Source organism: Primorskyibacter aestuariivivens, from assembly GCF_028023675.1.
Classification (GTDB): Bacteria; Pseudomonadota; Alphaproteobacteria; order Rhodobacterales; family Rhodobacteraceae; genus Marinovum; species Marinovum aestuariivivens.
Map to the genome: position 1 here is coordinate 56,694 of NZ_JAQIOZ010000004.1, position 57,671 is coordinate 114,364.

Annotated in this window: 53 protein-coding genes (2 of these 53 cut by a window edge); 27 read left to right on the forward strand and 26 right to left on the reverse strand. The window is 59.0% G+C overall.

Translation table 11 applies throughout. The features are described from left to right. The 7 genes from addB to hslU all read left to right on the forward strand — a co-directional run. On the forward strand, positions 1-628 hold the end of the coding sequence (gene addB, locus PGB28_RS04195) for a double-strand break repair protein AddB (protein WP_271420237.1). The gene continues 2,291 nt to the left of window position 1, outside the view; only the last 628 of its 2,919 coding nucleotides appear in the window; its start codon lies beyond the left edge, outside the window; the stop codon is at positions 626-628. Further along, on the forward strand, positions 625-3,972 hold the full coding sequence (gene addA / locus PGB28_RS04200; protein ID WP_271420238.1) for a double-strand break repair helicase AddA: 3,348 nt from the start codon (positions 625-627) through the stop codon (positions 3,970-3,972). Before addB ends, addA begins: the two co-directional genes overlap by 4 nt. Before the next feature lie 67 nt (positions 3,973-4,039). Then, positions 4,040-4,363 (forward strand): thioredoxin, encoded by a 324-nt coding sequence (trxA, locus tag PGB28_RS04205; protein ID WP_271420239.1) that lies wholly within the window; start codon positions 4,040-4,042, stop codon positions 4,361-4,363. A 93-nt stretch (positions 4,364-4,456) separates the two neighbouring features. Continuing rightward, on the forward strand, positions 4,457-5,608 hold the full coding sequence (locus tag PGB28_RS04210) for an amidohydrolase (RefSeq protein ID WP_271420240.1): 1,152 nt from the start codon (positions 4,457-4,459) through the stop codon (positions 5,606-5,608). Positions 5,609-5,664: 56 nt separating this feature from the next. Then, entirely contained in the window at positions 5,665-6,222 is a 558-nt protein-coding gene (gene hslV, locus PGB28_RS04215) for an ATP-dependent protease subunit HslV (RefSeq protein WP_271420241.1), read from the forward strand. Next, complete coding sequence (locus PGB28_RS04220) at positions 6,219-7,286, forward strand: hypothetical protein (protein ID WP_271420242.1); 1,068 nt, start codon at positions 6,219-6,221, stop codon at positions 7,284-7,286. Before hslV ends, PGB28_RS04220 begins: the two co-directional genes overlap by 4 nt. 76 nt (positions 7,287-7,362) lie before the next feature. After that, positions 7,363-8,673: an ATP-dependent protease ATPase subunit HslU gene (hslU, locus tag PGB28_RS04225; RefSeq protein WP_271420243.1), complete on the forward strand. Its 1,311-nt coding sequence runs from the start codon at positions 7,363-7,365 to the stop codon at positions 8,671-8,673. A 65-nt stretch (positions 8,674-8,738) separates the two neighbouring features. On the opposite strand, the gene PGB28_RS04230 is transcribed toward hslU, so the two are convergent. The 5 genes from PGB28_RS04230 to pip all read right to left on the reverse strand — a co-directional run bounded on the left by PGB28_RS04230 (position 8,739) and on the right by pip (position 15,266). Then, complete coding sequence (locus PGB28_RS04230; RefSeq protein ID WP_271420244.1) at positions 8,739-10,292, reverse strand: ABC transporter substrate-binding protein; 1,554 nt, start codon at positions 10,290-10,292, stop codon at positions 8,739-8,741. A gap of 52 nt (positions 10,293-10,344) precedes the next feature. Further along, positions 10,345-11,988, reverse strand: coding sequence for an ABC transporter ATP-binding protein (locus tag PGB28_RS04235; protein WP_271420245.1), 1,644 nt, complete (start codon positions 11,986-11,988; stop codon positions 10,345-10,347). Further along, the gene (locus PGB28_RS04240) at positions 11,985-13,187 is read right to left on the reverse strand and encodes an ABC transporter permease (RefSeq protein WP_271420246.1); all 1,203 of its coding nucleotides are present in this window, start codon (positions 13,185-13,187) and stop codon (positions 11,985-11,987) included. Before PGB28_RS04240 ends, PGB28_RS04235 begins: the two co-directional genes overlap by 4 nt. Beyond that, on the reverse strand, positions 13,184-14,173 hold the full coding sequence (locus tag PGB28_RS04245; protein ID WP_271420247.1) for an ABC transporter permease: 990 nt from the start codon (positions 14,171-14,173) through the stop codon (positions 13,184-13,186). Before PGB28_RS04245 ends, PGB28_RS04240 begins: the two co-directional genes overlap by 4 nt. 121 nt (positions 14,174-14,294) lie before the next feature. Continuing rightward, a complete protein-coding gene (gene pip, locus PGB28_RS04250) occupies positions 14,295-15,266 on the reverse strand; it encodes a prolyl aminopeptidase (RefSeq protein ID WP_271420248.1) in 972 nt (323 codons plus the stop codon). 49 nt (positions 15,267-15,315) lie between these two features. Between pip and ubiG the strand changes: the two genes are divergently transcribed. Together ubiG and PGB28_RS04260 are read left to right on the forward strand one after the other, a co-directional pair. Then, positions 15,316-16,062: a bifunctional 2-polyprenyl-6-hydroxyphenol methylase/3-demethylubiquinol 3-O-methyltransferase UbiG gene (gene ubiG, locus PGB28_RS04255; RefSeq protein WP_271420249.1), complete on the forward strand. Its 747-nt coding sequence runs from the start codon at positions 15,316-15,318 to the stop codon at positions 16,060-16,062. 64 nt (positions 16,063-16,126) lie between these two features. Next, entirely contained in the window at positions 16,127-16,360 is a 234-nt protein-coding gene (locus PGB28_RS04260) for a YciI family protein (RefSeq protein WP_408636215.1), read from the forward strand. A 56-nt stretch (positions 16,361-16,416) separates the two neighbouring features. Here the strand turns inward: PGB28_RS04260 and PGB28_RS04265 are convergent, their stop codons facing one another. The 5 genes from PGB28_RS04265 to PGB28_RS04285 form a co-directional block, all read right to left on the reverse strand. Next, positions 16,417-17,520, reverse strand: coding sequence for a flagellar basal body P-ring protein FlgI (locus PGB28_RS04265; protein WP_271420251.1), 1,104 nt, complete (start codon positions 17,518-17,520; stop codon positions 16,417-16,419). Between the two features lie 5 nt (positions 17,521-17,525). Continuing rightward, positions 17,526-18,461 (reverse strand): flagellin, encoded by a 936-nt coding sequence (locus PGB28_RS04270; RefSeq protein WP_271420252.1) that lies wholly within the window; start codon positions 18,459-18,461, stop codon positions 17,526-17,528. Positions 18,462-18,537: 76 nt separating this feature from the next. Beyond that, on the reverse strand, positions 18,538-19,977 hold the full coding sequence (gene flgK / locus PGB28_RS04275) for a flagellar hook-associated protein FlgK (RefSeq protein WP_271420253.1): 1,440 nt from the start codon (positions 19,975-19,977) through the stop codon (positions 18,538-18,540). A 27-nt stretch (positions 19,978-20,004) separates the two neighbouring features. Continuing rightward, complete coding sequence (locus PGB28_RS04280) at positions 20,005-21,312, reverse strand: flagellar hook protein FlgE (protein WP_271420254.1); 1,308 nt, start codon at positions 21,310-21,312, stop codon at positions 20,005-20,007. An 87-nt stretch (positions 21,313-21,399) separates the two neighbouring features. Further along, positions 21,400-22,236 (reverse strand): OmpA/MotB family protein, encoded by an 837-nt coding sequence (locus PGB28_RS04285; protein ID WP_271420255.1) that lies wholly within the window; start codon positions 22,234-22,236, stop codon positions 21,400-21,402. A 202-nt stretch (positions 22,237-22,438) separates the two neighbouring features. On the opposite strand from PGB28_RS04285, the gene PGB28_RS04290 reads away from it, so the two are divergent. Both PGB28_RS04290 and PGB28_RS04295 read left to right on the forward strand, forming a co-directional pair. Further along, positions 22,439-24,556 carry a YjbH domain-containing protein gene (locus PGB28_RS04290; protein WP_271420256.1) on the forward strand — a complete coding sequence of 706 codons (2,118 nt, stop codon included), beginning with the start codon at positions 22,439-22,441 and terminating at the stop codon, positions 24,554-24,556. Beyond that, positions 24,553-25,254, forward strand: coding sequence for a YjbF family lipoprotein (locus tag PGB28_RS04295; protein WP_271420257.1), 702 nt, complete (start codon positions 24,553-24,555; stop codon positions 25,252-25,254). Before PGB28_RS04290 ends, PGB28_RS04295 begins: the two co-directional genes overlap by 4 nt. A gap of 54 nt (positions 25,255-25,308) precedes the next feature. On the opposite strand, the gene PGB28_RS04300 is transcribed toward PGB28_RS04295, so the two are convergent. The 3 genes from PGB28_RS04300 to PGB28_RS04310 form a co-directional block, all read right to left on the reverse strand. Beyond that, positions 25,309-27,186: a polysaccharide biosynthesis protein gene (locus PGB28_RS04300; RefSeq protein WP_271420258.1), complete on the reverse strand. Its 1,878-nt coding sequence runs from the start codon at positions 27,184-27,186 to the stop codon at positions 25,309-25,311. Between the two features lie 208 nt (positions 27,187-27,394). Continuing rightward, positions 27,395-28,021, reverse strand: coding sequence for a sugar transferase (locus tag PGB28_RS04305; protein WP_271420502.1), 627 nt, complete (start codon positions 28,019-28,021; stop codon positions 27,395-27,397). Continuing rightward, positions 28,018-28,863 (reverse strand): NAD-dependent epimerase/dehydratase family protein, encoded by an 846-nt coding sequence (locus PGB28_RS04310; RefSeq protein ID WP_271420259.1) that lies wholly within the window; start codon positions 28,861-28,863, stop codon positions 28,018-28,020. Before PGB28_RS04310 ends, PGB28_RS04305 begins: the two co-directional genes overlap by 4 nt. A 120-nt stretch (positions 28,864-28,983) precedes the next feature. Between PGB28_RS04310 and PGB28_RS04315 the strand changes: the two genes are divergently transcribed. Together PGB28_RS04315 and PGB28_RS04320 are read left to right on the forward strand one after the other, a co-directional pair. Next, positions 28,984-30,096 (forward strand): polysaccharide biosynthesis/export family protein, encoded by a 1,113-nt coding sequence (locus tag PGB28_RS04315; RefSeq protein ID WP_271420260.1) that lies wholly within the window; start codon positions 28,984-28,986, stop codon positions 30,094-30,096. Between the two features lie 48 nt (positions 30,097-30,144). Then, the gene (locus PGB28_RS04320; RefSeq protein ID WP_271420261.1) at positions 30,145-31,365 is read left to right on the forward strand and encodes an MFS transporter; all 1,221 of its coding nucleotides are present in this window, start codon (positions 30,145-30,147) and stop codon (positions 31,363-31,365) included. Here the strand turns inward: PGB28_RS04320 and PGB28_RS04325 are convergent. From PGB28_RS04325 to PGB28_RS04335, 3 genes are read right to left on the reverse strand one after another with little or no spacing between them, the layout of a single operon-like run. Then, positions 31,349-31,951 carry a Smr/MutS family protein gene (locus PGB28_RS04325; RefSeq protein WP_271420262.1) on the reverse strand — a complete coding sequence of 201 codons (603 nt, stop codon included), beginning with the start codon at positions 31,949-31,951 and terminating at the stop codon, positions 31,349-31,351. The two genes, PGB28_RS04320 and PGB28_RS04325, sit on opposite strands and share 17 nt — an antisense overlap. Beyond that, a complete protein-coding gene (gene mltA, locus PGB28_RS04330) occupies positions 31,948-32,943 on the reverse strand; it encodes a murein transglycosylase A (protein ID WP_408636216.1) in 996 nt (331 codons plus the stop codon). The genes PGB28_RS04325 and mltA overlap by 4 nt, the downstream gene beginning before the upstream one ends. 51 nt (positions 32,944-32,994) lie before the next feature. Then, positions 32,995-33,654: a Tim44/TimA family putative adaptor protein gene (locus tag PGB28_RS04335; RefSeq protein WP_271420264.1), complete on the reverse strand. Its 660-nt coding sequence runs from the start codon at positions 33,652-33,654 to the stop codon at positions 32,995-32,997. Positions 33,655-33,758: 104 nt separating this feature from the next. On the opposite strand from PGB28_RS04335, the gene PGB28_RS04340 reads away from it, so the two are divergent. Together PGB28_RS04340 and secB are read left to right on the forward strand one after the other, a co-directional pair. Continuing rightward, entirely contained in the window at positions 33,759-34,241 is a 483-nt protein-coding gene (locus PGB28_RS04340; RefSeq protein ID WP_271420265.1) for an FxsA family protein, read from the forward strand. A 55-nt stretch (positions 34,242-34,296) separates the two neighbouring features. Further along, positions 34,297-34,806 (forward strand): protein-export chaperone SecB, encoded by a 510-nt coding sequence (gene secB, locus PGB28_RS04345; protein ID WP_271420266.1) that lies wholly within the window; start codon positions 34,297-34,299, stop codon positions 34,804-34,806. A gap of 2 nt (positions 34,807-34,808) precedes the next feature. Here the strand turns inward: secB and dnaQ are convergent, their stop codons facing one another. The 4 genes from dnaQ to PGB28_RS04365 are packed head-to-tail and all read right to left on the reverse strand — an operon-like array spanning position 34,809 to position 37,504. After that, a complete protein-coding gene (gene dnaQ / locus PGB28_RS04350; protein ID WP_271420267.1) occupies positions 34,809-35,495 on the reverse strand; it encodes a DNA polymerase III subunit epsilon in 687 nt (228 codons plus the stop codon). Then, entirely contained in the window at positions 35,488-36,081 is a 594-nt protein-coding gene (coaE, locus tag PGB28_RS04355) for a dephospho-CoA kinase (RefSeq protein ID WP_271420268.1), read from the reverse strand. The genes dnaQ and coaE overlap by 8 nt, the downstream gene beginning before the upstream one ends. Continuing rightward, positions 36,078-36,908, reverse strand: coding sequence for a shikimate dehydrogenase (locus PGB28_RS04360; RefSeq protein ID WP_271420269.1), 831 nt, complete (start codon positions 36,906-36,908; stop codon positions 36,078-36,080). Before PGB28_RS04360 ends, coaE begins: the two co-directional genes overlap by 4 nt. Continuing rightward, positions 36,905-37,504, reverse strand: a complete 600-nt coding sequence (locus tag PGB28_RS04365) for a Maf family protein (RefSeq protein ID WP_271420270.1) — start codon at positions 37,502-37,504, stop codon at positions 36,905-36,907. The genes PGB28_RS04360 and PGB28_RS04365 overlap by 4 nt, the downstream gene beginning before the upstream one ends. 538 nt (positions 37,505-38,042) lie before the next feature. On the opposite strand from PGB28_RS04365, the gene rho reads away from it, so the two are divergent. The 6 genes from rho to PGB28_RS04395 are packed head-to-tail and all read left to right on the forward strand — an operon-like array spanning position 38,043 to position 44,825. Next, the gene (gene rho, locus PGB28_RS04370) at positions 38,043-39,314 is read left to right on the forward strand and encodes a transcription termination factor Rho (protein WP_271420271.1); all 1,272 of its coding nucleotides are present in this window, start codon (positions 38,043-38,045) and stop codon (positions 39,312-39,314) included. A 13-nt stretch (positions 39,315-39,327) separates the two neighbouring features. After that, the gene (gene mnmE / locus PGB28_RS04375) at positions 39,328-40,614 is read left to right on the forward strand and encodes a tRNA uridine-5-carboxymethylaminomethyl(34) synthesis GTPase MnmE (RefSeq protein WP_271420272.1); all 1,287 of its coding nucleotides are present in this window, start codon (positions 39,328-39,330) and stop codon (positions 40,612-40,614) included. Between the two features lie 2 nt (positions 40,615-40,616). Then, positions 40,617-42,488 carry a tRNA uridine-5-carboxymethylaminomethyl(34) synthesis enzyme MnmG gene (gene mnmG / locus PGB28_RS04380; RefSeq protein WP_271420273.1) on the forward strand — a complete coding sequence of 624 codons (1,872 nt, stop codon included), beginning with the start codon at positions 40,617-40,619 and terminating at the stop codon, positions 42,486-42,488. Position 42,489: 1 nt separating this feature from the next. Continuing rightward, positions 42,490-43,104: a 16S rRNA (guanine(527)-N(7))-methyltransferase RsmG gene (gene rsmG, locus PGB28_RS04385; RefSeq protein WP_271420274.1), complete on the forward strand. Its 615-nt coding sequence runs from the start codon at positions 42,490-42,492 to the stop codon at positions 43,102-43,104. After that, positions 43,097-43,906, forward strand: coding sequence for a ParA family protein (locus PGB28_RS04390; RefSeq protein ID WP_271420275.1), 810 nt, complete (start codon positions 43,097-43,099; stop codon positions 43,904-43,906). The genes rsmG and PGB28_RS04390 overlap by 8 nt, the downstream gene beginning before the upstream one ends. 10 nt (positions 43,907-43,916) lie before the next feature. Further along, positions 43,917-44,825 carry a ParB/RepB/Spo0J family partition protein gene (locus PGB28_RS04395; protein ID WP_271420276.1) on the forward strand — a complete coding sequence of 303 codons (909 nt, stop codon included), beginning with the start codon at positions 43,917-43,919 and terminating at the stop codon, positions 44,823-44,825. A 3-nt stretch (positions 44,826-44,828) separates the two neighbouring features. On the opposite strand, the gene hemW is transcribed toward PGB28_RS04395, so the two are convergent. Genes hemW through rph form a run of 3 tightly spaced genes read right to left on the reverse strand, consistent with a single transcriptional unit; the run spans position 44,829 to position 47,303 of the window. Then, a complete protein-coding gene (hemW, locus tag PGB28_RS04400; protein ID WP_271420277.1) occupies positions 44,829-46,019 on the reverse strand; it encodes a radical SAM family heme chaperone HemW in 1,191 nt (396 codons plus the stop codon). Then, positions 45,982-46,593 (reverse strand): RdgB/HAM1 family non-canonical purine NTP pyrophosphatase, encoded by a 612-nt coding sequence (gene rdgB, locus PGB28_RS04405; protein ID WP_271420278.1) that lies wholly within the window; start codon positions 46,591-46,593, stop codon positions 45,982-45,984. Before rdgB ends, hemW begins: the two co-directional genes overlap by 38 nt. Continuing rightward, entirely contained in the window at positions 46,590-47,303 is a 714-nt protein-coding gene (gene rph / locus PGB28_RS04410; protein WP_271420279.1) for a ribonuclease PH, read from the reverse strand. The genes rdgB and rph overlap by 4 nt, the downstream gene beginning before the upstream one ends. 107 nt (positions 47,304-47,410) lie before the next feature. Between rph and hrcA the strand changes: the two genes are divergently transcribed. Both hrcA and PGB28_RS04420 read left to right on the forward strand, forming a co-directional pair. Then, positions 47,411-48,475: a heat-inducible transcriptional repressor HrcA gene (gene hrcA, locus PGB28_RS04415; protein WP_271420280.1), complete on the forward strand. Its 1,065-nt coding sequence runs from the start codon at positions 47,411-47,413 to the stop codon at positions 48,473-48,475. Between the two features lie 10 nt (positions 48,476-48,485). Continuing rightward, positions 48,486-49,046: a nucleotide exchange factor GrpE gene (locus tag PGB28_RS04420; protein ID WP_271420281.1), complete on the forward strand. Its 561-nt coding sequence runs from the start codon at positions 48,486-48,488 to the stop codon at positions 49,044-49,046. On the opposite strand, the gene mutS is transcribed toward PGB28_RS04420, so the two are convergent. Next, on the reverse strand, positions 49,043-51,691 hold the full coding sequence (gene mutS / locus PGB28_RS04425) for a DNA mismatch repair protein MutS (RefSeq protein ID WP_408636209.1): 2,649 nt from the start codon (positions 51,689-51,691) through the stop codon (positions 49,043-49,045). The two genes, PGB28_RS04420 and mutS, sit on opposite strands and share 4 nt — an antisense overlap. Before the next feature lie 131 nt (positions 51,692-51,822). Between mutS and PGB28_RS04430 the strand changes: the two genes are divergently transcribed. Next, positions 51,823-54,078: an NADP-dependent malic enzyme gene (locus PGB28_RS04430; RefSeq protein ID WP_271420504.1), complete on the forward strand. Its 2,256-nt coding sequence runs from the start codon at positions 51,823-51,825 to the stop codon at positions 54,076-54,078. Positions 54,079-54,096: 18 nt separating this feature from the next. Next, complete coding sequence (locus tag PGB28_RS04435; protein ID WP_271420282.1) at positions 54,097-54,966, forward strand: ribokinase; 870 nt, start codon at positions 54,097-54,099, stop codon at positions 54,964-54,966. Here PGB28_RS04435 and msrA read toward each other — a convergent pair whose 3' ends face one another. Next, on the reverse strand, positions 54,967-55,629 hold the full coding sequence (gene msrA / locus PGB28_RS04440) for a peptide-methionine (S)-S-oxide reductase MsrA (protein WP_271420283.1): 663 nt from the start codon (positions 55,627-55,629) through the stop codon (positions 54,967-54,969). It abuts the gene before it with no gap. A gap of 130 nt (positions 55,630-55,759) precedes the next feature. Here msrA and PGB28_RS04445 point away from each other — a divergent pair, with 130 nt between their 5' ends. Together PGB28_RS04445 and PGB28_RS04450 are read left to right on the forward strand one after the other, a co-directional pair. Further along, positions 55,760-56,665, forward strand: coding sequence for a D-amino acid aminotransferase (locus PGB28_RS04445; RefSeq protein WP_271420284.1), 906 nt, complete (start codon positions 55,760-55,762; stop codon positions 56,663-56,665). A 1-nt stretch (position 56,666) separates the two neighbouring features. After that, entirely contained in the window at positions 56,667-57,383 is a 717-nt protein-coding gene (locus tag PGB28_RS04450; protein ID WP_271420285.1) for a sulfotransferase-like domain-containing protein, read from the forward strand. On the opposite strand, the gene PGB28_RS04455 is transcribed toward PGB28_RS04450, so the two are convergent. Continuing rightward, positions 57,380-57,671, reverse strand: the 3' portion of a protein-coding gene (locus PGB28_RS04455; RefSeq protein WP_271420286.1) for a MarR family winged helix-turn-helix transcriptional regulator. 155 nt of this gene lie beyond the right edge of the window; the window shows 292 of its 447 coding nt (coding positions 156-447); its start codon lies beyond the right edge, outside the window; the stop codon is at positions 57,380-57,382. The genes PGB28_RS04450 and PGB28_RS04455 overlap by 4 nt on opposite strands.

Genomic DNA, 57,671 nt, shown 5'->3' on the forward strand with positions numbered 1-57,671 from the left:
TTTGACCCGAAATGCGCTCATGTCCAGCACCGCCGACGTGCTGGCCGCGCGGGTGCCCTGGCCTGCCGCGCGGGTGATGTGGCAGATGCGTATGGACCGGATCGCCGACGGGTTCATCGAAGATGAAAAGGCGCGACAGGACATCGCCACTCCCGTCGCCTACGAGGTCAAAGGCGGCCGCGATATCGAGGAGCTGGGTTTCCGCCTGACCTGCGAAGCAGACCGGATTGACCGCAAGGACGATGGCGATCTGATCCTTTATGACTACAAGACAGGCGCGCCGCCCACGAAAGCCGAGCAGGAGCATTTCGACAAACAATTGCTGCTGGAGGCGGCGATTGCGGAACAAGGCGGCTTTGACAAGATCGACGCCGCGCCGGTGGCCGACGCCATCTATATCGGGCTGGGCAGCAAGCCCGGCAATCACCCCGCGCCATTGGACAAGATCACAGCGGATCAGGTCTGGACCCGGTTCGAAAAGCTGATCGCCGCTTATATGCGCCCCGAGCAAGGCTTTACCGCCCGGCGCTCCATGCACAAGGGGCAGGACCACAGCGACTATGATCAGCTCGCGCGTTTTGGCGAATGGGATTCCACCGCCGCACCCGTGGGGAGGGTCGTGGAATGAGCATGCGCAATGAGGCCACCCAACGCCAGATCGACGCGGCACGCCCGGATTGCTCCACATGGCTGGCGGCCAATGCCGGATCGGGCAAGACCCGCGTTCTGACAGACCGCGTGGCGCGGCTTTTGCTGGATGGCGTATCGCCCGAACATATCCTCTGCCTGACCTATACCAAGGCCGCCGCAAGCGAGATGCAGAACCGGCTTTTCAAGCGGTTGGGCGATTGGGCGATGAAGGACGACGCCGCGCTGCGTAAGGCGCTGGCCGAACTTGGGGTCGAAACGGGAATTGATTCCGACGGTCTGCGCCGCGCGCGCACGCTGTTTGCCAGCGCCATCGAGACACCCGGCGGGCTCAAGATCCAGACCATTCATTCCTTCTGCGCTTCGATCCTGCGGCGTTTCCCGCTTGAGGCGCAGGTCTCGCCGCAGTTCAAGGAAATGGAGGATCGGGCCGCGGCACTCCTGCGCGCCGATATCGTGGACGAGATGGCCGATGGGGCCGAGGCACCTCTGGTCATGAACCTGGCGCGTCACCTGTCAGATATGGATTTTGACCGGATCACGGCCGAAATCACCCGTAACAGAGACGCTTTTTCCGCACATCTCTCTCCTGACGATATCAGCGCCCTGTTCGCTTTGCCCGCCGATGCGGATGACACTTACCCGCTGTCCCTGGCATTTGACGGCGGGGAAAGCATCCTGATGTCGACCTGTATCCCGGTACTCAGAAGCCAGTCCGCAACCATGGTCACCCTTGCCGACCAATTGGCCGCAATTGACTTCAATTCCGCCGATTTGCCTGCATTAGAGACTGTTTTTGATCTTTTTCTCTATCGCAAGGACGGCAAAACCCTGCCCGAGGCCAAGACCAAATCCGTTCCAACCAAAAAGGCGCAGGACGCGTTGGGATCGACGCTCTTTGGCCTGCATGATTTCATGGAGCGCGTGGCCCAGGCACGTGGCGCGCAATTGGCGATGGCGGCCCGCGACAAAACACGGGCGCTGCACGCGTTCGCCGGTGCTTTCCTGACCCGCTACGAGGCCGCCAAACAGGCGCGCGGCTGGCTGGATTTCGACGACCTCATTCACAAGACGCTCACGCTGCTGACCAACGATCTGGTGGCGCAATGGGTGCTCTTCCGGCTTGATGGCGGCATCGACCATATTCTCGTGGACGAGGCTCAGGACACCAGCCCCGTGCAATGGCAGGTGATCGAACGTCTGGCGCGGGAATTCACCAGCGGCGAAGGCGCGCGGAGTGATGTGGCGCGGACCATTTTCGTCGTGGGCGACAAGAAACAGTCGATCTATTCCTTCCAGGGCGCGGACCCATCGGAATTCGACCGGATGAAGGCCGAGTTTGCAGAACGGCTGCACCCCACCAACACCCCGTTGCAGGACCTGACGCTGCAATTCTCTTTCCGCTCTGCAGAACCGATCCTGCGGCTGGTGGACACGGTGTTCGAAGATCGCACCCGGTCGGGCTTTTCCCGCGAGGAACTGCACCGCGCCTTCAAGGCCGATATGCCGGGCCGGGTCGATCTCTGGCCTGTGGTGGAACCGGTCGAAACCGAGGCGCATGGTGAATGGGACGACCCGGTCGATCTTGTGTCCGACGCCCATCACAACGTGGTGCTGGCCGAACGCATCGCGGCTGAAATCAAGCGCATGCTGAACAGTGAAACGCCGATGCCCGTGCAGCGCGAGGATCGCAGCTGGTCATCGCGCCCTGTACGCGCCGGTGATTTCCTGATCCTTGTGCGGCGGCGCGGCGTGTTGTTCGAAGAGATCATCCGCGCCTGCAAACAGGCCAATTTGCCCATTGCCGGAGCTGATCGGCTCAAGGTCGGGGCCGAGATCGCGGTCAAGGATATTCAGGCGCTCCTGTCGTGGCTCGCCACGCCCGAGGATGACCTGTCATTGGCTGTCGTGCTCAAATCGCCTCTGGTGGGCTGGGACGAACAGCAATTGTATGACCTCGCCCATGGACGGGCGCAAAAGTATCTGTGGCGTGAACTGGCAGAGCGTCAGGCCGAGTTTCCAGACCTTTGGGCCATGCTCACCGATCTGCGCGACAGCGCCGATTTCCTGCGCCCCTATGACATCATTGAACGCGCCCTGACCCGCCATCAGGGGCGGCGCAAGCTGCTCGCACGGCTGGGGACCGAGGCCGAGGACGGGATCAACGCGTTGCTGGCGCAGGCGTTGGCTTATGAACAAACGGAGATTCCCAGCCTGACCGGCTTTCTCGTCTGGATGGAAACCGAGGATATCGAGATCAAGCGCCAAATGGACAGCGCCAGCGACCAGATCCGCGTCATGACCGTTCATGGTGCCAAGGGGCTTGAAGCCCCGATCGTGATCCTGCCCGAAACGGCCAAGCCGAACGCGCGCAACATGGATGCGTTGGTGCCGATGGGTGGCACTCTGGTGTGGAAATCTGCGCAGACCGAAAATCCACCTTGCGTCGCGGACGCGCTGGAGCATGTGAAGACCAAGGACCAACAAGAGCGTGACCGCCTGCTCTATGTCGCGATGACACGCGCCGAAAGCTGGCTCATCGTTGCCGCCGCCGGGGATTTGGGGTCAGATGGGGAAAGCTGGTACGACATTGTGCGCCGCGGGATGGAGGCCTCCAACGCCATGCCGTTCGTGCACGGGTTTGGCGCGGGGCTGCGGCTGGACAACGGTTTGTGGCCGGAACAGGCCGAACGGTCCGCCGACAAAGATGATGTCAATCAGGTCGCCAAACCGGACTGGGCGCGTCGTGCCGCCCCCGAGATCGCCCCCGCCTCTGCTGCGCTCAGCCCATCGGACCTTGGCGGTGCCAAGGCCCTGCCCGGCGAAGCAGGACAGGACGAAGAGGCTGCGAAACGCTATGGCACGCGTGTACATCTGGCGCTGGAGCAGTTGGCGGATATGCCGCGCGGCGTTCAGGTTACGATACCCGATGACCCGGACAAGGCCCGCGCGGTGCACGAGGCGCTGCGCGTGATAGAGACGCCCGATCTTGCGCCGGTGTTTGCCCCCGGCACGCTGTCCGAGGTCGCAGTTAGCGGCGTGATGCCGGATGGCCAGCGGGTGCACGGGGTCATTGACCGTCTGGTCGTTCGGGAAAATGACGTGCTGGCCGTGGATTTCAAAACCAATGCCGTGGTGCCCGAAAACCCCGCTCAGGTCCCCGAGGGGCTTTTACGGCAAATGGCAGCCTATGCCCATGCCCTGAAACAGATTTACCCGGAGCGGGTTATCCGCACCGCGCTGCTCTGGACCCGGACGGCGGCACTCATGGAACTGCCACACGATCTTGTGACGGCTGCGCTGGATCGTACCACATCCACTTGACGCCACGCAGGGGGCTACTTACGTTCGCCCCTCAAGCGCGCAGACCGACTCAGTCAGGAGAGAGACCATGGCCACCGTTGCCGTAACCGACGATACCTTTGACGCCGAAGTGAAAAATTCCGAAGTCCCCGTTGTCGTGGATTTCTGGGCCGAATGGTGCGGCCCCTGCAAACAGATCGGCCCGGCGCTCGAAGAGCTTTCTGCCGAATACGGAGACAAGGTCAAGATTGCCAAGGTCGACGTGGACTCCAACCCGAATTCTGCCGCCGCCATGGGCATCCGTGGTATTCCGGCACTGTTCATCTTCAAAGATGGTCAGGTTGTGTCGAACAAGACCGGTGCCGCGCCGAAAGCCGCGCTGCAAAGCTGGATCGACGAAAGCATCGCCTGATGCCATCGGGATAAGAATTGCCAGCCGCCGCTGCCCCTGCAGCGGCGGCTTTCTTTTTTGCTTTCTCACCCTTTTCGCCCCATCCTGCGCGACATGTCACAACTGACCCCCTTTGATATTTCGGAACTCACCGCGTTTCGCTGTGAACTGCACCGGTTCCCCGAGCTTTCCGGGGAAGAGCAAGATACCGCACGTCGGGTGAAATTCATGCTTTCGGCGCATGACCCGGACCGGATGATCACCGGCATCGGCGGTCACGGGCTTGCCGCGATATATGAAGGCAGTGCCGATGGCCCAACGGTCATGATCCGCTGCGAATTGGACGCCTTACCGATTCAGGAGCGTTCGGGTGCCAGCCACGCATCGACCTCTCACGGCAAGGCGCATCTATGCGGACATGACGGCCATATGGCCATCGTCGCGGGCCTTGCCCGCTTGTTGCATCGTCAGCCCCCCTTGCACGGGCGCGTTGTATTGCTGTTTCAACCGGCCGAGGAAACAGGGGCCGGGGCCGGTGCGGTCACCGAAGACCCCAAATTCGCCGAGATTCGTCCCGACTATGCCTTTGCCCTGCACAATCGTCCGGGCTTTGCGCTGGGTCACGTGGGGTTGGCCGAAGGCCCGGTGAACTGTGCCTCGCGCGGCATGAAGCTGCGCCTGCGCGGGAAAGAGGCCCATGCATCCGAGCCGCAAAACGGCGTGTCCCCAGCCCCTGTGCTGGCCGAGCTGGCACATGCGTTTCCCGCTTTGAGCCGGGGCAAGATTGGCGAGCCGGATTTTACGCTGGTCACGCTGACCCATCTGCGGATGGGCGCGCCCGCTTTTGGGATATCTCCCGGCGAAGCCGAGATTTTTGCGACGCTGCGCACCGCCACGGATGCCGGGATGAACGCGCTTCTTGCGCAGGCGGAAACGCTGGTGCGTAAAACGACCGAGCAATATGGGGTGTGCGCGGATTGGGACTATGTCGATGTGTTCCATCACTGCGAAAACAACCCCGAGGCCGTGTCCATACTCCGGTCGGCACTGGACGGGTTGGGTATCTCGCATGACACTGCCGGGTGCCCCATGAGCGCATCCGAGGATTTCGGCCGGTTCGGGCAATATGCGAAATCCGCCATGCTCTTTCTGGGTGCGGGCGAAACCTGTCCAGCGCTGCACAATCCCGACTATGATTTTCCCGACCAGCTGATCCCGCGCGGCATCGCGATCTTTGAGCGGGTGCTCCGCGATATGCTGGGCTAGGGTTGCATGGCGCGCGCCGGGCTTCCATATAGGCGCAAACCTTGAACGGAGGCCCCATGAGCAACGAATTCCCCGGCTGGCACGGCACCACGATCATCGGCGTGAAGAAAGACGGCAAGGTCGTGATTGCCGGCGACGGGCAGGTGAGCCTTGGCCAGACGGTCATCAAGGGCAGCGCGCGCAAGGTGCGGCGGCTGTCGCCGGGCGGCTCGGACGTGGTTTGTGGCTTTGCCGGATCCACCGCGGATGCCTTCACGCTCCTGGAGCGGCTGGAGGCCAAGCTGGAGGCGACGCCCGGGCAATTGGCGCGCGGCTGTGTGGAGTTGGCCAAGGACTGGCGCACGGACAAATACCTGCAAAAGCTTGAGGCGATGCTGATCGTCTCGGACGGCGCGCAGATGTTCGTGATCACCGGTGCCGGCGATGTGCTGGAGCCCGAACATGACGTGACGGCGATTGGGTCGGGCGGAAATTTCGCGCTGGCGGCCGCGCGCGGGTTGATGGAAGCCGATCATTTGGACGCCGAACAGATTGCCCGCAAGGCCATGGCGATTGCAGCGGATATCTGTGTCTACACCAATGGCAACCTGACGGTGGAAACAATAGCCCCATGAACCTCGATCTCGACGATATCCGCGCAGCGGTGACCGCCGGGACGATAACAGAGGGCCAGGCCGCAGGCATCATGGCTCTGGCCGATGCCCGCGCCAAGGGGCGGCCGGTTACGGGCGACATGGACGAGCCGTTCGAGCTGTTCCACGGGTTCAACGAGGTTTTTATCGTCCTTGGGCTGGGCGTGTTGTTCGCCGGGTGGATCGGGGTGCTGTCCATAGCCCTGACTTGGAGCATGAAGGCCACGGCTATCGTTGTTCTGGGCTTTGTGGGCATGGGCGCTTTGGCCCTTCTGGCGCGTTATTTCACGCTGAAGCGCAAAATGAACGGCCCCTCCAGCGCGCTGGCTGCGATGTTTGCCTTTTGCTCGGGACTGGTCGGATTCGGCATCGGGCTTGGCACCTCCGGAGAGGTCTTTCTGACCAGCGGCTTTGCAGCGGCAAGCGGATCGGTGGGCATGCTGCTTTATTTCATCGCCTTTCGCGTCCCCTTTGCGCTGGCGGTGGTCGCACTTGGGGCGCTCGGTGCCAGTTTTTGCTTTATCGCGTGGTCCGGCGATATTCTGACATCGCCGCGGGAATTTTTCCTGCTGAGCTCTTCGGGACTTTATGGTTGGGCGACCATTGTTGTGGGCTTTCTGGCGCTTGGCGTGGCGATGATGTTCGATCTGTCAGACCCGCACCGGGTGACCCGTCGGGCAACAAACGCCTTCTGGCTGCATATCGTGGCTGCACCGACCATCGTAAACACCATCGCTGCCACGCTGGCCTTTAATGCAACCTGGCAGTCCTATGGCTGGCTGGTCCTGTTTTTTGCGGTGCTGACCCTGTTTGCCATCGTGATCGACCGACGGTCCTTTCTGATCGCGGCCAGCGGTTATATCGCGGCGCTGTTTTATTCCATCACGCCCGAGGTCTTCCATGTCGGCTCCTTCGCGCTGGGGTCCTTCCTGATCCTGCTCGGTGCGCAGTGGGAGGTGCTGCGCGGAGCGCTTATGCGCAGCCTTCCCGCGTTCCCGGGCAAGGACCGGCTGCCGCCATGGCGGGTTGGGTCTGTTGAAGGGTAGCACGCGCGGATTTCAACCCCTTCAAATCCCCCCATCAACTGCGTATCTGTCCCCCAACGCAAAAGGGATATCCCAAATGACTGACCTTACCCCCCGCGAAATCGTCTCGGAACTTGACCGTTTCATCATCGGACAGGCGGACGCCAAACGCGCCGTCGCTGTGGCGCTGCGCAATCGCTGGCGGCGGAAACAGCTGAGCGATGACCTGCGCGAAGAGGTGTACCCCAAGAATATCCTGATGATCGGTCCCACCGGTGTGGGCAAGACCGAGATTTCGCGTCGGCTGGCCAAACTTGCCCGCGCGCCGTTTATCAAGGTCGAGGCAACAAAGTTTACCGAGGTGGGCTATGTGGGCCGCGATGTAGAGCAGATCATCCGCGATCTGGTGGATGCCTCGATTGCCCAGACCCGCGAGTGGATGCGCGAGGATGTTAAGGCCAAGGCACATCAGGCTGCCGAAGACCGGGTGATCAGCGCGATTGCGGGCGAGGATGCCCGCGAAGGCACGCGCGAGATGTTCCGAAAGAAGCTCAAGGACGGGCTTCTGGACAATACCGAGATCGAGCTGGAACTGGCAGACACCTCCAACCCGATGGGCGGGATGATGGATATTCCCGGCCAGCCGGGCGGCCAGATGGGCATGATGAATCTCGGGGATATTTTCGGCAAGGCCTTTGGCGGGCGCACCGTGCGCAAGCGGATGACCGTGGCGGAAAGCTACGAAACGCTTATTTCCGAAGAGGCCGACAAACTGCTGGACGATGAAACCGTAACCAAGGCTGCGCTGGAGGCTGTGGAGCAGAACGGAATCGTCTTCCTCGACGAGATCGACAAGGTCTGCGCCCGGCAGGACGCGCGCGGCGGCGATGTATCCCGCGAAGGGGTGCAGCGCGACCTGCTGCCGCTGATCGAAGGGACGACTGTCAGCACCAAGCATGGCGCGGTGAAAACCGACCACATCCTGTTCATCGCCTCGGGTGCGTTTCACATCGCCAAACCTTCGGACCTGTTGCCTGAACTGCAAGGGCGGCTGCCGATCCGGGTGAACCTGCGTGCTCTGACCGAAGGTGACTTCGTGCGCATCCTGACCGAGACGGACAATGCGCTGACCCGGCAATATACCGCGCTGATGGGCACCGAAGAGGTCGAGGTGAGCTTTACCGAGGACGGGATTGCCGCTCTGGCCCGTATCGCAGCCGAAGTGAATGAAAGCGTCGAGAATATTGGCGCACGCAGGCTCTATACCGTGATGGAGCGGGTGTTCGAAGAATTGAGCTTCCACGCGCCGGACCGGGCCGGGCAGTCGGTGACCGTGGATGCAGGTTTTGTCGAAGACAACCTCGGCGAACTGACCCGGTCCACAGACGTGAGCCGCTACGTGCTGTAAACCGTTCCTTCACGACAAAAGAAAACGCCCCGCCGAAACCGGCGGGGCGTTCTTGTTTCCGCGGCTTACGCCATCGCCCAGCGCTCGGCCATCCGCGCATTGTCCATGCCCCAGAGATTGCCAATCGTGTTCGGGGTCGCGATCTTGTTCGACACGCCCTGGACCCAGTTGGCGAACATCGGGATGATCACGCCGCCATCGTCGCGCAGAATCATCTGCATCTCGGTATAGATTTCGCGGCGCTTGGCGCTGTCGAGCTCCTTGCGGCCCATGACGAGCAACTCCTGGAAGCGGGCGCTGTCCTCCGTGCCCCACTGGGAATCGTTCCACGGCGCACCGTCTTCATAGGCCGAGGAGAACATCCAGTCCTCGGTCGCACGGCCCGACCAGAAGCTGGCGCAGAACGGTTTCTTGAGCCAGACATTGGACCAATAGCCGTCAGCCGATTCCTGCACCACGTTGATATTGATGCCCGCGGGCTTGGCCGAGGATTGGTACAGCTGCGCTGCATCCACCGCGCCAGCAAAGGCCGCAGAAGAGGCCGAGAGATCGATATTTAGCGAATCCATGCCTGCCTCTTTGAGGTAGAAGGCCGCCTTGTCCGGATCATAGGAGAGCTGTTCCATGTCACCGGCATAATATTGGTTGGCCGGGCCGATGGGAGTATCGTTGCCGACCCGTCCATGGCCGAGCAGGATTTTGTCTAGCAATTCCTGGCGGTTGATACCGTATTTCAGCGCCCGGCGCACATTCACATCGTTGAAGGGCGCGACATTGGTCAGCATCGGAAAGGTGAAATGGCGGTTGCCGGTCACTTCCTGCAGATTGACCATCGGGTTGGCCTTGATCAGCGCCTCGGTTTTCACGTCGATGCGGTTGATCGCGTCCACTTGGCCGGTCAGCAGCGCGTTCATCCGGGCCGTGGAATCGTTGATGGCGATAAACTCGATCTCGTCGAAGAAGCCCGCCCTGCCGTCTTTGTAATGGCTGTCCACGCGCTTGCCGACAAAACGGACGCCGGGATCGAAGCTCACGACCTGGTAAAGCCCGGTGCCGATCCCCTTGGCAATCGCTTCCTCGATCTGACCGGCGGGGTAGATATTGAGGTGATAATCAGACAGCAGATAGGGCAGGTCGGCATTGCCGTCGGCCAGCACAAATTGCACCTGATGATCGGTAATCTTCTTCATCTCCGTGATGGCGGAGACGATCGGCTTGGCCGCGGATTTCGAATCCTCGGCGGTGTGCAGCATGAGCGATTCGATCACGTCATCCGCGCCAAAGGGCTTGCCATTGTGGAACGTCACGCCCTGACGCAGGTTGAAGGTCCAGGTCTTGGCGTCCGGCGTGGCCTCCCAGCTTTCGGCCAGCTCGCCGATCAGCGTCCCGTCCGCAGCGACCTCGGTCAGGGAATCAAACACACAGCCATTGCCGGCATTTTGCATGAAGTTGTCGGAATGGGTTCGGCTGTCCCAGTTGTCGGAGGTATTGGCCCCGGCAAGACCGGCGCGCAACCGGCCGCCGCGCTTCATCTGGGCCTGGAGCGGCAGGCCAGAAGCGGCGAGCATACCGGCGGCGGCACCGCTGCGAAGCAATCCGCGTCGTGTCAATCGTGTCATGTTGGTCTCCCTGAATTGAACTTGTCCTGCGCTCTGTAATGAGCGATTCGCGTTACATCTTATCAACAGCGGCTGCGCCGATGTTATCAACTCCGCGTTCGGCCAGCAGATTGGTGAGCCAGTCGGGGTCCATTTCCGGTACGGAGCTGAGCAGCAGGTCGGTATAGGCGTGGTGCGGAGGCTTGAACATTTCTGTTTTCGGCCCCTGTTCCACAACGACGCCATCCTTCATCACCACCACCTCGTCAGCGATGGACCGCACGGTCGCGAGATCATGGGTGATGAACATATAGCTCAGTTGCAGATCATCCTGCAGCTTGGCCAGCAAGCGCAGGATGCCTTCGGCAACCAGCTGATCCAGCGCGCTTGTCACCTCGTCACAGATGATGAATTTCGGCTCCGCCGCCAGCGCGCGGGCAATGCCGATGCGCTGTTTCTGCCCGCCTGAGAGTTCCGAGGGCAGCCGGTTGCGGTACTGGTCGGGTTCAAGTTCGATCTGTTCCAGCAGCTGATCCACCCGGCGGCGTCTATCCGATCCGCGCAGCCCCATATAGAACTGCACCGGGCGACCGATGATTTCGCCAATGGTCTTGCGCGGGTTCAGCGCCGTGTCGGCCATCTGGTAGATCATCTGCACCTGACGCAGCTGATGCTTGTTGCGCTTGCGGTAATCCAGCGGCAGCGGCTCGCCATCCAGTTCGATCTGGCCGATGCGAGGCGGCAAAAGCCCGGTGATGCAGCGCGCAGTGGTGGATTTGCCGGAACCGGATTCACCCACGACCGCCACGGTGCGACCCTCGTGAATGTCAAAGCTCACATCATTCAGCACATCCACCTTGCCATAGGCGGCGGTGACATTCTGGACCGAGATCACGGGGGTAGCGGTGCTGGCAACGGCGGGCTTCTGGGGGCGTTTGAATTCACGCACCGCCCAGAGCGATTTTGTGTACTCTTCCTGCGGGTTGGACAGCATCGTGCGGGTGTCGGCCTCTTCGACCTCGTCGCCTTTGAGCAGCACCTTGATCCGGTCGGCCATCTGCGCCACGACCGCGAGGTCATGGGTGATGTAGATCGCGGCGGTGTCGAATTCCTCGACGATCTCGCGAATGCTGGCCAGTACCTCGATCTGCGTGGTCACATCGAGCGCGGTGGTCGGCTCGTCAAAGATGATCAGGTCGGGGCGGCAGGACATGGCCATCGCCGTCATTGCGCGCTGCAATTGCCCGCCCGAGACCTGATGCGGATAGCGAAAGCCGATCTCGTCCGGGTTGGGCAGCCGCAGTTTGCGATAAAGCTCGATACCGTCTTTTTCGCTCTCATGCCGGGACATGACGCCATGTTGCACGGGCGCTTCGGTATGTTGGTCGATCAGCTTGTGCGCAGGATTAAAGGACGCCGCCGCGGATTGGGCGACATAGGCAATACGCTTGCCCAAAAGGTTGCGTTTCACCGAGGCCGAGGCATTCACAAGGTCGATCCCGTCGAATTCGACCTCGCCCTCCTTGATCCGCACACCGTCGCGGGTAAAGCCCATCGCCGCCAGACCCACGGTAGATTTGCCCGCGCCACTTTCACCGATCAGACCCAGCACCTCGCCCTTGTTCAGGGTCAGGTCCACGCCATTGACGATCTGGGTCCAGGTCTCGTCCGAGCGGCCCTCAAGCACGAGGTTCTTGATGGTCAGAAGCGGGCTCATTCCTTCAACCCCGACGATTTGTGCAGCATCCAGTCGACAACAAAATTCACCGCCACGGTCAAAAGCGCGATGGCCCCGGCGGCCAACAGCGGCAGCGCTGCGGTCAGCGGCGAGAAGGCCGCAAAGTTGATGAATTGCGCCAGGTCGCGCACCATGGTGCCCCAATCGGCCAGAGGCGGTTGAATACCGACACCGAGAAAGCTGAGCGAAGCGATGGTCAGGAAAACGAAACAAAAGCGCAGGCCGAATTCCGCCAGAAGAGGCGCATAGGCGTTGGGCAGGATTTCCTTGAAGATCAGGTAGGGCAGACCCTCACCCCGCAGTTTCGCGGCCTCAATATAATCCATGACAACGATATTGAGGCCGACGGCACGGGCAAGACGATAGACCCGCGTGGAATCGATCAACGCGATGATCAACACCATATAGACGGTCAGCAGCCATTTCTCTGACCCGGCCCATGCGCTGGCAATGGTCATCAGAAGCAGCGCAAAGATCAGCGACGGGATCGCCATCAGCACATCGACACCACGGCTCAGCACCTGATCGAGCCAGCCCTGCAACGTGGCTGCCAGAAACCCGAGACTGCCGCCAAGCAGAAAGGCGATCAGCGTTGTGGCAAAGGCGATGCCAACCGTATTTTGCGCGCCGTAAATAAGACGGCTGAGCAGGTCGCGGCCAATCTGGTCGGTGCCGAGCAGGTGATCGGGATTGCCCCCCGTGGCGGCGTCGCCCCCGGGCAGCGCGTTGACCTGTTGGAAGACCTCGGCCTGACCATAGGGCGCGATGGCCCCGGCGAATATCGCCACGAAAGCGTAGATCAGAATGATCAGAATGCCGAAAGACGCGGTAAGCGGCATGGAGCGGAACAGCTTGCGCGATCCGTCTGTGCCGACCGAGCGGCCAAGCAAACGGAACAACCATGCCGCCAGCGCCGAGATGACAAAGAACTGCACCGCCCAGCGAAAGAACATGACCCCCGCCACGGGCACGCCGTTTTCATCCACTGTCGGTTGGAAATAATACCAAAGGGTAAACAGCAATACCGCCGCACCCAGCACATAACCAAAGGCCACCGCCATCGGCATGTCACGGAAAAACGGTTTGTTCCCGGTCAGCGATTGACCGGCAAAGCGCATGACCCAGCCCAGGAGGAAACAGGCGACCAGCGCCGCGGCAAGGTAAAGAAGCGTCGTCATTTCGGATGCCTCAGCCGCGGGTTGGACAGCACCGACAGGATGTCAGCCGTCAGGTTCAACAGGATATAGGCCCCGGCAAAGATCAGGCAGCAGGCCTGAACCACCGGGATATCCCGGATCTTCACGGCGTCCACAAAGAGCTGACCAATTCCGGGATAGACAAACACAACCTCGACCACCACGACCCCGGTGATCAGGTAGGCAAGGTTCAACGCGATCACGTTGATGATCGGTGCCAACGCATTGGGCAGCGCGTGCTTCACGATCACCCGCATTGGGCTCATCCCCTTGAGCCGCGCCATCTCGATATAGGGCGAGGCCAACAGGTTGATGATCGCCGCGCGGGTCATGCGCATCATATGCGCCGTGACCACCAGTGTCAGCGTTAGTGCGGGCAGCAGCGTCTTTTGCAACCGTTCGCCAAATCCCATGCCCTCGTAGATATTGGACAGTGACGGCAGGATCGGGTTCAGAACGGCCAGAAACAGGATCAGGATATAGGCCAGAAAAAATTCCGGGCTGGAGATCGAGCTGAGCGTGAAGATGTTGGTGAAACGGTCAAAAACCGAGTTTCGGTACAGCGCCGACAGGATACCCAACATCAACGCAAAAGGCACCGCAATCGCCGCCGTCACGCCGGCCAGGAACATGGTGTTGGCGAAACGCGGCGCGATCTGGCTGACCACGGTCTTCATCTCGCCGCCGCCCATATTGGTCTGAAAGTTCAGCTGCGCGAATGAAGTGCCAAGATTGCCGGTGAGCATGTCACCCAACCATTCGAAATAACGGGTGAGCGCCGGTTGATCCAAGCCAAGATCACGCCGGATCGAGGCAACGGCCTCGGGCGTGGCCCCCTGCCCCAGAATCAATTCCGCGAAATCCCCCGGCAGCATGTTCACTGCCGTAAAGATTACAATGGATACGATGAACAGCGTCAGCACGCCCAGCGCGAGCCGCTGCAATATGATTTTCAGAACGCCAGGCACGTGGCCGGTTATCCCCGTTGTCTTTTTGTTGCGGGAAAGCCTAACGATCAGGTTGCGCCTGTAAACCCGTTTTTAAGGAAATCAAAATCTTGCTTCCGAATTTCGGAAACCGGCGCGGCGATTACAGATCGGCAAGCTCATCCATGACACGCACGAGCTCGGCGCTGATGCCAGGCTCGGACAGGGCGTGACCCGCATTTCGGATCATGTGCAGATCGGCGTTGGGCCAGGCCCGCGCCAGCTGCCATGCCTTGCGCGGCGGGCAAATCATGTCATAGCGCCCCTGAACGATCACGCCGGGGATATGCGCGATGCGGTCCATCTGGTCTAGAATTTGACCGTCATAGTCCAGAAAGCCGTGATTGATGAAGTAATGGTTCTCAAGCCGCGCAAAGGCGCGGGCATAATCGCCGGGCGCCTCTACACCGCTGCCCGAGGAATAGACCGAGGCCAGCGCGTTTTCCCAGGCCGACCAAGCGCGCGCATATTTGACCTCTTCCGCCGTGTCCCCGGAAAACAGGCGTTTGTGATAGGCCGCAATCATGTCGCCGCGTTCATCCTCGGGGATGAGATCGCTGAAACGCTCCCAGGTCTCGGGCCAGAACTGCCCAGCGCCACCGCCGTAGAACCAGTTCAGTTCTTCCTGCGTCATGAGGAAAACCCCGCGCAGAATGAGGTGACTGACCGCCTCTGGATGACTTTGCGCATAGATCAGCGCCAGGGTGGCACCCCAGCTCCCGCCAAACACGGCCCAGCTGTCGATTTCCAGCAAGTTGCGGATTTGTTCAATATCACGGACAAGATGCCAGGTCGTGTTATTGGTGACCGACGCATGCGGACGGGACCGGCCACAGCCGCGCTGGTCGAACAGGATCACGCGGTAAACCGACGGGTCGAAATACCGCCGCATCGCAGGGCTGCATCCGCCGCCCGGACCACCATGCAGCACGACAACCGGCTTACCATCATGGCGGCCGGATTGCTCGACATAGACCTGGTGCCCGTCACCCACATCCACCATACGCTGGTCGAACGGGTCAATCGGCGGATGAAGATACTGCACTGCGCGTTTTTGGCCTGAGAATTTGTCCATAATCCTCCTATATGAGAGACAAAGGGCCAAAGACCATAGGGAGCGTGACATGAACACTGCCGTTAACACCGTCGATCCGGGCGAAATTTCGAAATTCGAGGCCATGGCCGCGGAATGGTGGGATCCGAACGGTAAATTCAAGCCGCTTCACATGCTCAACCCCTGTCGGCTTGACTATATCACACAGCAGATCGCCGGGGAATTTGGCCGCGATCTGAGCCAGCCCAAGCCATTCACCGGTTTGCGCCTGCTGGACATTGGTTGCGGCGGCGGATTGCTCTGCGAACCCATGGCGCGGTTGGGGGCCACCGTGGTGGGCGCGGATGCCGCGGAACGCAATATTCCGGTGGCTCAGCTTCATGCCGAGCAACAGGGACTTGAGATCGACTATCGCCATGTCACGGCCGAGGCGATGGTGAACCAGGGTGAACAATTCGACATCGTCCTGAACATGGAAGTGGTCGAACATGTTGCCGACCCTCTCGCGTATCTGACCGCCTGCCAGCGACTTTTGCGACCCGGCGGGCTGCAGATTTGCTCAACGATCAACCGCAACCCCAAGAGCTTTGCCATGGCCATTGTCGGTGCGGAATATGTCATGCGCTGGTTGCCCAAGGGGACCCATGAATGGTCGAAGTTCATCACCCCGCATGAATTGTTCGAGCTTCTCAAGAAATCGGGCATGAACCCGGTGGATCGCAAAGGCTTCGTTTTCAATCCGATCACATGGAAATGGTCGATCTCAGATCGGGATCTGAGCGTGAACTACGTAACTGCCAGCGTGAAACCGGCATGAGCATGATCCCGGATGGCCAGAACCTGTTCATCGTAAACCTGAGCTACACGGTGGCTTCGATCAGATTGAACCGCATCTAGATGCGCATATGGCGTTTGTTGCGGAGCTTAAAGCCGATGGTACTTTGCTGGCGGCCGGGCGGAAGGAGCCGCGTACAGGCGGCATCATTCTGGCCACCGCCCCATCGCTCAAGGCGCTGCGCGACCGCATGGCGCATGATCCGTTCGCCACGGCAGGTGTCGCGCGCTTCAGTTTCACGGAATTCGCGCCGAATACCCGCCACCCCGGCTTTGTCTGACAGGTCGCCGCAAAGAGCGGCAGGTGCTGGCCCAATCAACCCGACTTGACGGCAATTCACCGGACGACGAATTCCGCATGAAGCGCGCCCGCCGCCTTGATCGTCTTGAGAATGTCGATCATGTCGCGCGGTGCCACACCCAGCGCGTTCAAACCTGCAACCACCTCGGACAGCGTTGTGCCTGCTGGCACTTCGGCCAGCTTGATCCCCGGCTCTTCTTCAAGCTCCGCGCGCGATCTGGGCACAACAACTGTGTCACCCTCGGCAAATGGGTTGGGTTGCACCGCAACCGGCGTCTCTTCGATCCGGAGAGTCAGGTTGCCCTGCGACACGGCAACCCGGGAAATCCGGACATCTTCCCCCATGACAATGGTGCCCGATCTCTGATCCACCACCACGCGCGCCCTGCGCTCGGGTTCGACCAACAGGTTTTCGATCCGCCCAAGCGCATGCGCGGTCGACGGCATGCGCGTGGCCTCGATATCGATCTGGACCGTGCCGGCATCGAGCATAATCGCCACCCCACGACCAAAGCTGGAGTTGATGACCCGTTCAATACGCCCCGCAGTGGTGAAATCCGGCTCTCTCAGCGCCAGACGCAAAGTACTGAGCGCGCTCAATTCGAAATCCACCTCGCGCTCGATCCGGGCACCAGATGGAATGACACCAGAGGTCGGCACGCCCTGGACGACCTTGGCCGCATCCCCCTCGGCTGCCGCACCCCCGGCCAGAACGGTGCCTTGCGCCACGGCATAGATTTCACCATCCGCTGCATTCAACGGGGTCATGATCAACGTGCCACCCAACAGGCTATTGGCATCGCCAATCGCCGACACCGTGACATCAATCATGCTGCCAGATCGGGCAAAGGGCGGCAGCGTGGCGGTCACAAAGACCGCAGCGACATTCTTGGGGCGAAACTGTTCACCGGTGACGTTCACGCCAAGCCGTTCAAGAATGCTGGTCATGATTTCTTCTGTAAACGGGGCATTGCGCAGCCCGTCACCCGTTCCATTGAGCCCGACCACCAGGCCGTAGCCCACCAGATCATTGCCGCGCACACCGTCAAATTCCACCAGATCCTTGATCCGGATGGCATTGGCGCTGGCCATTGCGGGCAAGAGAAACAGGATCAGTCCCAGAAAGGCAAAATGCTTCATACCGGTCACCGCATGAAATCCAGAAGCGTCAACCGCGAGGCACGCACCGTGACCGCGTACATCAACTCGACCTGCGACTGGGCGGCCTCCAGCTTGGACGCCGCCTCGTACCCGTCAACGCCAAGCAGCTCATTGCGCGCGATCTGCAGCGATGACAGCGCAGCTTCGTTGCGTGCCGTGGTGTCTTCGACCAGTTCCTGCGCCAACCCAACCCCCGCAGCCAGATCGACGAGCCCACTTTGCATGGTGGTCAGTTCCCCGGCCGCCGTGGCGAGAAGCGTCCGCGAGAGATCAGGGGCAAAACCAAGCGACGGGTCCATCGCCAGCGCGGCCTTGGCCACGGATTTCAGGACATCGCGGAATTCCTGTTTATCTGCCTTGAGCGCGACGCTGATCTGCACGTCATCGGCAAGTTTGAACGGGTTGCCTTCGTCCAGACTGCCTTGGTAGCCGATGGTCTCGAACCCGCCACCCGGCATGTTGAACCAGCTGTACAATTGCGCGTCTACACCGGTCAGCGTTGTTTCACCGGAAATCGCGGTCCGAAGGCTATTCAACAGCGCATCGGCATTCGCAAGCGCAGCGCTGTCCGACGCGACACCGGAAAACAGCGCGCGCCCCGCGACGCTGGCATTCAATGCGCTGACAACCGAGCGGAACACTGTTTCCGCGTCTTGAGTGGCGAGTTCCAACGAAGTCTGGCCGGCCGCTTGTGTCGCGAGGTGCAGGTTCGCGGCCAGATCGCTGGTGCGACTTTGCATGCCAGTCAAGGTGGCCTGCATCGTATCGATGGCAATGCGGGCTTCGTTGCCAACGGTCCGGTAGCCCGTCAGAACGGATATGTTGCGCTCGATATCCGTCAGCTGCGCGTAGCTTCCGTTCAGATGCTCCCGTGTATTGCTGGCCAGTCCGGTTGTGACCTCGGTCTGCAACTGCTGCATTTGAGCGCGAAGCTCCGCGTTGCGACTCTTGAACAAGAAGGTTTGCGACAGGTCTCCAAGCGTTGCGAAATTCATGTCAGAGTCCCATCAGAATATCGAGCATTTCATCGACCGTCTTGAGCACCTGCGCATTCGCGGCATAGGTCTTTTCGATGGTCATCAGGTTCTGGAGTTCCGCATCCGTATCCACACCGGTGCGCAATCGCTCCTGCGTAATACTGGCGCTTTTCGCCGAGGCGAAACTTGTCAGCTGGTCAATGCCGTTCAAGGTTGTCCCCACATGGGACATGACGGCGCTGGCATGAGTCAGCATACTCTCGTTCTGCCCGGCAAAGATGCCGCCCGGGATGGGTGAGGCCGCGGTCAGCGCGCTCAGCATGTTGTTGAGGATTGTGGCATCTCCGACAGGACCCGGAGCAGCCAGAAATCCATCGCGGATCAGCCGCAGATCACCGCTCTGAGCCGGGTCGGCGGCCGCGTTGATGGCCAGACGACGCGACAAGCCGACCTGATCAACCACATCAAAGGCTGCGCCGCCGTCGGTAAACAAACCTGCATCGGTAGCGCCGAGCGATGGATCGACGCTGGCATCCTGGAATTTCGTGGCGAGTCCAACCGCCAGTTCATCCAGTTCCGCCTGAAACTGAGGCAGGGTTTCGTCACGCGCCGTAAACAGCGCCTCCAGCGACCCTCCGGCAAACCGGGATATGTCCACATCGTCGCCGTTGACAGTCACGCCCGATAGCAACCCGTTTTGCAGCGTCATGTGTTCGGTCACGGTCGATGTGGCATTGAACTGGATTTCCGCTGCCGTCCCTTCGACCAGAACAAGACCACCCTTGGTCACCACCGCCACGGCGTCATGATCGCGTTGCAACACCCTGATGGGGGTGATCGAGGACAGATCATCAAGGATGCCCTGTCTGAGATCTTCGAGCGACGCCGTGTCAGATCCGACGCGCGAGCGGACCGAAATCTTGGTGTTGAGATCGACTATCTGCGCAAGCTTGTCGTTCAGTTGGGCAACCGTGTCCTGAATGTTCCCGTCAGCATCGGTTCTTGCCTTTTGGATCGTGTCAGCAATGCCGTTGAACGTTTCGGCAAGTGAACTGGCACGTGACACGACAGTATCTAGCCGCGTGGTCAGGTCAGGCCGCGCCGATGCCTGGACCAAAGCCGTTTCAAATGCCGCCAAGCGCGCGGTCAGCGATGCCGGATCATCCGGTGTTGCCATGACCTTTTCAACCCGGCTGACATAGCTTGCCAATGTTGTTGCGTGCGACAGATCCGAATTCGCACCGCGCCAATCCGCAAGCAAGGATTGGTCGACCCTGCGCATGATTCCGTCGATCCTGACGCCACCGGTGCCACCGGTGACGCGCGAAGACACGGACAGGGAGCGGGCGGCATAGTCCTCGTTTGTTGCGTTGGCGAGGTTGGACGACACAAGTTCCGCCGCGAGAGAGGACATGCGCATGCCGGACAGCGCATTTGAAATCGAACCGGAAAGCGACATGGCCTGATCCTTTCGTCAGCGAAGGGTTTACCGTTTGATATTCGTGGTTTCCTGCAGCATCTCGTCCACAGTCTGGATCACCTTGGCATTCGATGTGTAGGCGCGCTGCGTCTGGATCATGTCGGTCAGCTCACTGGCCACATCGGTCGCGGATTCCTGCAGCGCATAGCCGACGATATCACCGGTCGGACCATCAGACGCATCCCAGAGATAAAAGGATCCGCTGTCTGGTGACGGCATGTAGGTCTGGCTGTCGAGCGAGACCATGCCATTGGGATTCGGCAGATCTACAAGCGGGATCTGGTAGATTGTGCGGGTGATGCCGGTATCGAAAAACGCGTGGACCAGACCGTTTGCATCCACTTCAACAGAGGTCATGTTGCCAACCGGCGAACCGTCTTTGGAAATGGACAAGGGCGCAAAGCTGTCTGACAATTGGGTCAGGCCGTCGCTGGAGTTCAATTGACCGATATCCAGTACCATCGGTCCGCCCGCCACGTTGACGGTCAGCGTGCCCTCGGTCGGATCATAGGCACCGCCGGTCAGGGCCGTGACGCCAGCCAGCGTGCCGCCATTGGCTCTGTCATCATTGAAGGTCAGTTCATATTCTCCGATCACGACGCCGGGCTGAGCGGAGTCGGTAATCTGCATCGTCCATGTATTGGAAGATCCGGTGCCCGGAACGGTAGGAATGAATTCGATACCAAGATTCTGGGACGTGCCGATGTTGTCGTAATATTCGACGGACAAAAGCTCATTTCCCGTGGTCGACCCCGCCTCGGTCGAGGTTGCGGGCAGGTTGACGCCAAGCGACATGCGCGTCGTCGGCTCACCCGAGAACTGGTTGACGTTGATCTGAACCGGCTCAAGCCCGTCCGAGGTGTCACGCGGATAGGGCGGGATCGTTCCATCGGGCTGGGCCGGCCAGCCCAGCAGAACCAAGCCCGATTCCGAGCGCAGATAGCCATTGGCATCGGTTCGGAATGAACCCGTGCTGGTCAGGAACATCTGGCTCGAGCCATTGCCCAAACCAACTTCGCTGGCCTGCGCCACCGGGAGAAACCCGCGACCACGCACCGCGAGGTCGGTTGAATTGTTGGTCCCAACAAGCGCGCCCTGCTCATCGATCAGGCGGAAATTGCTGGTCCGGACACCGCCCGCAGAATAGACCGAGCTCGACCCGGACCCGGCCATGACCATGGACTGAAAATCCGTCGTGACACGCCGGTAGCCATAGGTGGACGAGTTGGCGATATTGTCTGAAATGGCGGCCAACCGGTTGGCATTGGCGTTCAGACCGGCAACCCCGGCATTAAGGGAGGAGGAAATTGTCATGGACAAGCCTTTCTGCTGCGTCAACATCACTTGAACGCAAGAGATAGACGCTCGACCTTAATGCCCGCCTAACAACTAAAATCCTTCCTAAACGCCATCGTCCCGCAGAAAGATGATCTCGAGCCGGCTGTTGCGCAACGACATCGGATTGTCATTGACCAATTCGCGATCCGCGTGGCCCGTGACACGACCAAACCGGGCCGCATCAATGCCCAGTTCCTCGAGCAGCCGACGCATCATCTGGCCCCGTTCGACGGACAGTTCCCAATCATTTTTCTGTGCGACAACCACAGGTTGGGTCGGTACATGACCCTCGACAGCGATCGGATTGGAGACCGTGCGTGACACCTCGCGAATAGCCCGGCCCAAGGCAATCAGAACCTGGGTTGGTGATCCGTTTTCGCCAAACAGACGGCTGTCAGGCAGCTCGAACAATTCCACGACCAGCCCCTCGTCGGTTGATTTCAAAATTACATGCCGCAGCTCGTTTTCGGCCACCATGCTTTCTCCGCCACGGCCGTAAAGAACATCTTCGATCTTGGCGAGCTCCATCTGCGCCCCGGCATCCTTGTCGGATGTTCCCGTGTCGCCGCGCGCCTGATCGGAACTGGTCGGATTTCGATTGGATGCGCCAGTCCCGTTCTGCGGCAATGTCTCCTCAGAAAAGACACTGTTCCCGCCGAACATCCCGGAACCACCACCCGAAATGCGATTGACCGGAATCGTCGGACTGAAATAGTCAGCGATCCCTTTGCGTTGCTTTTCCGTTGTTGCGTTCAACAGCCACATCAACAAGAAGAAGGCCATCATAGCAGTGACAAAGTCGGCATATGCCACTTTCCAGGCACCACCATGATGCCCATCACCGCCAACGACCTTTTTCCTTTTGATGATGACTGGCGCAACGTTGCCGTTGGCACTCATGTCTCACCACCTTTTTCACCCAAGGACTGTGATACCAAGCCGGACCTTACCGGAGGATTAATGCCGCTTCCGATGAAGCGGGGATTTGAGGCAGAGATCGTTTAATTTTGCCACAATGGGCATTGTTCTGCCGGTGGGGCGATGGACTTGTCGGGTATGGTCGCTTAACAGTTGGCTATCACTTTTTCGACAGGACGTGCTCATGCCAATCCGTTTGACTTCACGCAATGCCTGCGCGCTTCCTCTGGTCACCGTCATGGCCTGCCTTGGCACTACGGCCGGACACGCCGAGGACATTCCTTCGTTCAATATGTATGGCACGCCCGGGCTTGTTGATATGCCCAACGCGCGGGTTGCGCCTGATGCGACCTTGTCCACCACATTTGCAGGGGCGGGGAACCAGTTCCGATCTACCCTGACCTTCCAGATCACGCCGCGCCTTTCTGGCAGCTTCCGCTACTCTTCGATCAGCGATTTCCCGGTAACCGGCTCTGTCGATGGCGTGTATTATGATCGCAGCTTCGATTTGCGGTACCAGCTTCTGAAAGAAAGCCAATACCTCCCCAGCGTTGTGGTCGGTTTGCAGGATTTCATCGGAACCGGGCTTTATGGCGCCGAATACCTTGTTGCGACCAAAGAGCTTTTCCCGGGCCTTGAGGTCACCGGTGGTGTTGGCTGGGGCCGGTTGGGAAGTTACGATTCCTTTGCCTCGACCGGGGAACGCCCCGCCGAACTGCTCGGAAGTGGCGGTATCCCGACTTATGACCGCTGGTTCCGTGGCGATGTGGCCGGGTTTGCCGGCGTGAGCTATTCTCCAACGCAGCAACTGACCTTCAAGGCCGAATATTCTTCCGACGCCTATCTTCAGGAAGCGGCCCAGGGCAGCTTTGAGCATGACTCGCCATTCAATTTCGGGGTCGACTATCGTTTCCGCAGTGGTGCCCAACTCTCGCTGTACCATACCTATGGCAACGAGTTTGGCGCGCAGTTCACCATTCATACAAACCCGCGCAAATCCAGCATTCCAGGTGGCGCAGAATCCGCGCCTGTACCCGTTGCGCCCCGCGCGCCGGGGGCCGCGGCCGATCTTGGATGGGTCGGTCAGTCTACGGATGGGTATCGTACAACACTCGCCAAGGCGATGCAGACAGATGGGCTCATTCTCGAAGGCCTGAAGCTGGAGCCAACCCGCGCCTATGTGCGGATGCGCAACACGACTTATGGTCTGGTCCCGCAAGCGATCGGGCGGACCGCGCGGTCAATGACCCGCATTATGCCTGCCTCGGTCGAGACATTCGTGATTGTACCCGTGCAAAACGGCATGGAGCTATCGGCGGTCACCCTGCAACGTTCGGATCTGGAAGCGCTCGAGCATGAGGACAACGCCGAAATGCTGGCGCGGGCGCAGATCCTCGATGGGTTCGGCCTCGCGCCTGCTGCGTTCGAAGGCCAGTATCCACAGTTCAGCTGGTCGCTGTCGCCCTATCTGCAGTTCAGCATGTTCGATCCGGATAGCCCGCTTCGCGCCGATGTGGGTCTTCGTGCCAAGGCGCAGGTTCGCCTGTCACCGAACCTGATCGCGTCGGGCTCTGTGACCAAGAAGCTGGGTGGCAACCTGTCTGACACGGACCGTGTCGATGACGATGCGCTGCCGCTGGTGCGGACGGAGAAAGCCCGCTACAGCGCCGAAGGTGATCCCGCGATCGAGCACCTGACGCTGTCGCATTACGGGCGTCCCGGCAAGAACCTCTACAGCCGGGTCACGGTCGGCTATCTTGAAGAAATGTATGCCGGTGTCTCGGGTGAGGTCCTCTGGAAACCGGTGGGCAGCCGTCTGGCGCTTGGCGCGGAACTGAACTACGTCAAACCGCGTGATTTCGATCAGCTGTTCGGCCTGCGGTCATCTGAAACAAGAACCGGCACGATCCCTGATTTCAACGGTCATATCTCGGCCTACTACGCCTTTGGCAACGGGTTCCACGGACAATTGGACGTGGGCCGCTATCTGGCCGGAGACTACGGTGCCACGGTCAGTCTGGACCGTGAATTCAAGAATGGCTGGCGTGTCGGCGCATATGCGACCTTTACGGACGTGCCGTTTGAAGACTTCGGCGAAGGCTCTTTTGACAAGGGTATCCGCATCAGCATTCCGATCGGCGCTGTGACCGGGCAGCCTTCGACCTCGCGCAACGACCTGGTCATCCAGTCCCTGACACGCGATGGTGGGGCGCGGCTTAACGTGAACGACCGCCTTTATGAACAGGTGCGCGGTTACCACGAACCTGACATGGCAAGAACCTGGGGCAAATTCTGGAGATGAGCGTGATCAAGCAAGTTCTCGGAGGAAAATCAATCGCCTCTCCCAAAGCTCTGGCCGCAATGCTGGGTACCGTTGCCATGGTCCTGACAGGGTGTGGCTCGGGGACAGAAGCCGATCAGAACCGCAAGATCACCAAGCAGGTTCTGGGGACGCTCAAGGGGGGCGGCAAATCTGCTCCGTCTCAGGTGACACAGGAACAAGTCCAGCAAGCGGTGGCCACAAGCACGCAACCGCTTATTCTGGTGAACCTGGAGAAAGCCAAATCCTCTACCCTGCTCGTGGAAATCGGGCGCAACGGCCCGGTGCAGGCATTTGCCACATCTGCAAGGCAGACGATCTCGCTGCAAAACGGCATGGCCCGTGGAACGCGCGGGCTGGGCGGCGACCTGATGTCTGTCGATCTTGGCGGCTTGCCCCAACTGATTGCCAGCAAGTCCGGCGGCACTGTGCAGCGCGAAATCCGGGTACTGGATGGAGAGGACGCGACGCTGCGGCTTGGCTTTAGCTGCTCGGTCACGTCGACGCGCAGTTCACACAAGCCGGTTCTCTATCAGATGACGGAATCCTGTCAGCAAAGCGGTGGGTCGATCCAGTTCACCAACAGCTATACGGTCAATGGCGCTGGCACTGTTCTGAAATCGCGCCAGTGGTTTGGACCGCATCTCGATTATATCGCTGTTCAGCACCTCAAATTCTGAGCGCAAGCAGATACGCAAGACTGAAGACCGGTACGCATAACGCGTGCCGGTCTTTTAGTTTGAAAGCAGCTTCTCGCTATTGGTCGCCGGGACCATCTTGTCGCCGGATCCGCTCTTGGCGGTTTCAACCCAGCGATTGGCAAGTTCGATGGTGGCTTGCTCATCATGATCTTCGATCAGGCGGCGAAGCTCGTGCAGCACATTGGCCATTTCAAGCTCGGACAGATGCGATTCCTGTGCGCGCAGGATCTTTGGGTGCGGGGTCGTAAGCATATCAGACCCGATCAAAAGCTCTTCTCGCAGTTTTTCGCCCTGGCGCAGACCGGTGAACAGGATCTCGATATCGCCCTGAGGATTGGCAGCATCACGCACTGTAAAGCCGGCATTTCGGATCATTTTGCGGGCCAGTTGCCAGATCGAGATAGGTTCTCCCATATCCAGCACGAAAACATCGCCACCGCGTGCAAATGACCCGGCCAGCAGCACAAGGCGCACAGCTTCGCTCACCGTCATGAAATAGCGGGTCACATCGCTATGTGTCACGGTCACGGGACCGCCCCGTGCGATTTGTTCCTGAAACAGCGGGATGACAGAACCCGAAGAGCCAAGCACATTGCCGAACCGGACCATGGAAAACATCGTCTTGGTGCTGCGCGTCGCCAGATCCTGAACCAGCATTTCAGCCAGTCGCTTGGACACGCCCAGCGCACTGGTCGGGCGCACGGCCTTGTCAGTCGAAATAAGGATAAAGCGCTCTGCCCCGTGGGCACGGGCCGCATCGGCAACAACCTTGGTGCCGATCACGTTGTTGCGCATGCCTTCGACGGCATTGGTTTCAAGCAATGGCAGATGCTTGTAGGCGGCCGCGTGCAGAACAACGTCGATATCATGATCGAGAAACAACTGCCGCACCAATGCCGGTTCACAGACCGAACCCAGAACCGCGCGAATCTCCGCATCGCAATGCAGGCTCTCAAGCTTGCGATGAATACGGTAAAGCAGCAGTTCCGAGTGATCGAGCATGATCAGCATGCGGGGTTGGCACATGGCAATCTGACGACAAAGCTCAGAGCCAATGGACCCGCCCGCGCCCGTTACAAGAACGGTTTTGCCCTTGTAGGCTTCGCTTACGCCCGGCAGTTCGGATTCAAGATGGTTGCGGCCCAGCAGCTTGGAAAAGTCCAGCGGTTTGGTCGCCGTCGCGTGACCATCGGTCATGACCATCTGGGCAAAAGACGGCATGATATGCACTTCGCAGGCAAGATGGCTCAGTTGCCGTGCGATACGTGCCTTGTCCGCCTCGCTTGCCGACGGCATGGCAAGGACGATCCTGTCCACGCGATGCGTTTCGACCAGACGTTCGATCGATTTCGACGACTGCACCTTGAGCCCTGAAATGGTTAGTCCGTGCAGCGCGGGATTGTCGTCCACAAAGGCGACCGGGGACACTTCGATATCCGTAACAAGCGCTGCGGCAAGCTGTTGGCCGGTCCGGCCCGCACCGTAGATCAAAACGCGTTTCAGCCCTTTGCCCTGACGGTAAATGCGAATGACGATTTCGCGCAGAACAAGCCGTGCGCTGGCCGAGGCAATCAACAGGATCATCGAAAAAATGACGAATAACTGCGGCGATATCCCTGCACCGATAACTATGCTGGTCAGCATACCGGTAGCCCCGGATACCGACGCCATCAAAGCCGTCTGGATCACGCCTTTAAGTTCATAAGAATTCAACTTCATGCGGTGCAGATCAAAATACAAAATGACGGCAATAGCTGCCGGCACCATGGTCAGCAGAAAGGGCGTACTGGCCCTCAGGATTGCAACGGTCGGAAAGCTACCGGTCAGCATCGCGTTGCCACCGACGAAGGCGGCAATCACCAGAAAAGCATCGATCGCGACGATAATCGCAGCTTTCTGGCTTCGGCTCATGCGAACCAAAAGATCTCTTAACATGAGGCCCCCAGCTCTTCGCGACCACCCGGAACGGGTTTCAAGCAACTTGCGTTCAATTTCAACCTGCCGGTGCCATGTTATCGCCGCAAACCCCTGTTCTCCAGCGGCCTGCGTCACTTCGATCACGGTTTTGGAGGCTCAACATCCAAACTGGCAATTCCTCGCCCATTGCGCGGGCAAACCTTTAGGATTGGCGGCGGTGTCGCACAGGGATTGAGCGAATCACCGTGGCAAACATCAATCTAAGGTCGTAGCAGAGAGACTGGTTGCGACGATAAATGACGTCGAGCCGCCCCTTGGCCGGAACGCACCGGCGGGAATAGACCGCATCGGTTTCTTTGGCGGATTGGCATGTGGCCAGAATACGCTCCTCATAGCCGTGAAACACGAGCGTAGCCAACCCGGTCACACCGGGCCGGGATTTCAGCACTTCGCCATATAGGTCGGGGAATCGCTCGACATACATACGAAGCGGCGGGCGTGGACCCACAAAGCTGATGTCACCTTTCAGGATATTGAACAATTGCGGCAGTTCATCCAGCCGCTTGGCCCGGAGTTGTGCCCCCAACCGTGTGATGCGCGCGGATTTGTTTCCACCAGACACACCGCTATCCGCCTTGGCCACGGACATCGTGCGGAATTTGAACAGAAGAAACCCCTGATCCGGCGTTTTCATACGTTCAGACACGTAGAGAACCGGGCGCCCGTCTTCCCGCAGAATAAGCACCGCGATAATCAGCATCAGCGGGCTCAGGACAACGAGCAGGGCCAAAGCACAGACGATATCGAACAGCCGCTTCTGGGGTGTCATGACCGGTCCCGCAATCTGCGCCATTCCGCGACAAGCGCATGGGCATCCACCGGTTCAAGAGGATGTCCCAGAACGCCGACTAGGCGTGTCATTTCCATCTGCATGCAGGGTGTCGCGCCATCGGGCGCCGGTTTCCAATCAAAATCGCGGCCAGCAGCGCGTAGAATATCCGCCATGTCAATCGGGCTGGCATCGGCGACATTGATTACACAGGGGAGTGTTTCGAGATCCGACGTCGCAATGGCCTCAACGCTGGCGGCGAGCGTTTCGATCCTGAGGTAACCGCGAACCGGGCCGAAGCCATCCGGAAACTGGTCAAGGCGCGGTGTTTCCGTTCTGGTCAGGGACGCGAACAGGCTATCGGCACCAACCACATTGCCAATGCGCAGGCACACCGCCTTGGGCGACAAATCCGCAACCGCCTGTTCCATCGCATGTTTTGAGGCGCCATAGTCATTGCGTGGATTGGGAGGCGTGTCTTCTGTAATCGGGTCGTCTTGTGGCGCGTACACCGCGATCGAAGAGGCATGCAGAATTCGGTCCGCGCCCAGCGCTTCACCAACTCGATGCGCCTCCTTCGCAAGCGCTATGTTGTTTGCAAGCGCATCAACGCTACCAGAGACGGTACCCCAAAGCGCCAGAATGGCATTGCACTGTGGCAAAGGCCCAACAGGGGTGCCCGGTGACCAAACATGGGTTACTCTTGGTTCCTTCCGCCTGCTGGCCCAGAATAATTCTATATTTTCCGGTGGGTTAAGGTCCCAGTACCTACGCAGCAATGTCGCGACTTTGCCCGTCGCGCCGAGGACAAGCACTCGTGTCGGTAATTTCGCAATCGGCAAGCTTCGGCGCCTTTACACTTTGTGCAAACATGGTCTGTTTATCACCGCAAAGAGCCGCTAGAAAGATGTCAAAACGAATGCTTTCGGGGGAAAGTCGTGTTTTCATTATTCATTCGTGCGATGGCAATCTCTGCAATTCTTGCTGTAGCCGGCTGCGGCAGCCTTCCCAGGGGTGCTGCGCTTCAGAAGGAAGTCACCCGTGGAGCCGGGGCACAGGATGCAACCTTTCAGGTGGTCAAGGTTTCCAACGAGAATATTGAAGTGATCAAGGGTTGGCCGGTCACCGGCTGGTCCGGTGCCTTCCGCTGGATCAAGACAAGCCGCGGCCCTCAGTCCCAGACCTTGCAGATTGGCGACAAGGTCGACCTGACGATCTGGGACAACCAGCAGAATTCGCTTTTGACCCAGAACGGAAGCAACATGACCACGCTGACAGCGCTGGTCGTTTCGCCGAATGGCTCGATTTTCGTACCCTATATCGGGGATGTGGTTGTGAATGGCCTCACCTCCGATGGCGCGCGTAAACGCATTCAGCGCGAACTGACGCCCATCGCACCTGATGCGCAGGTCCAGTTGACGGCAACGCCGGGCGTCGGGAACTCCGTATCCGTGCTTGGGGGTGTCGGAGCGCCGGGGTCGTATCCGCTGCCCGATCGCAACACCAAGATCCTGACAATGCTGGCCACGGCTGGCGGGATCAAGGACAGCATGCGCAACCCGGTTGTGTCACTGTCCCGTGCCGGCCAAAGCTATTCAATCCCGGCCAAGGATCTTTACAACAACCCGGACAAGAACACGCGACTTTACAGTGGCGACCAGATCATCATCCAGAATGATGAACGCGCGTTTACATCGCTGGGCGCGTCCGGGACCGAAAGCCTGATCCATTTCCCCAAGGAATACGTCACCGCCATGGAAGCCATGTCGCTTATGGGCGGTATCAACGATACACGCGGCAATCCCAAGGGGATCCTGATTTTGCGCGAATACCCGGCTGATGCAGTTGTGCCCGAGGGCCAGAACGGTCCGGAAAAACAACAGGTGATCTTTTCGCTCAACCTGACCACGGCAGACGGACTGTTTGCGGCGCGCAACTTCCTGATCCACCCCAATGACACGGTTCTGGCCACGGAATCGCCGGTTGTCGCCCTGCAAACCATCTTTGGTCTGTTTGGCAGCCTTGTGGGGGCGACCGCACAGGCCAACACATTGGCAACATCCTTATCAAACTAGGCCAACGGAACAACATGGCGTCATCTCACGCAAAAGCGTTGTCTGCTCATGCGTGAGGCAAGCTTTCTCCGCCTTAATGCGCCCTGGCTTGGGGCCGGTGCGCTTTTGACATTCCTGTCGGGTTTCGGACAGACCTATTTCATTTCCATCTTTGCAGGTGAAATCCGCGCCGAGTTCGGGCTGTCCAACGGACAGTGGGGCGGAATCTACACATTGGGAACAACGGCCTCCGCCTTGCTCATGGTCTGGGCGGGCAGTCTGGCTGACAGGTTCCGGGTGCGTGCGCTCGGGGCTTCGGTTCTGGTGCTTCTGGCATGTGCGTGCCTGTTGATGTCGCTCAGCACAGCATGGCTTTTGCCGGTGGTCATTTTTGCGCTGCGCTTCACCGGTCAGGGCATGACAAGCCATATTGCCGTGGTGGCGATGTCGAGATGGTTCGTGGCGACGCGTGGACGCGCCCTTTCAATTGCCACGCTCGGCTTTTCCGTGGGCGAGGCCTTGTTGCCGCTGATATTCGTCAGTCTGCTGGTGCTGTTTGACTGGCGTGTTCTCTGGGTCGCCGCGACCTGCATCTCGCTTCTTGGTGTGCCGTTGCTGATGATGCTGCTCCGACAAGAAAGACAGCCCGCGAGCGACGCTGAGAACAATCAATCCTTTGGCATGGACGCCCGTCACTGGACCCGGGCCGAAACTCTTCGGCACCCTCTGTTCTGGTTCATGGTTCCGGCTATTCTGGGCCCGGCCGCGTTCAACACCGCCTTCTTTTTCCTGCAGGTGCATTTTGCCGAGATCAAAGGCTCGGCTCATGTCGAACTCGTCGCGATGTTTCCGTTCTACACCGCGATCTCCGTCGTCTCGATGATGCTGTCCGGCTGGCTCCTCGATCGGTTCGGAACCAAAACACTGATCCCGTTTTACCAACTGCCCATGGTTGTCGCATTCCTGTGTTTCGCCGTGGCGGACAGCCCGTTCATGGCCTTGGTTGGGATGACCTTTCTGGGGGTGACAACAGGTGCGAATGCCACGCTGCCCAATGCGTTCTGGGCGGAATTCTACGGCACGGCCCATATCGGTGCGATCAAATCACTGGCAGCCGCTGTTATGGTCTTTGGCTCGGCCATCGGTCCCGGCCTGACCGGGGTGCTGATCGATCTCGGCTTTGGTATTGAACAGCAATATGTCTGGGTCGCGTCTTACTTTGTCCTGACCTCGTTGCTTGTCTGGGTGGGTGTGTCGCGATTCAAAACCCAGCTTACCGCGACCGCCTGAGATAGACGTAATAGGCACCCGCCCCACCATGGCGGATATGCGATTCACTGATCTGCAGCACGATGTTGCGCAACGGACCACTGCGCAGCCAATGCGGAACCTCGTGGCGCAAAACACCCCGACGCCGGGGAATTGGCCCGTCATCATTGGATGGTTTGCCCTTGCCCGTGATCACCAGAACAAGCCGTTTGCCCTCGGCATGGGCGCGCAGCACGAAACCGGTCAGCGCGGGATGCGCCTGTGCCAATGTCATGCCATGCAGGTCGATGCGTGCCTCGGGACGGAGTTTGCCGCGCTTTAACCGGCCAAAGGCCTTTTTGTCCATCTCAACCGGCGCGGCAGCCAATGACGCAGAAAGGGTAGGGGCCAGAGCATGGCCATTTTCTCCGCCGGTCGCGTTTTCTCCGACGCGAAAGGCCGGGATTGGCTGCGCCTCGGGGGTTTTGGGCTGAATCAAGGGCTGGGATGGTTTGGCCGCTGCGGTATTTTCGACCGAGATCGGGTTCGGTCGATGCAGGGGCGTCGCGCTTTTGGCGACCTGATCCCATAGCTCGCGCTCATCCTCTCTGAGCTTTCGCTTTCTCATTGCACGGATTCCGGCAACAGCGCATAGGCCCGTTGAATCGGCATCAGCACCAGCAAACGGCCCGGATCGCGTAATTTGCCCGCGGCCTGGCCAGCGGCATCACCGGTGCCAAAGAAAATATCAGCGCGCTGCGCGCCTTTGATCGCACTGCCCGTATCCTGCGCGATCATCAGGCGGTTCATCGGCTCTGCCCCGTCCTTTTCGATCCAGACCGGAGAACCCAGCCTGACAATACCGGGATCAACAGCAATCGACCGAAGATCGGTGATCGAGCGGTTCATCGCACCCAATGGTCCTTTTTCCGCAGGCACATGCGTCACTTCGCGGAAAAACACATAGGACGGGTTGTGATAGAGCAGCTCTTCGCCCGCCAGCGGGTTGCGCCGCACCCAGTTCTTTATGACCTGAGCGGAGACCTGATGCGGCTGGTAGATTCCGCGCCGCACCAGTTCCCGGCCCAATGATTTATATTCGTGACCGTTCTTGCCGCCATAACCCACGCGGATCATCGACCCGTCCGGCAATCGGATACGCCCCGATCCCTGAACCTGCAGGAAAAACAACTCAACCGGATCATCGACCCAGGCAATCTCAAGCCCACGACCATCCATGACCCCCGAGGTCAGAATATCACGCCGGGTCAGCCAGGGCCGGTTGGCGCGCGCTTCGCGGGGGAGGCGATAGACCGGGTATTTGTAACGGCTGGAGGGGTAGCGGCTGCCATCCAGTTCAGGTTCGAAATAGCCGGTGAACAGTGCTGGTTTTCCGTCCTCGATCAGAACCGGTCGGAACATCAGCTCAAAGAACGCCTTGCCATCGGACATGTCATTGGCCATCGCGCAGAGCGATTTCCAATCAACCCCGTCGATATCCATGCAGGTATTGCGAAACACCGACAGCGCAGCATCGTGATCGTCGGTTTCCCATCCATCGAGCTGATCGAAAGACAGGATCTTATAGGTCAGCTCGGTCTCCGCCGCCGCCGCGCTCATCGTCAGCCAAAGCGCGGCGAAGATTGAGAAAAACCGACCCATCGCACCGGCTCACTCATCCGTTGCAACCAGCTTCCAGTTGGGATCGTCTGTTCCCATCGGCCGGGCAAAGGTCCAGACGTCTTTCTGTTTCTTGACCTGTGTCGGGCTGCCTTCGATGATTTCACCGGAGCGGTCGCGCACCACCTGGGTCAGTTCACCAATGAATTTCATGGTGATCTCTGCCTGTCCGGTCGTCTCGTCGAACCTTGCGTTCTGCAATGTCAGTTCGCGGATACCAACAAAATCCGCCTCGATGGTCAGTCCCTGTTCCTCGCGGGCTTCGATCACCTCGGCAAAGGTTTCATAGACATCGTCAGCCAGGAACGGTTTGATTTCGGACAGCTCGCCACCCTCAAACGCCATGAGGATCATCTCATAGGCACCGCGGGCACCCTGCATGAAATCACCAACGCGAAAGCTTGGTTCGGTGCGCTTCATCTCCGCCAATGCTGCGGCGGCATCACTGCCTTCGTCCACGTAATCGGTAATGTCGTGATCCGGGCCGCCATCAATCACTTCGAAGTCACGGCGCGTATCTGTAACCGGTCCGTTGCGCGACGCGGGCGGCTTTTCAAAGCCATCCCGGGTGCCAAGAACGGACTTCAGCCGCAAGATCAGGAAAACGGCGATCCCGGCAAGGACCAGCAGCTGAAGAAGGGGCGAATTCATCTCAACCTCATATGTCGCATTTTGAAAGCGGCTTTCGTTGCACTTATGTAAGGTCGATGTGGGGTCAAGTCCACAGCACAACCATTCTGGCCGGGATTAAACACATGTATCTGCTTATCGCCTTCATTCTCGTTCCGCTGATCGAGATTGCCCTGTTCATCCAGGTTGGGGGCGCAATAGGTCTGTGGCCGACGCTGGCGATTGTCATTCTGACCGCCATTGCCGGGACATGGCTTGTCCGGCAACAGGGTTTGCAGGCAATCCAGAACCTTCAGAAATCCTTTTCCGAATTGCAGGACCCGACCCGGCCACTGGCCGATGGCGCGATGATCCTGATTTCAGGCGCGCTGTTGCTTACACCCGGGTTTTTCACAGATGCCGTTGGCTTTGCTCTGCTCATGCCTCCGGTGCGCAAAGTCATTTATGAGTATCTGCGCAAACGGGTGAAAGTGCATCGTTTCGAGATGGGGCAGGGGCCACAACACCCGCGCCGCCACCCCGATGACGACGTGATCGACGGCGACTATTCCGACGTGACACCGGAAGACCGCAAAGATCTGCCGCCATCGGGATGGACACGCCATTGAGGCTTGTTCTTTGGGCTGGTAATGATCCGGCAAAGATTTTTGCTTGGAGAGAATAATGGCAGAGAACGAAAACGGCGCGGCCGAAGCGGCCCAACCGCAAGCCCCGAAAATGAACGTGCTGGCGCAGTTTGTGCGCGACATGTCCTTTGAAAACATCCTGGCCCAGAAAGGCGCCAGCGGCGAAGCCCAGCCCGACGTTCAGGTGCAGGTGAATATCGACGCCAAGAAACGGTCGACCGAACATCAATATGACGTGCTTCTCAAGCTCAAGGTCACGTCGAAATCCAAGACAACGGAAGACGTGTTCTTTATCCTGGAATTGGAATATGCCGGTATTTTCCACATCGAAAATATCCCCGATGAACAGCTGCACCCCTTCCTGATGATCGAATGCCCGCGCATGATCTTCCCCTTCGCGCGCCGCATTGTCAGCGACGTCACCCGCGACGGTGGCTTCCCGCCGGTCAATCTCGATATGATTGATTTCGTTGCGCTTTACCGCAATGAGCTGATGCGCCGTCAGGCCGCAGCCCAAGCCGAAGCGCCCGAAACACCCAACGCCTGATTTCAGGTTTTCGACCAGAGCGCGGCGTCACCCATCGCCGCCACGAAATCCTCATGCGCTTTGATTTCCGCCTCGGTCAGCCGGGGCGGTAATTTTTTGGGCCGGGGTTCTGGTTTCCACGTCTCGCCCGATCTGGACGGGCCCGAATTCCGCGATGTGGCCAGAACCAGACCGGGCTGACGTCCACCGATCAGCTCAAGATAGACCTCGGCCAGAATTTCACTGTCGAGCAGCGCGCCGTGCAGGGTCCGCGCGGAATTGTCGATGTTGAACCGGCGGCAAAGCGCATCAAGCGTCGCCGGAGAACCCGGAAATTTCTGCCGCGCCATGGCCAGTGTATCCACCGCCTGTTCCCAAGGCAGGCGGGGCAGGTTCATCCAGGACAGCTCCGCGTTGAGAAATTTCATATCAAAGGCGGCATTGTGGATCACCAGCTTGGCATCGCCAACGAAATCCAGAAAAGCCTGACCGATCTTGGCGAAAACCGGTTTGTCGGACAGGAATTCATCGCCCAACCCGTGCACCTCGAACGCTTCCTGCGGCATGGAGCGTTCGGGGTTGATATATTGGTGATAGGTGTTGCCGGTGGGCATATGGTTGTACAGCTCGACGGCCCCGATCTCGACAATCCGGTCGCCTTGCTCGGGGTCGAACCCGGTGGTTTCGGTATCAAGAACGATTTCACGCATCTGCCAGCCCATCCCGAATTGTCGTCACGATAGTCTCAACCTGTTGCCGCGCATGTTCAAGCGTGTCCGTTTCGATCACGAAATCCGCCCGCTTGCGCTTTTCTGCATCCCGCATCTGCCGCGACAATATCAGGTTGAAATCATCTTCGCTCATGGTGCCGCGCTCCAGCACACGCGCTTTCTGAATATCCGGAGCAACCGAGACCACGGCCACAGCATCCATCTCGGCCTCGGCACCTGTTTCAAACAGCAATGGAATGTCCAGCACCGCGATATCCGCCTTGGTGTCGCGCAGGAACTGTTCCCGATCCGCCCGGACAATCGGGTGCACCACGGCTTCGATACGGGACAACAACTCCGCATCGGAGCGGATCGCATTGCGCAATACATCCCGATCCAGACGATCACCGCGCAAGGCTTCCGGCACCATGGCACCAATCGGCGCAATCGCGGGACCACCCGGCGCATAGGCGCGGTGTACGGCGGCATCCGCATCCCAAAGCGCACAGCCGAGATCCGTAAACATCTGCGCCGTGGTGGATTTCCCCATGCCGATGGACCCGGTCAGGCCAAGACGAAAGGTCATGTCAGCATGGCGTCGCGCAGCGCATCATCGACCTCGGGCCGCCGACCGAACCAGCGCTCAAACCCCGGCACCGCCTGATGCAGCAGCATGCCCAGCCCATCCACCGTCCGGCAGCCCGCTTCACGTGCAACGCGGAGAAGATTGGTTTCCAGCGGGGTATAGACCAAATCCGTGACCAAAGTGTTTTTCTGCAATCCATCCAGGGGGATGCGCATTTCCGGCTGTCCCACCATGCCCAGCGACGTGGTGTTGACCACAAGCGCGGCGTCCTCAATCGCATTGCCCACCTGAACCCAATCGACCACCTGAACCCGCTTGCCGAAATCTTCCTGCAACTGCTCGGCCTTGATCCGGGTGCGGTTGGACAAAAGGATTTGCGGAACACCCGCCTCCAGAAGCGAGGTGATCACAGCGCGACACGCCCCCCCGGCTCCGAGTACCAAGGCAGGACCGGCCCCCGCATCCCAGCCCGGCGCGCCCTGCCGCAGGTTTTCAATGAACCCGTACCCATCCGTATTATCGGCCATGATCTTGCCATCAGCGCGAAAGATCAGCGTGTTGGCCGCACCGATGATCGTTGCCCGGTCGGTGATCTGGTCCGCAATTTCGAACACTGCCACCTTGTGCGGGATCGTCACATTCGCCCCGACAAATCCCATACGCGGCATCATGCGCAAAACGTCTTCCAAATCGCCGGAGGAGACCTCGATCGGGATGTAATGTCCCGGAAGCCCATAGCGGCGCAGCCAGTGACCATGCAGGCGTGGCGATTTGGAATGATGGATCGGCTGGCCCAGCACCGCCGCCAGAGGAATCCTGTCCGTCATGTCGAAATCACCCCCTTGGTCACAAACCAGTTCAACAGTGGCAGCAATGGCAAACCCAGCACATTGAAATAATCGCCATTCACCGACAGAAACAAGCGGCTGCCTTCTTCTTCCAGCTTGTAGGCCCCAACGCTGTGTGAAATCGACGGCCAGTTCCGGTCTACATACGCCTCGATGAATCCATCGCTGAGCTTGCGCATCTGCAGGGTCACGACACCCACATGCCGCCAGACCGGTTCGCCGTTTTCATAGGCCACACAAGCCGACAAAAGCTTGTGCCGCTGGTTGCTCAGATCGCGAAGCTGCTGCGCGGCCTCTTCTTTGGTGGCAGGTTTTGACAAAAGCCGACCGTTGAAATCCAGCACCTGATCGCAGCCCAGCACCAACGCATCCGGCGCTTTCATCGCCACCTTGCGCGCCTTCATTTCGGCCAGCGCATCGGCAATATCCCGCGGCGGCGAATCATCGGCCAGCATACCGGCCTTGATTGCCTCTTCATCGACGCGGGCGGGCTGAATCTCGATCTCAAGCCCGGCATTGCGCAAGAGCTTGGCGCGAATATCTGACCCAGACGCCAGGATGATGCGATTTTTCATGTGGATGAAACCGTGGAAGAGTCCTTGAATGACCCGAGGAATACATGGGTGTCTTTCACAGGTCGAGAACAAGTCAACGGGTATCAAGCAGGTTTCACAAATTCCCAGGGCCAATCCCCACATGGGCACAAGGACAAGTCAGGTCATGTGGATGAAACCGGTTGTTACGCAACAATCCAACGGGTTTTCCACAGAGAATGCTACCGCGAAAAATCCATTAAGATATTGTAAATAAATGATTTACTAAGGGACTTTCCGTGTTTTCCAAGTCGCGCTTTGAAAGCGTATCCCAAAGTGTATGACCGCCCGCATAACTCGATAATCCACAGAATATCTTGGCCCTACACTCATCATCATCTTTTTTCTTTAATATTTATTATTCTTGTTTGATCTCCCCTCTGTCCCGAACCAGGGCCTGGTCATTGACTCTGAATACACAAATCTCTACCTAGCATTCTGCATACCGTCCGGTGTGATGTTTCCCATACTCAAAGAGCAGATCTGACAGACAGGCATGTCGTCAGTTGCAGGTATTCCCATGACACAAGAACGACTGAACCTTGCCGACCTCAAGGCCCAGAGCCCCAAAGACCTTTTGGCGATGGCCGAAGAGCTTGAGATCGAAAACGCCTCGACCATGCGCAAGGGCGAGATCATGTTCCAGATCCTGCGCGAACGCGCGGATGAAGGCTGGGAAGTGTCCGGCGATGGCGTTCTTGAAGTGCTGCAGGACGGGTTTGGTTTCCTCCGTTCTCCCGAAGCGAACTATCTGCCAGGTCCGGATGACATCTATGTTTCGCCGAACATGATCCGCAAATTCTCGCTCAGGACCGGGGACACGGTCGAAGGTGAAATCAAGGCACCGGATGACAATGAGCGCTATTTCTGCCTGACTTCGGTGGCCAAGATCAATTTCGAAGATCCCGAACGCGCACGCCACAAAATCGCCTTTGACAACCTGACGCCGCTTTACCCCGATGAACGGCTCAAGATGGAGATCGAGGATCCGACGATCAAGGATCGCTCTGCCCGGATCATCGACCTTGTCGCGCCAATCGGTAAAGGTCAGCGGTCTCTGATCGTGGCCCCGCCGCGGACTGGTAAGACGGTGCTGCTGCAAAACATCGCTGCAAGCATCGAACGCAACCACCCGGAATGCTACCTGATCGTGCTGCTGATCGACGAACGTCCCGAAGAGGTGACGGATATGCAGCGGTCCGTAAAGGGCGAGGTTATTTCCTCGACCTTTGACGAACCAGCAACGCGCCACGTGGCGGTATCTGAAATGGTCATCGAAAAGGCCAAGCGACTGGTCGAGCACAAGCGTGATGTCGTCATCCTGCTCGATTCGATCACGCGTCTTGGCCGCGCGTTCAACACCGTCGTGCCGTCCTCGGGCAAGGTCCTGACCGGTGGTGTGGATGCCAACGCCCTGCAACGCCCCAAGCGGTTCTTTGGTGCTGCGCGGAACATCGAAGAAGGTGGTTCGTTGACCATAATCTCGACGGCGCTGATCGACACTGGCAGCCGCATGGATGAAGTGATCTTTGAAGAATTCAAAGGCACCGGCAACTCCGAGATTGTCCTGGATCGCAAGATCGCGGACAAACGCGTGTTCCCGGCCATCGACATTCTGAAATCCGGTACGCGGAAAGAGGATTTGCTGATCGACAAGGTGGATCTTCAGAAAACCTTTGTGCTTCGCCGTATCCTCAATCCGATGGGCACCACGGACGCGGTGGAATTCCTGCTGTCGAAACTCAAGCAGACCAAGACCAACAGCGAATTCTTCGATTCGATGAACACCTGATACGGGGGCCATCATGGACACGATCTTTGCCCTGGCTTCGGCCCAGGGAAAGGCCGGTGTATCTGTCATTCGCATTTCTGGCCCGCAGGCATTTGCCGCGGGCCAGTCGCTTTGTGGCGACCTTCCGGATGCACGTCAGACAGCCGTTCGGATATTGAAGGATCGCGATGGCGAGGTGATTGATCAGGCGCTGGTGCTGGTCTTTGAAAAGGGCAAAAGCTTTACCGGTGAACCGGTGGTCGAGTTTCAGACCCATGGCAGCCCTGCGGTCATTCGGCGTGTGCTGGCTGCGCTTGGTCAGCTACCTGATTGCCGGATGTCGGAGGCGGGGGAATTCACCCGGCGTGCCTTTGACAACGGATGCCTTGACCTGGCACAGGCCGAAGGGCTTGCCGATTTGATCGACGCCGAAACCGAGGCGCAGCGCCAACAGGCCATGCGCTCGCTGTCCGGAGAGTTCGGCGATCTCGTCGCGGTCTGGCGGGAAAGGCTCGTGCGTGCGGCGGCCTTGCTCGAAGCCTCGATTGATTTCGCTGACGAAGAGGTTCCGGTTGATGTCACGCCCGAGGTGACCGAACTGCTCGATCTGGTTGAGGCGGACATACGCAAACAGATCGACGGTATCTCGATATCGGAACGTATTCGCGATGGGTTCGAGGTAGCAATTGTCGGGCGGCCCAATGTTGGCAAATCGACCTTGCTGAATGCATTGGCAGGGCGGGACGCGGCCATCACCTCGGATATCGCCGGCACAACCCGGGATGTGATCGAAGTGCGCATGGAACTTGCCGGTTTGCCGGTCACGCTGCTGGACACGGCGGGTTTGCGCGAAACCGAAGACCAGATCGAGGCTTTGGGTGTTGCGCGGGCCAGGGACCGGGCCGAGGCGGCGGATTTGCGGGTATTTCTGGTGGAGCCTGGTGCCGATCCTGAGATTGAACCGCGCAAAACCGATATTGTAGCGGTCACGAAGGCCGATCTAAATCCGGTAGAACATTTTTCTATTTCTCCCAAATATGGACAAGGGATCGACATATTGGTTGAGAAGATTGGCGATGTTTTGTCCCAGAAGGCGCAACGCGCAGGTGTGGCAACACGGGAACGTCATCGAATGGCGATGAATGCATCTTTGTCCCACTTGGCGACGTCGCGTGTTTGGGTACAGGACGGGCAGGGTGGCTATGATATAGCAGCCGAAGAGCTTCGGCTTGCGATTCGATCATTGAACTCGCTGGTTGGCGAAGTAGATGTCGAGGAGCTTCTGGGCGAGATATTCTCGCGATTCTGCGTCGGAAAGTAGGGGTGTTTCACGTGAAACATTTTGATGTCATCGTCGTTGGGGGTGGTCATGCGGGCTGTGACGCTGCTCATGCCGCCGCACGTATGGGTGTGTCCACGGCTCTCGTGACGCTCAAGATGTCGGGGATTGGCGTTTTATCCTGTAATCCAGCTGTCGGAGGATTGGGTAAGGGTCATCTCGTTCGAGAAATTGACGCCTTGGACGGGATCATCGGGCGCGTGTCCGATCGCTCGGGAATTCAGTTTCGCCTGCTGAACCGTCGCAAGGGCCCCGCTGTTCAGGGTCCTCGCGCGCAGATTGACCGGGATGCCTATCGTTCCGAGATGCAATCTCTGATTGGAAAAACGGAAAATCTTAGCGTTATCGAAGGCGAAGTTGCCGATCTCAAGCTGGCCCAAGGGCGCATTGCCGGGGTTGTGCTGGCTGATGGTCAGGAGATTTCGTCCAGTGCTGTCATCCTGACGACAGGCACGTTCCTTCGTGGCATCATTCACATCGGGGATGTGCAACGCGAAGGCGGTCGTATTGGCGATGCGCCGTCCAATCGTCTGGCGGAACGCTTGTATGACATGGACCTTGCAATAGGTCGGCTGAAAACCGGTACACCGCCAAGGCTCCGGTCCTCAACGATCAATTGGGACGTTCTGGATGAACAACCGGGGGACGAAGACCCGGTTCTGTTTTCCTTCCTGTCTTCATCGGTGGTGCTGGATCAGGTGTCTTGTGGCATCACCCACACCAACAGCCAGACCCATGACATCATTCGCGAGAATCTGAACCGCTCCGCGATGTATGGGGGGCATATTGACGGGGTTGGTCCACGCTATTGCCCGTCCATCGAGGACAAGATCGTGCGCTTTGCAGACAAGGAAAGCCATCAGATCTTTCTTGAGCCCGAAGGTTTGAAAACTGAAACGGTCTATCCAAACGGGATTTCCACCAGCCTCCCGGAGAGTGTGCAGTATGATTACGTACATTCCATCCGTGGATTGGAGCAGGCCGAGATAATGCAGCCCGGCTATGCCATCGAATATGACTATGTGGATCCGCGGTCGCTCACATCGCAATTGCAATTGAAACAGGTTGAGGGGCTTTACCTCGCCGGTCAGATCAATGGAACGACGGGATATGAAGAAGCAGCGGCGCAGGGTCTCGTTGCTGGCTTGAACGCCGCTGCCGCCGTGCGTGGGCAAGCGCCGATCTATTTCAGCCGGGCGGAGTCCTACATTGGCGTGATGATCGACGATCTTGTCACGCGGGGCGTCTCTGAGCCCTATCGCATGTTCACGTCGCGCGCCGAGTTCCGTTTGTCCTTGCGGGCCGACAATGCGGATCAGCGTTTGACACCACTCGGTTTAGAGGCCGGATGTGTCGGTGAGTCCCGTCGGATTGCCTTTGAAACCAAGATGGAACGGTTGAACAGCGCCCGAGCCGCATTGGAAAACGCCAGATTCACCCCAAAAGAGGCCAGCGCTGCCGGGATTGCCGTCTCCAATGATGGTGCGCGTCGCAGTGCATTCCAACTTTTGGCGTTCCCGAATGTCGGGATGGATGATCTGCAAGAGCTTGTGCCGGAGATTAGTGATTTTGATGAGATCACGCGGGCGCAACTTGAAAAAGATGCGCTTTATGCGAATTATGTTGAGCGTCAGCGCCGTGATGTGGACGCGCTGAAGCGGGATGAGAAATTGTCATTCCCGGCTGATTTCAAATTCGCGACGATTGATGGTCTTTCCAACGAATTGAAGCAAAAACTGATTCAAGCGCAGCCTGAGAATATTCGCCAGGCCTCAAAGGTTGAGGGAATGACGCCGGCAGCTTTGACATTGCTTTTGTCGCGTCTGCGCGCGCATTCCCAGCAGAAATCGGCCTGAGATGATCGCTCCCGAAGACTTCAATGTTTCACGTGAAACATTCGAACGGCTGGAAATTTATGTCGAGTTGCTCCGGAAATGGACGCCGAGGATCAATCTGGTGGCCAAATCCACCATGCCAGAGGTCTGGGAACGGCACATCGCGGATTCGATTCAGCTACTTGAAGTGATGGCGGGCCGATCCGGGCATTATGCCGATCTTGGAAGCGGCGGCGGGTTGCCCGGATTGGTGACGGCGATTGCGCATACCGACTTTGATATGGAGCTGAACGCAGTCACGCTGGTTGAATCCGACCAACGCAAGGCGGCATTTCTCCGCACAGTTTTGCGCGAAACGGAATCCAAGGGACAAGTCGTAGCAGCGCGGATCGAAGCCATTGATCCGTTGAGCGCTGAAATCCTTTCGGCGCGCGCCCTTGCGTCGCTTGATGATTTGCTGGGCTTTGCTGAACAGCATTTGGCCAAGACGGGCGTTGCCGTCTTCCCCAAAGGCATAAACTGGCGCGCAGAGCTCGAAGAGGCACAGAAGACGTTTTCATTCACCTGTGAAGCCCATAAGAGTCAAACCCAGGATGGTGCTGTCATCCTGGAAATAGGAGAGATTTCCCGTGTCTGATCCCACGCGCCCGGCTGGTCCGAAAATCATTGCTATTGCCAACCAGAAGGGCGGAGTTGGCAAAACGACGACCACGATCAACCTGGCTTCGGCGCTTGCAGAACTTGGCTACAAGGTGCTGATCGTGGATTTGGATCCGCAGGGTAACGCATCGACCGGGCTGGGTATCATCCCCGAGGATCGCGATTTGACGACCTATGAGCTTTTGCTTGATGACGTGGCGTTGGATGAGGTCATTCAGACCTGCGACATCGAAAACCTGTCGATCATTCCGGCGACGGTCGACCTGTCCTCGGCTGATATCGAATTGATTGCCAATGAAAAGCGTAGTTTCCTCTTGCACGATGCGCTGCGTCAGCATGCGATGGATAAATACGGGTTCGATTATGTCCTGATAGATTGCCCGCCGTCCCTGAACCTTTTGACCGTGAATGCGATGGTCGCGGCGCATTCGGTACTGGTGCCTTTGCAAAGTGAATTCTTTGCGCTGGAAGGTCTGTCGCAGTTGATGATCACCATTCGTGAGGTGCGCCAGACAGCAAATCCAAACCTTAGGATCGAGGGGATTGTGCTCACCATGTATGACAGCCGCAACAATCTGTCCCAACAGGTTGAGATGGATGCGCGTGAAAATCTGGGTGACCTGGTGTTCCAGACACTCATTCCGCGCAATGTCCGGGTGAGCGAAGCACCATCCTATTCGGTGCCTGTTCTGCAATATGACAGCGCGTCCAAGGGCGCGGCGGCCTACCGGGCCCTGGCGACGGAACTGGTCAGCAAAAACACGAAACGCGCAGCCTGAGGCAAAGAACATGGCGGATAGAAAAGAAAAACGCAGAGGTTTGGGGCGTGGATTGTCGGCCTTGATGGCGGATGTGGAGCCGACGAGTACCGACACCGGTACACGTGAAGGTCCAGCCGCTGCAGAGAAATCCATTCCTGTCGAAAAGATCGTGCCCAACCCGGACCAGCCGCGGCGTCAGTTCTCGGAAGAGGATATGCGCGATCTGGCCGAGTCGATCAAAGCCAAGGGTGTCATCCAGCCGCTGATCGTTCGCGAAAAGCCGGGCGATGCGGGCATGTATGAAATCGTGGCCGGTGAACGCCGTTGGCGGGCTGCGCAGATGGCGCAGCTTCACGAACTGCCGGTCATCATTCGCGATTTCAGTGATACCGAAGTGCTGGAAGTTGCGATTATCGAAAACATCCAGCGCGCTGATCTGAACGCGGTGGAAGAGGCGCTTGGCTTCCGTCAGCTTATGGACCGGTTTGGTCATACCCAGGAAAAACTGGCGGAAGCGCTTGGCAAAAGCCGGAGCCATATCGCAAATCTGCTGCGCCTGCTCAACCTGCCAGAGCCAGTTCTGGACATGGTGCGCAACAGCGAACTGTCTGCCGGTCATGCGCGCGCGTTGATCACCTCGGATGATCCTGTCGGATTGGCCCGAACCGTGGTCGCCCGGAGTTTGTCGGTGCGCGAAACCGAAAAGCTGGCCAAGTCCGGTGGTGAAGACGCCAAACCTGCACCGCGCGGTTCATCCGGCGTCAATGCCGCGGGAAAAGATGCCGATACCAAGGCGCTCGAAGGTGATCTTGCGGCACAGCTTGGGATGAAGGTGAATATCGACCATAAACCGGGCGGGGAAGGTGGCAAGCTGGTGCTGCATTACGCAGATCTGGAGCAACTGGATGATCTGTGCCGCTTGTTAACCGGGTCCTGATCGTCAGGCCAGCGCAGAAATCAGCTCTGCGATCACGGCATTCAGCACCGGTCGTCCCTTGGGCGTGACAATGATGCTTTGATCTTTGAATTCAACCATGCCGATGTCGTGGAGATATTGGCCGGTTTCGGTTGGAAAAGACTGAAGAGCCACCCGTTCAAATCGTTGAATATCTAGTGGTTCGTTGAGCCGAAGTCCCATCATGATGAGTTCCGTCGCCATATCTTGGGGAGAAAGGGGCTCAACGGTCTCGGCCTTTCCGCCAAGATGCGACTCCAACCACATGCGCGGATTTGATTTCGCGACTGTTGCGTATTTCTGGCCGTCCAATGTGAGCCGACCATGCGCGCCAGGCCCGATCCCGGCGTAGTCTCCATATTTCCAATAGACAATGTTGTGGCGGGATTCATTGCCCGGGTAAGCATGATTTGACACTTCATAGGCCGGTAACCCGTGCGCTTCGCACATCTCCTGTGTCAGGTCATACATATCGGCCGCAAGATCGTCTGGGGGCAGGCCACGGAGCTTGCCAGCATTGTAACGGTCCCCGAAAGCGGTGCCTTGCTCAATGGTCAATTGATACAGCGACAGATGCCCGGCATTCAGCGCCAGTGCTTGTTCAAGCTCGGTTTTCCACTGGTTTAGTGACTGATTTTGCCGCGCGTAGATCAAATCGAAACTGCTTCGGTCAAAGACATTCTGACTGATCTGGATCGCGCGCCTGGCCTCGTCAACGCTGTGCAACCGCCCAAGCCGCGCAAGATCACCATCATTGAGCGCCTGAACGCCCAAAGACACACGATTGACACCGGCATCGCGATAGCCTCTGAACCTGTCGATCTCGACCGAGCCGGGATTGGCCTCAAGCGTGATTTCCACGTCATTGGACAACGTCCAGGTATCCCGCACCTCATCCAGAATCGTCTCTAACGTGGGGATTTCCATCAAAGATGGGGTGCCGCCGCCAAAATAGACCGAGCGCAGAACCCGACCTTTGGTCAGTGCGCCAACACGCTTGATCTCATTCGCATAGGCGCTTGCCCATGCTTTCTGGTCAATGTGTTTCTGAACATGGCTGTTGAAATCGCAATAGGGGCATTTGGATTCGCAAAACGGCCAATGGACATAAAGCCCGAAGCCACCGTTTTGCCAATCCTCAGTCAAAGCAGGCCGCGACCAGTTTCCTGAACGCATCCGCGCGGTGGCTTATCTCGTTCTTTTTCCAGCGATCCATTTCGCCCAGCGTGATGTCATAGCCGTCGGGCATGAAGATCGGATCATACCCATGACCCTGATCACCGCGCATGGGCCAGACGACCTTGCCCTCGATCACGCCGGGAAACACCTCGTCATGACCGTCGGGCCAGGCGAGCACCAACGTACAACAGAACCGCGCGGTGCGGGGATGTGCGGCGTTCCTGGTCTCCAACTCTTCATGTGTTCGGGTCATCGCCATGACGAAATCCCGGCCATTGGGTGTTTCGGCCCAATCCGCAGTGTAAACACCGGGCGCGCCGTCCAGCGCATCTACCTCGATCCCGCTGTCGTCGGACAGGGCGGGCAGGCCGGTTGCTTTGGCGGCGGCATGCGCCTTGATCCGGGCATTGCCGACAAAGGTGGTTTCGGTTTCCTCGGGCTCATCCAGCCCCATCTCGGCCGCGCCAACAACTTTGACGCCAAAAGGCTCAAGCAGGCGTTCAATCTCTTCCAGCTTGCCCTTGTTGTGGGTGGCGACCAAAAGCCGGTCGCCAGAGAATTTCCGCGTCATGCGGTGGCCGCCTTTTGCATTTCGGTCAGCTCGGACACGCCCTTTTCCGCGAGATCGAGCAGTTCGTTCATCTGTGCCCGGGAATAAGTCGCGCCCTCGGCGGACATCTGCACTTCGATCAGCTGTTTGTTGCCCAGCATGATGAAATTGCCGTCCACGCCCGCCTCGGAATCTTCGGGGTAATCCAGATCCAGCACCGGCTGACCCGCATAGATGCCACAGCTGACCGCAGCCACCGGCTCAATCAGCGGATCACTGATCACGTCGCCGATTTTCATCAGCTTGTTGACAGCCAGCCGTAAAGCCACCCATCCCCCGGTGATCGAGGCACAGCGCGTACCGCCATCGGCCTGAATCACATCGCAATCGACCGTAATCTGACGCTCGCCTAGAGCAACACGGTCCACCCCGGCACGCAATGACCGACCGATCAGTCGTTGAATTTCCACCGTGCGGCCGCCTTGCTTGCCAGCGGCGGCTTCGCGGCGCATCCGGGTATTGGTCGCGCGGGGCAGCATACCGTATTCCGCGGTGACCCAGCCAAGACCGGAACCCTTGATAAACGGCGGCACGCGGTCTTCGATTGTCGCGGTGCAGAGCACATGCGTATCGCCCATCCTGATCAGGCAGGAGCCTTCGGCATGTTTCGTGACGCCGGTTTCGATTGAAACCTCGCGCATTTCGCTTAAATTCCGTCCTGACGGTCGCATAGTGTCATCCTTGGCTGTTTGACTGCGGGGATACAGGGCGGCGCCGATCCTCTGCAACCCCAAGCGCAGGGTCCTGCAACAGATAATATGTAAAGACACGCAAAGACATGAGTGACGGCGCGAAACTTCTCGAAGAAATGAATGACCGCTCACGCGAAGTGTTTCGACGCGTGGTCGAAGGCTATCTGCTGACCGGGGAGCCAGTGGGCTCGCGCACGCTGACCCGGAGCCTGTCGGAAAAGGTCAGCGCCGCAACGATCCGCAACGTGATGCAGGATCTGGAGTTCCTTGGCCTGATCGGAAGCCCCCATATCAGCGCTGGTCGTGTGCCGACGCAGCAGGGGTTGCGCATGTTCGTCGATGGATTGCTTGAGATGGATGATCTGGCCGTAACGGACCGCGAAGCGATCGACGCGACGCTGGCCAGCAATTCGTCGGACGTGAGCGGTCTTCTCGATCGGGTCGGGTCGGCCTTGTCAGGGGTGACGCAAGGCGCATCCCTGGTTCTGACACCCAAGCATGAAGCGCCGATCAAACATATCGAGTTTGTATCACTGGCCCAGGACCGGGCGCTTGTGGTGCTGGTTTTTGCGGACGGCCATGTCGAGAACCGCCTGTTTTCGCCGCCGCCCGGGCAAACGCCCAGTTCCATGCGCGAAGCGGCAAATTTTCTCAATGCGTTGATCGAGGGCCGCACGCTGAGCGAATTGCGTACCCAAATCGCGGAACAGATCCGCGCGCGCCGTCAGGAGATCGACAGCCTGTCGCAACAAATGGTCGAAAGCGGGCTGGCGGTGTGGACGACCGATGCGGACGATTCCGAACGACTCATCGTGCGGGGGCGTGCAAATCTTTTGGGCGAGGGGGCCGAAGAAGAAGACCTTGATCGTATCCGCGTGTTGTTTGACGACCTCGAGCGCAAGCGGGACATTGCCGAATTTCTCGAACTCACCGAAGAGGGTGAAGGTGTGCGGATTTTTATCGGCTCAGAGAACAAACTTTTCTCACTTTCGGGTTCCTCTTTGGTGGTGTCTCCATATATGAACGCGGATCGAAAGATCATCGGTGCGGTTGGGGTCATCGGACCCACGCGCCTGAATTACGGGCGGATCGTACCGATCGTTGATTACACGGCACAGCTGGTCGGCAAACTGATTTCCGACCGAAGTTAGAGGACGAATCATGGCTGAGCAGGAACCCAGCAATTTCCTAGATGACCTTGCCAATGCCGAGGCAGAAGAATTTGGCGAAGAGATGGAAGAGCTGGACGACGAGGTTGTCGAGCTTGACGCGCTGCGCGCCGAACGCGATGAGCTGCGCGACAAATTCATGCGCGCACTGGCTGACGCGGAGAATTCCCGCAAACGCGCGCAAAAGGAACGCCGCGAGGCCGAGCAATATGGCGGCTCGAAACTCGCGCGCGATCTGTTGTCGGTCTATGACAACATGAAACGGGCCGTCGAAAGTGTAGGTGAGGAGCAGAAAGAAGCCTCGGCCGCGCTGATCGAAGGGGTCGAGCTGACCATGCGCGAGCTGATTTCCGTGTTCAAGAAATACGGGATCGAGCCTGTGTCGCCGCAAGTGGGCGACAAGTTCGATCCGCAGGTGCATCAGGCCATGTTCGAAGCCCCGGTGCCCGGCACCAAGGCGGGCGAAATCATCCAGGTCTCTGCCGACGGGTTCATGATGCATGATCGTCTGCTGCGCCCGGCGCAGGTGGGTGTGTCTTCGAACCCGGGTTAATCCTTGGTCAGATTTCGAAGCTCATAGATCAGGTTCAGCGCCTCCAATGGCGTCAATTGATCCGGACTGATGTCTTTCAACCGCGCCTCCACCTCGGATGGCGCGGTTTTCGTTTGCTGGGGCGGCGGGGGCGCCGCGGAAAACAGCGGCAGATCATCGACAATGGCTTTTTGATTGCCGCCTTCACGTTCGCCTTTTTCCAACGCATCCAGGATCACGCGCGCGCGGTCGACCACAACCGGCGGCAACCCCGCCAATTGCGCGACCTGCACGCCATAGGACCGGTCCGCCGCCCCTTTGCGCACCTCATGCAGGAACACGACCTCGCCATCCCATTCCTTGACCGCAACTGTGGCATTGTCCACGCCGGGCATGCGCCCGGCGATCTTGGTCATCTCGTGATAATGCGTCGCGAACAGCCCGCGACAGCGGTTCACATCATGCAGATGTTCCAGCGTGGCCCAGGCAATGGACAACCCGTCATAGGTGGCGGTGCCGCGCCCGATCTCGTCCAGGATCACCAAGGCCCGATCATCGGCCTGATTGAGAATGGCGGCGGTTTCCACCATTTCGACCATGAAAGTCGAACGCCCACGCGCCAAATCATCAGACGCCCCCACGCGGCTGAAGACCTGGCTGACCAACCCGATATGGGCCTTGTCCGCGGGCACGAAACTGCCGGCTTGCGCCAGGATGGCAATCAGCGCGTTCTGGCGCAGAAAGGTCGATTTACCCGCCATGTTTGGACCGGTCAGAAGCCAGATGGCAGAGGCATCATCGCCATCCGAGAGATGACAATCATTGGCGACAAATGGATCACCGGCTGTGTTGAGCGCAGCCTCCACCACCGGGTGACGCCCGGCCTCCACGTGAAACATGCGGCTGTCATCCACAACCGGGCGGGTCCAGTTTTCCTCGCGCGCCAATTGCGCCAGAGCGGCGCAAATGTCCAATTCGCTCAGCGCGCGGGCGATGGAGCCAAGCGGCCCGGATTGATCCAGAATTGCCTGTTTCAGCGTGGAATAGAGACGCTTTTCGATTTCAAGCGCGTGATTTCCGGCGTTCAGAATCCGGGTTTCCAGATCGGAAAGCTCCACGGTGGTGAACCGCACCTGATTGGCCGTGGTCTGGCGGTGAATGAAGGTTTCCGACAGCGGCGCGGCCAGCATTTTCTCCGCATGGGTGGCGGTGGTTTCGACGAAATAGCCCAGCACGTTGTTGTGCTTGATCTTGAGCGAGGCGATGCCCGAGAGATTGGCATATTGCTGTTGCAGACTGGCAATGACAGAGCGCCCCTCGTCGCGCAGGGTACGTGCCTCGTCCAGTTCCGCGTCATAGCCCACGGCAATGAATCCGCCGTCGCGCGCCAGTAAGGGTGGTTCCGCCACCAGCGCCTGATCCAGCAGGTCCAGCAGATCGGATTGGCCGGGCAGGGCGGCAAGCGCATTGCGCAGCACATCTGGGTGATGGGGGTCGGTCAGGCTGGCGGTGATATCCTCGGCCTGTTCCAGCGCCGCGCGAATACCCGCCAGATCCCGGGGTCCGCCCCGATCCAGAGCGAGTCGGGACAGGGCCCGGTCAATATCGGGCACTTTGCGCAGGCGCTCGCGCAACCCATCGCGAAACGCGCTGTTTTCCAGTGCATATTCAATCGCCGCATGGCGTCCGTGGATCGAGGGCAGGTCGCGCGACGGGCTGGACAGCCGCCGCTCCAACAGCCGCGCGCCCCCGGCAGTGACGGTGCGATCAATGCAGGCCAAGAGCGATCCGGCCCGCCCGCCGGTCATGGCAGAGGTCAGTTCCAGATTGCGACGCGTTGCATGGTCGATCTGCATAACGCCGCCACTGCTTTCCTTTTGTGGCGGGCGGAGCAGGGGCAATTTGCCCTTTTGCGTGATGCGGAGGTAATCGACCAGCGCGCCCATCGCAGAAAGCTCGGGCCGCGAGAACTGACCATACGCATCCAGCGACGCCACGTGAAACACGCTGGCCACCCGCTCAGATGCGGCAGAACTATCGAAGGACGCAGCGCTAAGCGTTGTCACAGAAGCGCCTGATTCAGTCACTATTTCAGAGAAATCCGCTTCTTGCGCATCGGGCAGCAATACTTCAGACGGGGCCAGCCGCGCCAGTTCCGCGCCGAGCCGCACCGCAGGCAGCGGCATCACGTGAAACGCGCCGGTGGAGATATCAACCCAGGCGAGCGCAAATTCGTCTCTAATGCAGGCAAAAGCGGCCAAAAAGTTATGTCGCCGCGCCTCCAGAAGACTTTCCTCGGTCAGCGTTCCGGGGGTGACCAGCCGCACCACATCCCGCTTGACCACGGATTTCGATCCGCGTTTCTTGGCCTCGGCGGGGCTTTCCATCTGTTCGCAGACCGCGACGCGAAATCCCTTGCGAATGAGCGTCAGCAAATATCCCTCGGCGGCATGAACCGGCACGCCACACATTGGAATATCCGCGCCGTCGTGTTTGCCGCGTTTGGTCAGCGCAATGTCCAATGCTTCGGCTGCGGCCTTGGCGTCGTCAAAGAACAGCTCATAGAAATCGCCCATGCGATAGAACAACAGCGCGTCGGGATGCCCCGATTTGATCTCAAGATACTGCGCCATCATGGGCGTCACGGCTGTGTTTGCCTTGGTCATGCCCGTCCCCCGGTTTCGATTTGGCCGACCATACAAATCCCGGGTTGCGGCGAAAAGCCGAAAGGCAGCCGCTTGGCACGCAAGGGTCGGTGAGATAAGAGGCGATGATCAAAGAAATAGAGGCCCGCCCGATGTCCAAACCCAAGTTCACCCGCGAAGAGGCGCTGGCCTTTCACCTTGAGCCCACGCCCGGCAAGTTCGAGATCAAAGCCACAGTGCCGATGACCACGCAGCGGGACCTGTCGCTGGCCTATTCGCCGGGTGTTGCCGTGCCTTGCGAAGACATCGCGGAAAATCCCGAACTGGCCTACGACTACACCAACAAGGGCAACCTTGTTGCTGTCGTATCCAACGGGACCGCGGTGCTGGGTCTGGGTAATCTGGGTGCGCTGGGTTCCAAGCCGGTGATGGAGGGCAAGGCGGTGCTCTTCAAACGCTTTGCCGATGTGAATTCGATCGATATCGAGCTCGACACCGAGGATCCGGACGAATTCTGCAAGGCGGTCAAGCTGATGGGGCCGACCTTTGGCGGCATCAACCTTGAGGACATCAAGGCACCGGAATGTTTCATCATCGAGCAGCGGCTCAAGGAAGAGATGGATATTCCGGTCTTCCATGATGACCAGCATGGCACCGCCGTGATCTGTGCGGCGGGTCTGATCAACGCGCTGCATATTTCCGGCAAGAAGATCGAGGATGTGAAGATCGTCCTCAATGGCGCGGGCGCGGCCGGCATCGCCTGTATCGAGCTGCTCAAATCCATGGGTGCGCGCCATGAGAATTGCATCGTCTGCGACACCAAGGGCGTGATCTATCAGGGTCGCACCGAGGGCATGAACCAATGGAAATCGGCCCATGCCATTTCCACCGATCTGCGCACGCTGGAAGAGGCGATGAAGGGCGCCGATGTGTTCCTTGGCGTGTCGGTCAAGGGCGCGGTGACGCCCGAGATGGTCGAAGCGATGGCGGAAAACCCTGTAATCTTTGCCATGGCGAACCCCGATCCCGAGATCACTCCGGAAGAGGCGCATGAGATTCGCGCCGATGCGATTGTTGCAACCGGCCGGTCGGATTATCCGAACCAGGTCAACAACGTGCTTGGGTTCCCGTATTTGTTCCGGGGTGCGCTGGATATTCACGCTCGCGCCATCAATGACGAGATGAAAATCGCCTGCGCCGAGGCTTTGGCAGAACTGGCGCGCGAAGATGTACCGGACGAGGTGGCGCTGGCTTATGGCAAGAACCTGTCCTTTGGCCGCGATTACATCATCCCGACACCGTTTGACCCGCGTCTGATCCACCGCATCCCGCCGGCCGTGGCCAGGGCCGGGATGCAAACCGGGGCCGCGCGCCGCCCGATTGTGGATATGGACAGCTACGAGCTGAGCCTGAAATCGCGGATGGATCCGACCGCATCGATCCTGCGTGGCATCAACGCGCGTGCACGCGCCAACCAGGCGCGCATGATCTTTGCCGAGGGCGATGACCCCCGCGTGCTGCGCGCCGCGGTGATGTATCAACGCTCCGGTCTTGGCAAATCGCTGGTCGTCGGGCGCGACGCGGATGTGAAGGCCAAGCTTGAAGCCGCGGGCATGGGCGATGCGGTGCGCGAGCTTGAAATTGTGAACGCAGCCAACACCCGCCATCTGGAGCTTTACAAAGAGCACCTTTATGGGCGTTTGCAGCGCAAGGGCCACGATCTCAAGGACATTCACCGTCTTGCGGCCCGTGACCGGCATGTGTTCGGCTCGTTGATGCTGGCCCATGGGCATGGTGACGGGCTGATCACCGGGGCCACGCGTAAATCGGCGCATGTGCTGGAAAAGATCAACTACGTGTTTGACGCCGATGCCGGGTCTGGTGCGGCGGGGATTACCGCGCTTTTGCACAACGGGCGCATCGTGCTGATTGCGGATACGCTGGTGCATGAATGGCCGGATGAAAACGATCTTGCCGATATTGCCGAACGTGGAGCGGGTGTGGCGCGGCATCTGGGGCTGGAGCCGCGTGTGGCCTTTGTCAGCTTCTCGACCTTTGGGTATCCGGTCTCGGAGCGCGCCGAGAAGATGCATATCGCACCCACGGTGCTTGATAGCCGCGGCGTTGATTTCGAATACGAAGGCGAGATGACGGTTGATGTGGCGCTGAATGCAAAGTCGCAGGCGGCGTATCCGTTCTCGCGCCTCACCGGTCCGGCCAATGTTCTGGTTGTGCCTGCACGGCATTCGGCGAGCATCTCGGTCAAGCTGATGCAGGAAATGGCTGGGGCCACCGTGATCGGGCCGATTCTGACCGGCATTGATGCCTCGATCCAGATTTGCTCTTCTGTTTCCACGGCGAACGATATCCTGAACATGGCGGTTCTGGCCGCCTGTAAGGTCGGATAAAACACGAAAGGGTCGGCGATGATTTTCAACCTTGGGTCCATTAACGCCGACCTGTTTTACCGTGTGCCACATTTGCCAAAACCCGGCGAAACGCTGGCGTCAGACAGCTATGATAAAGGTTTGGGCGGCAAGGGTGCGAACATGTCCGTTGCGGCGGCGCGGGCGGCATCACGTGTGGTGCATATCGGCGCGGTCGGCGAAGACGGGCGCTGGGCGAAGGACCGTCTGATAGAGTATGGCGTTGACACACGCCATATCGACGTGGCGGACGTGCCGACCGGGCACGCCATCATCATCGTGGATGACAGCGGCGAAAATCAGATCGTCCTGTTTCCCGGGGCCAACGCGGCTCTGGGCGAGGGCGCGGTGACTGCCGCTTTGGCCGAAGCGGGCAAGGACGACTGGCTTCTGATGCAGAATGAAACCAGTCTTCAGGGGTTCACCGCCGCTCTGGCCCGGCAAAAGGGCATGCGCGTGGCCTATGCGGCCGCACCGTTTGACGCCGCCGCCGTGGAAGCGGTGTTGCCGCATGTCGATCTGCTTGTGCTGAACGCGGTCGAGGCCGCGCAGCTCAGTGAGGCGATGGGTAAGGACCTGCGCGATCTGGATGTGGCGGATATCGTAGTGACACTTGGCGGCGATGGCTGCCGCCATATTTCAACGTCACGGGCCGAAACCGTCAATTATCCGGCCTTTGACGTGAAAGCTGTCGATGCGACCGGCGCGGGTGATACCTTTACCGGCTATCTGCTGGCGGGGCTGGATCGGGGCATGCCCATGGCGCAGGCCATCACCCGAGCCCAAAAAGCAGCGGCTATCATGGTCACCCGCCACGGTACGGCTGATGTCATCCCCGATCTCAAGGATCTCGAAGAGACGCGGTTCTGATCAACCACCAGCAAAGAGTGCGGCATTCCCCCAAAGCTGGCGGACGCGCGCATCACGGCCACAGGCCTGACGGTACCGTTTATAGGCTTTGGCACGCGTGATGTAGCCAAACCGGGTCAGCTGGGATTTCTGCGATTTGTAGTAGTTCTGATGATAATCCTCAGCCTTGTAAAACCGCCCGGCATTCAGAATGGGCGTCACGATCTTTTTGCCCAACGCCGCCTGCGCCTCGGCCTTCACACGTTCGGCAAGCTGCTTTTCCCCCTTGTTAGAGACGAAAATCGCGGTTCTGTAGCTTTCTCCGCGGTCACAGAATTGCCCGCCCGCATCGGTGGGATCGACAGACCGGAAAAAGCTGGTCAACAATGCTTCGCGGCTGACCACATCGGCATCGAAATGGATCTGAACCGCCTCGTAATGCCCGGTGCCACCGCGGGTGACCTGTTTATACGTCGGGTTCTTCACGCTGCCGCCGGTATAGCCGCTGACCACGTCGCGCACGCCTTTGACCTTTTCGAAATCGGCTTCGACACACCAGAAACATCCGCCCGCGACGGTGAGCGTCTGCATATCTGCCGCATGCGCGCGGTGAGATTGGGCGAACAGGCCAACTGCGATCAACGCACCCAGCAGGATGGGCTTCATTTGAGCAAAACGGAACATGGGGTTACCTCCTGCGCTCACGTTCCCCCGAATAATGCACATGCCACAAGAGCCGATTGGCGACTGTCACACAGAGGTGAGCGGAGTTTACCGCTTGGCAGGAAATGCTTCGATCTCTAGCGTCCGGATCATGGACAATCACGTGACGACACATCAGGCCGAGGAAGACCGGCGCAATGAAACGGTGCTGATCTATGTGGATGGCGCGTTGAAACCCCGGGCCGAGGCCACGGTCAGCGTGTTCGACAGCGGTTTCATGCTGGGCGATGGCGTGTGGGAGGGGCTGCGTCTTTATAACGGGCGCTGGGCGTTCCTGGACGAGCATCTCGACCGGCTGTTCGAGGCGGCCAAGGCGATTGATCTGGACCTGACGATGGACCGCGCCGGATTTGTGGACGCTTTGGAACAGACCCGGGCCGCCAATGATATGCACCATGATGTGCACGCCCGGTTGATGGTCACGCGGGGGGTCAAATCGCGCCCATTTCAGCATCCGTCGCTATCGCGGCAGGGGCCGACCGTGGTGATCATCATGGAGCACTCCAAACCGTCGCTTCCACGACCCATCCGGCTTGCCACCGTGCCGCATATCCGGGGCCTGCCGATGACGCAGGATCCCAAGTTGAATTCGCATTCCAAGCTGAACTGCATTCTCGCCTGTATTGCCGCTGAAAAGGCGGGGGCGGATGAGGCGCTGATGCTGGATGTGCATGGGTTCGTGAACACCACCAATGCCTGCAACTTCTTTATCGTGCGCAAGGGGACGGTTTGGACCTCAACCGGGGATTACTGCATGAACGGGATCACGCGGGCCAAGGTGATCGACCTGTGCCGGGCGCATGATATCCCAGTGTTCGAGAGGAATTTCTCGCTGGTCGATTGTTACGGAGCGGATGAGGCGTTCCTGACCGGGACCTTTGGCGCGCAGACGCCGGTGGGAGAGATTGACGGGCGAAAAATTGGCGATGGAGAGATGGGGCCAATGACCAAGCGCCTCCGCGATCTGTATTATTCCCACGTGTTAGAGACTGTTTGAGATGACAAAACGTATTGCGATGTGGTCCGGGCCGCGCAACCTGTCGACTGCGATGATGTATTCCTTTGCACAGCGGTCGGACTGCCATGTTGTCGATGAACCGTTTTACGCGGCCTATCTGAACATCACCGGGCTGGCGCACCCGATGCGCGACGCCGTGCTGTCGAGCCAGCCGCAGGACCCGCATGCAGTGGCCGCGTCGCTCGTCTCTGAGAGTGACGCGCCGGTCTTTTACCAGAAGCACATGTGCCAGCACATGATCGACGGAATACCCCGTGACTGGATGGGTCAGGTCACAAATGTCTTTCTCCTGCGCCATCCCGCGCGGGTGGTGGCCAGTTTTGCCAAAGGCTATCCGACGCTCACCGCACATGACGTCGGCTTTGCGTTGCAGGCAGAGCTGTTTGATCACTGCCTGGCGCTGGGCGCGCATCCGGTCGTGGTGGACAGCGCAGATATTCGCGAGGACCCCGAGGGCATGTTGGGCAAGCTCTGCGCGGCTATTGGCATTCCGTTTGATCCGGCCATGCTGGGCTGGCCTGCGGGGGGCAACCCGGCCGATGGGGTATGGGCTCCGGTCTGGTACGGCTCGCTGCATAAATCGACCGGGTTTGCCGGGCCCGAGGGGCCGCTGCCGGAACTGTCAGGGCGGCATGCGGAAATTGCAGAAGAGGCCATGGCCCATTATGCGCGCCTGTCCGCGTTCAAACTGACCTAGCTCTCGACTTCCAGCTTCAGGCGCAATTCCCGCAGGATCGGCAATGCGGCACGCACTTTTTCTGAACCCAGTTCCTGCACCAGATCGGTGATTAGCGGTGTAATCGCCGCCAGCGCGGCATCGCGCGCCTGCACCCCTGCGGGCGAGATTGTCACCAGCTTGGATCGCGCATCATCCCAATCCGGGCGGATATGCACATAACCGGCGATCTCAAGCTTGTTCAGCGTGTTGGTCATCGCCCCACGCGTCACGTGAAACGCCCGGGCAAGTTGCGCAGGCGTGCGTTCC

Coding starts and splice junctions, on each gene's coding strand:
- addA (WP_271420238.1), top strand. CDS start 625: ATGAGCATGCGCAATGAGGCCACCCAACGCCAGATCGACGCGGCACGC.
- trxA (WP_271420239.1), top strand. CDS start 4,040: ATGGCCACCGTTGCCGTAACCGACGATACCTTTGACGCCGAAGTGAAA.
- PGB28_RS04210 (WP_271420240.1), top strand. CDS start 4,457: ATGTCACAACTGACCCCCTTTGATATTTCGGAACTCACCGCGTTTCGC.
- hslV (WP_271420241.1), top strand. CDS start 5,665: ATGAGCAACGAATTCCCCGGCTGGCACGGCACCACGATCATCGGCGTG.
- PGB28_RS04220 (WP_271420242.1), top strand. CDS start 6,219: ATGAACCTCGATCTCGACGATATCCGCGCAGCGGTGACCGCCGGGACG.
- hslU (WP_271420243.1), top strand. CDS start 7,363: ATGACTGACCTTACCCCCCGCGAAATCGTCTCGGAACTTGACCGTTTC.
- PGB28_RS04230 (WP_271420244.1), bottom strand. CDS start 10,292: ATGACACGATTGACACGACGCGGATTGCTTCGCAGCGGTGCCGCCGCC.
- PGB28_RS04235 (WP_271420245.1), bottom strand. CDS start 11,988: ATGAGCCCGCTTCTGACCATCAAGAACCTCGTGCTTGAGGGCCGCTCG.
- PGB28_RS04240 (WP_271420246.1), bottom strand. CDS start 13,187: ATGACGACGCTTCTTTACCTTGCCGCGGCGCTGGTCGCCTGTTTCCTC.
- pip (WP_271420248.1), bottom strand. CDS start 15,266: ATGGACAAATTCTCAGGCCAAAAACGCGCAGTGCAGTATCTTCATCCG.
- ubiG (WP_271420249.1), top strand. CDS start 15,316: ATGAACACTGCCGTTAACACCGTCGATCCGGGCGAAATTTCGAAATTC.
- PGB28_RS04265 (WP_271420251.1), bottom strand. CDS start 17,520: ATGAAGCATTTTGCCTTTCTGGGACTGATCCTGTTTCTCTTGCCCGCA.
- PGB28_RS04270 (WP_271420252.1), bottom strand. CDS start 18,461: ATGCAGCAGTTGCAGACCGAGGTCACAACCGGACTGGCCAGCAATACA.
- flgK (WP_271420253.1), bottom strand. CDS start 19,977: ATGTCGCTTTCCGGTTCGATTTCAAATGCGCTGTCCGGCATGCGCATG.
- PGB28_RS04280 (WP_271420254.1), bottom strand. CDS start 21,312: ATGACAATTTCCTCCTCCCTTAATGCCGGGGTTGCCGGTCTGAACGCC.
- PGB28_RS04285 (WP_271420255.1), bottom strand. CDS start 22,236: ATGAGTGCCAACGGCAACGTTGCGCCAGTCATCATCAAAAGGAAAAAG.
- PGB28_RS04290 (WP_271420256.1), top strand. CDS start 22,439: ATGCCAATCCGTTTGACTTCACGCAATGCCTGCGCGCTTCCTCTGGTC.
- PGB28_RS04295 (WP_271420257.1), top strand. CDS start 24,553: ATGAGCGTGATCAAGCAAGTTCTCGGAGGAAAATCAATCGCCTCTCCC.
- PGB28_RS04300 (WP_271420258.1), bottom strand. CDS start 27,186: ATGAGCCGAAGCCAGAAAGCTGCGATTATCGTCGCGATCGATGCTTTT.
- PGB28_RS04305 (WP_271420502.1), bottom strand. CDS start 28,021: ATGACACCCCAGAAGCGGCTGTTCGATATCGTCTGTGCTTTGGCCCTG.
- PGB28_RS04315 (WP_271420260.1), top strand. CDS start 28,984: ATGGCAATCTCTGCAATTCTTGCTGTAGCCGGCTGCGGCAGCCTTCCC.
- PGB28_RS04320 (WP_271420261.1), top strand. CDS start 30,145: ATGCGTGAGGCAAGCTTTCTCCGCCTTAATGCGCCCTGGCTTGGGGCC.
- PGB28_RS04325 (WP_271420262.1), bottom strand. CDS start 31,951: ATGAGAAAGCGAAAGCTCAGAGAGGATGAGCGCGAGCTATGGGATCAG.
- mltA (WP_408636216.1), bottom strand. CDS start 32,943: ATGAGCGCGGCGGCGGCGGAGACCGAGCTGACCTATAAGATCCTGTCT.
- PGB28_RS04335 (WP_271420264.1), bottom strand. CDS start 33,654: ATGAATTCGCCCCTTCTTCAGCTGCTGGTCCTTGCCGGGATCGCCGTT.
- PGB28_RS04340 (WP_271420265.1), top strand. CDS start 33,759: ATGTATCTGCTTATCGCCTTCATTCTCGTTCCGCTGATCGAGATTGCC.
- secB (WP_271420266.1), top strand. CDS start 34,297: ATGGCAGAGAACGAAAACGGCGCGGCCGAAGCGGCCCAACCGCAAGCC.
- dnaQ (WP_271420267.1), bottom strand. CDS start 35,495: ATGCGTGAAATCGTTCTTGATACCGAAACCACCGGGTTCGACCCCGAG.
- coaE (WP_271420268.1), bottom strand. CDS start 36,081: ATGACCTTTCGTCTTGGCCTGACCGGGTCCATCGGCATGGGGAAATCC.
- PGB28_RS04360 (WP_271420269.1), bottom strand. CDS start 36,908: ATGACGGACAGGATTCCTCTGGCGGCGGTGCTGGGCCAGCCGATCCAT.
- PGB28_RS04365 (WP_271420270.1), bottom strand. CDS start 37,504: ATGAAAAATCGCATCATCCTGGCGTCTGGGTCAGATATTCGCGCCAAG.
- rho (WP_271420271.1), top strand. CDS start 38,043: ATGACACAAGAACGACTGAACCTTGCCGACCTCAAGGCCCAGAGCCCC.
- mnmE (WP_271420272.1), top strand. CDS start 39,328: ATGGACACGATCTTTGCCCTGGCTTCGGCCCAGGGAAAGGCCGGTGTA.
- rsmG (WP_271420274.1), top strand. CDS start 42,490: ATGATCGCTCCCGAAGACTTCAATGTTTCACGTGAAACATTCGAACGG.
- PGB28_RS04395 (WP_271420276.1), top strand. CDS start 43,917: ATGGCGGATAGAAAAGAAAAACGCAGAGGTTTGGGGCGTGGATTGTCG.
- hemW (WP_271420277.1), bottom strand. CDS start 46,019: ATGCGTTCAGGAAACTGGTCGCGGCCTGCTTTGACTGAGGATTGGCAA.
- rdgB (WP_271420278.1), bottom strand. CDS start 46,593: ATGACGCGGAAATTCTCTGGCGACCGGCTTTTGGTCGCCACCCACAAC.
- rph (WP_271420279.1), bottom strand. CDS start 47,303: ATGCGACCGTCAGGACGGAATTTAAGCGAAATGCGCGAGGTTTCAATC.
- hrcA (WP_271420280.1), top strand. CDS start 47,411: ATGAGTGACGGCGCGAAACTTCTCGAAGAAATGAATGACCGCTCACGC.
- PGB28_RS04420 (WP_271420281.1), top strand. CDS start 48,486: ATGGCTGAGCAGGAACCCAGCAATTTCCTAGATGACCTTGCCAATGCC.
- mutS (WP_408636209.1), bottom strand. CDS start 51,691: ATGACCAAGGCAAACACAGCCGTGACGCCCATGATGGCGCAGTATCTT.
- PGB28_RS04430 (WP_271420504.1), top strand. CDS start 51,823: ATGTCCAAACCCAAGTTCACCCGCGAAGAGGCGCTGGCCTTTCACCTT.
- PGB28_RS04435 (WP_271420282.1), top strand. CDS start 54,097: ATGATTTTCAACCTTGGGTCCATTAACGCCGACCTGTTTTACCGTGTG.
- msrA (WP_271420283.1), bottom strand. CDS start 55,629: ATGTTCCGTTTTGCTCAAATGAAGCCCATCCTGCTGGGTGCGTTGATC.
- PGB28_RS04445 (WP_271420284.1), top strand. CDS start 55,760: ATGGACAATCACGTGACGACACATCAGGCCGAGGAAGACCGGCGCAAT.
- PGB28_RS04450 (WP_271420285.1), top strand. CDS start 56,667: ATGACAAAACGTATTGCGATGTGGTCCGGGCCGCGCAACCTGTCGACT.